This window comes from Mucilaginibacter sp. P5_A4 (assembly GCF_056400605.1).
This window is the reverse complement of the sequence record NZ_JBFUKX010000011.1, coordinates 1-57,671: the sequence shown is the minus strand read 5'-3', so window position 1 is coordinate 57,671 and position 57,671 is coordinate 1. Positions and strand designations below refer to the sequence as shown.

Here is a 57,671-nt window from a genome sequence, read left to right as displayed (position 1 = left end):
CCAAGATCAGATCATTCCCGGCTAATATCACCGCTAAAATGTTTGGCTTTTCCGAAAAAGGATATTTTACTGCCGAGCCTGGGTCAGACAAAGCGCCGAAGGTTCAGTTTTAGTTTTTAGTTTCACAAATAAAATCAGTGTAACCACAAAAACAAATGGCAGTATTTAACGAAGAAGAACAGCAGCGGATCCGCAAGGTTATTGAGGATGCCGAGAACCGCAGTACTGGTGAAATACGGGTTTGTATAGAAAAAAAGTGCAGTGAGGATGTACTTGACCGCGCCGCAAAATATTTTTACCAGCTTAATATGCATAAAACCGCCATGCGTCATGGGGTGCTTGTTTATGTAGCTACTGTAGACCGTAAATTTGCCATTATTGGTGATGCAGGTATAAACCAGGTGGTACCGGCCAATTTCTGGGACGATACAAAAGAAGAAATGCTTAAGCATTTTAAGTATGGCGATATTGTTGAAGGAATTGTTACTGGTTTAAAAATAGCCGGCGAACAGCTTCAAAAATATTTTCCGCATAATACCGGCGATGTTAACGAATTACCTGATGATATTGCTTTTATGGATGGCGAATAACCAATGAAATACATGTTCAAAAAATTCATCATATTTTGTAGCCTGGCACTTTGTACCGCTATAGGATTTGCCCAGGAGCTCCCTGAGCGCTCAACTACATTGGTTACCGACTATACCAATACCTTATCAGCGGCTGATAAGCAAAAGCTGGAAGACAAACTGGTTGCCTTTAACGATTCTACATCTACGCAAATAGCGGTTGTGATCATGAGATCAACCGGCAACTATGATATTAATGCCTACGGTGTGCAATTGCTGCGTAAATGGGGTATCGGCGAGAAAAAGAAGAATAATGGCATTTTGGTGTTGGTTGCCATCAGCGACCGCAAAATGAGTATCCAAACCGGGTACGGCGCCGAAGGTGCTGTACCGGATGTGATTACGCAGGAGATCATCCAAAAGGATATGAAACCTCACTTTAAGCAGGATGACTATTACGGCGGACTGGAGGCTGCAACCAACAGCCTAATGAAGTACATGAAAGGCGAATATAAAGCCGAACCAAAAGAACAGGGGAGCAAAGGTGGCGGCAGCGGGTTTATTGTGATCATTATAATAGTAGTTATCCTGATACTGGTATTCCGTAACCGTGGTGGCGGTGGTGGCCGCCAAATCATTGGCCGCAGAGGTGGCGCAAGCCCCTTCTGGTGGTTTTTGGCCGGCAGTTTACTTGGTGGTAGCGGCCGCAGCAGCGGATCTGACTGGGGAGGTTTCTCTGGAGGAGGTGGCGGTAGCGGTAGCGGTGGCGGCGGTTTTGGAGGTTTCGGCGGCGGTAGTGGCGGCGGTGGCGGTTCAAGCGGCAGCTGGTAGAATTAATTAGAGAATTGCTAAGTTTTGAATTATTGATAGGCAGCCCAAATTTACCTTTGAATGCATAAAGATTATATTTTAAATGAGTTGGAGAAAATCTCACTCATGATGGCGCGTATTGCGGGTTTTAAAGAACAGGCAAAACCGGATGAATTTATCAAGCTTGCAGATACCATGCTGCAAAATGAGTTTAATATAAAGCTGGATGAATTATTAGCATTAACTGCCGAAGATTTTGAACTGTTACTGGCAAAAGGAAATTATAAAGCCGATAAACTGGAAGCTTTGGCACAATTACTATACATGCATACCGAGCCATTTACCCCCTCGCCAGAAACTTTAGCCACCCTACAAAAAATACTGATGCTTTTTGAATTGCTGGAGAAAAAGCACCATAGCTCATCATTTGAAAATATTAACAAACAAAACGCCATCTATCAATTTATAAAAAACAACTATGAGTAAAAATCTTACCTGGAAACTGCTTTCATCTAAATATATACACAAGGGTCCGTGGGCTACACTGCGCATTGATCGCTGCGAAATGCCCAGCGGCAAAATTGTTGACGATTACTATGTTTTAGAATACAGCAACTGGGTTAATGCAGTTGCCGTTACCGAAGATAATAAAGTACTTATGGTAAAGCAATACCGCCATGCAGCAGGCATTATATCGCTCGAAATTCCGGGAGGAGTAATTGATGGCGATGAATCGCCGGTTGATGGTCTGCGCCGTGAGTTGCTGGAAGAAACAGGTTACCAGTTTGATGATTTTGAACTACTATGTACCGTTTACGGCAACCCCTCCACAGCCAACAATCAAACATTTACTTATTTGGCTAAGGGAGGTAAAAAGGTACAGGAACAATCATTAGATGAACATGAGGAATTAATTGTTGAAGAATACTCCATTCCCGAAGTGAAACAATTACTCCTGGAAAATAAAGTTGTACAGGCTATGCATTGCGCCGGTTTGTTTTATGGGATGGTGAAATTAGGGGCGTTGTAGTTTACTCCGGGCAATTATCCTTACGGCGGGTGTCAACAACGTAAATAATCTTCCAGCCTGCAGGTGTACGCATGAGTGAAAAAACGTCTACCCCGCAATGGCTAAAGGTTTTGCCCAAATAAAACTTATAAGGCGTCCAAACGCTTGCCAGGTCGCCATCAATTTTAATATCCTTAAAGATGATCTGCTCATCCCAGATTTCTTTATGCGGCGTACCAACAGCTTTTATAAAATCATTGGGGTTATCAATATCCAATGAAACTGTGCCATCTTTTTTATTTGAGATCCCCTCGAAAACAATATCTTTATGAAAGGCCGATCGCAACATGGTGCTATCGCCTTTGCGCATGGCATCAAACATGGTATTAATGGTTTGCTTTATGGCATCCTGGTCAGCTTGCTGGGCAACGGTTTTTAATGAAACAAGCAGGATAAGGCTTGCAAAGAGGATTTTTTTCATGTAATGGATTTTCGAGACAATTTAGGTAAATTTGATCGATAATTAGACTTGCTAAGTTTTTAAACGGCAAAGCCCTTAACGAGGCCAAAAACCATATTATCGGGTTAAACTTCGTAAGTCTTTCCAAAATATAATCCGTTTTCTTAATGATTCTCTTCCTCGTCAACCTTTAAAATAAAAGGCGTAGGCTCCTCGGCGGTTTGCCCCACCCCAAAATAATCTTCCAACTCCTTTAATGTCGATGAACTGGTGGCAATATCCTTAATGATCACGCCTTTTTCCATCAGCAGGATCCGGTCGCAAATATCGGTGATGTGGTTAAGATCATGGCTGGATACTATATTGGTAACCCCTTTGTTTTTATTCTGATCCTTCAGCATATTCTTTAGCCTGAACTGCGTACTTGGGTCAATATTGGCAAAAGGCTCATCCAACATCAGCAATTGTGGATTTTGCAGCAGGCACGATGCCACCCCAACCTTACATTGGTTCCCTTTAGATAAATCGCGGATGTATTTGCCTTTCTTTAGTATCTCATCGTTAAAAAAGTCGCCCAATTGCGATAGGGTTTCATCTACCGTGGCTTTGCTTTGCTGATGCAGGCCGCCAATAAAATACAGGTATTCCTCTGGTGTTAGGTAATCTATCAGGAAGCCCTCATCAAGATATGAGGCGGTATAGTTTTTCCAGTTTTCATGACCGGCCACAACTTCGCCGTTTGATAATACCTGCCCGGTTTCCGGGCGGATGAGATCAAGGATCATGCGGAACAGTGTAGTTTTACCAGCGCCATTATTACCAACCAGGCCTACACTTTCACCTTTGCCGATCAGCAGGTTGGGCAGATCTACTACAGTAATGCCGTTATATACTTTTTTAAGGTTATTAATTTCAATCATGGTTATTTATTTCTGAAGCCTTCGGCTATGGTATATCTTTTTTGCACAAAATCTTCTTCCAGCTTTTTTATCCAGAAGTTACGGGTTAATATAAATATCACACCTATTATTCCCAATGCCAGTAATCCTGTAATGCCATGTTTAAATAATGCAAAAGGTATGTAAATAATATAGGGCGCTAAAATAAGCGGGAATGACAATAGCAGTTGTGTAGCCCCCACACCTTCCCAATTAAATGAGGCGCCCTTAGATAGGTCGATTCGCTTAGCGTTCCGATTGGCAAAAAACAGTACAATTGTAGTATTAACGCCGATGTTCCATAAATACATTACAAAATGCACCAATAATATCTGCCAGCCAAAATAAACGTAAGGCGTTGTAAGCAGAAAGGCAACAGTTGATACTACGGTAAAAAGCAAATACTTAGCCTTCAAAAAATCGATGAAATTGATTTTGCTTACCAATATGCCATCAAAGTGCGTAGCTTGCCAGCTAAACATAAACTGGCCATAGCTAATGATGAAGATACCCGTCATGAACATGCCTACAAAAATGTACCAGCTTTGACCGTAATGGCTGTTGGTATAAAATATGAGCCCATAAAACATAAAAAACAACCCCATAACCAGGGCCGAGCGCGGGCGCTTATTACGCAGAATGAGTTTGACCTCGTTAGCTGCCAAATCTCCAACCCTGCCAAACCTTGAAAGGAATGGTATATCTGTACTGCTCTTGTATGATTTTATTTTATGCGCGGTAAGCTCTTCCAGGTAAAGATTTTGCTTTAAGTAATAAAAGTTAAAGTAATACATTACAATAGCAAGCACCAAAGGTAGTAGCGCCAACACCGGCATAGTAATTAAATGACCGAAGTAAGCATATGAAATATCGCGAACGGAGAACAGGTGCCACCGGAAATCACAGGTGATGATGAGGATTAAAACAGTTGCTGCTATTAAAAACACCCAACCATTGAGATTCGATCTTCTTTTAATGTATAGTGCCAGGTAGTTGTTAAATACCGTAAGCCCGGCGATAGCCACAACAAAGGCCAGTGCAACCAGGCCTCCCGAATCCTGCGCAACTATCTTGAATATAAATGGTAAAAACAATATGAAAGGCCACAAATTAAATATGGATAAGGCCGCAGTTAAAGCCAGGTAGCGTACCAAAGAGTTTCTTTTTATAGGCAGGTGCAAATAAGGCTGAACCCGAAGGGTAGGCAACTCCTGCAACTGCAGGCGCATTAACAGATCGAAGAGAAAATAAATAAGAATGATACCACAAAAAGCTTTAACCAAATCTTCGTTAGGAAACATCCCTTCAAGCATCTTATCCAAAAAGATACCTACCACAAGTACATTTAAAAACAGGTAAAGGATCAAAATACTCATTACTACACGTATAGCAATGCTTTTACCTGTATTTTTTGATCGCCAGAAAGCTTTTAACTCATGATTGAAAAAAGTAGACACCATGTTTTATAGATAAGATATGTTTTGTTGAAGATAGGTAAACAGAACCAAGAGAAGAATCAAGTTAAGCAATTTTGCCTTATCTCTATTTAATACTTGTATCTATCGCCCCACAATTTTTTCAACTTCTCTTTTGATTCGTTTTCCTTAGCATTGTTACCAGGCTGGTATATTTTTGTTCCCCTGATTGCATCCGGTAAAAAATCGAGGTCGGTAAAATTGCCTTCATAGCTATGGGCATATTTATAATCTTTACCGTAGCCTATATTTTTCATGAATTTGGTGGGTGCGTTGCGCAGGTGCAGCGGAACAGGGAGATCGCCGGTTTGGCGTACCAATGCCATTGCCGCTCCTATGGCGGTTGTGGCCGAGTTGCTTTTAGCTGATGTTGCCAAATAAATGGCTGTTTGCGATAATATCAGTTGCGACTCTGGCATACCTATTTTGTTCACTGCTTCAAAACAGCTCTGTGCCAACAAAAGAGCATTTGGATTGGCGTTTCCTATGTCCTCAGACGCCAGGATGAGCATACGGCGGGCGATGAATAGCGGATCCTCCCCACCAATGATCATCCGGGCCAGCCAATACACGGCTCCGTTGGGATCGCTGCCACGCATAGATTTGATAAAGGCCGAAATGATATCATAATGTTGCTCGCCTGTTTTATCATACAGGGCCATATTTTGCTGTACATGCTCCAGTACTACCTCATCGGTTAAAACTATCTCTGGGCTATCAAAAGCGTTTACAAGCAGTTCAAATATATTGAGCAGCTTACGGGCATCACCTCCCGATAAGCGCAGCAGGGCCTCATGATCTTTTATATTAATGCGCTTTTCTTTGAGCACCACATCATCCTTCATGGCTTTATCAAGCAGGTTCAGCAGATCCTCCTCTTCCAAAGGTTTCAAAATGTATACCTGGCATCGCGATAGCAAGGCCGAGATCACCTCGAATGAAGGATTTTCTGTTGTTGCACCTATCAAAGTAACTATGCCCCGCTCAACCGCACCCAATAATGAATCCTGCTGCGATTTAGAAAAACGGTGAATTTCATCAATAAACAAAATGGGCAACGTTTCGCCTTGTTCTTTTAACAAAGATGCTTTTTCTATTACTTCGCGAACATCCTTCACTCCTGAATTAATTGCGCTAAGCGAAAAGAACGGGCGATACAATGATTGCGAAATGATATAGGCCAATGTAGTTTTACCCACTCCTGGCGGCCCCCAGAACAGCATAGAAGGCAACGCTCCCGATTCAATTGCCTTACGCAAAACCGCACCCGGACCAACAAGATGCTTTTGCCCCACATAATCATCTAACGATTTCGGGCGCAGACGTTCGGCTAATGGCGGGAGATTGGTCATGTAATTTAGATATGCAGATTTCAAATGTGGAAATACGCAGATGATGAGCTGCGTATGCGTACATTAATTAAGTTAAGCATTGTATCCTTCAAATGTGCAAATTGTGGCTTAATAAACAAAGCCCCACCGCTAATAAACGATGAGGCTTTCAATAAGTTTTTTTATTATCAGCTTATCTAAAATAAGATTACTTCTTCATATGCATATTTCCACATTTGAAATCTGCATATCAAAACGCAACCTGCACATTGTTTTAGAAGCCATYAGCTTCTGCTCTCTTCAGCTTTCTTTTCTCCACAACTGCCGATACCAGGATACCTACTTCGTATAAAATAAATAGCGGGATACTTACTACAGTCATGGTCATCATATCAGGTGTAGGGGTTACAACAGCTGCTACAACCAATATGGCAACTATTGCATATCGCCTTGTATCTCGCATAAACTTAGCTGTAAGTACGCCCAGGCTTGATAATACATACACTAAAATTGGCAGCTCAAAAACTACACCTGTTGCCAGGGTTAATGTAGCCACAGATGAAATGTAGGAGTCGATATCAAATAAATTATGGATTGATGAACTTACTGTATAACCCGAAAGAAAATTGATCGACTCGGGCGTGATCACATAGTAACCAAACAAAACTCCTGTAATGAACAGGCCGGTTGCGTAAAACACAAAACCCGATGCTGCTTTACGTTCTTTTTCATGCAAAGCCGGACGTATAAAGCGCCATAATTCAAACAACAGGTAGGGGAAACCTAATGTGATACCAATTAATAATGATGAGTTAATTTGCAGGGTAAACTGCCCGGCCATCTCGGTATTTATGAGCTGGATGTTAATTTTATCAATACAAAAGCCTGGGCGATGCAAGGCCTCACCCAGCGCGCAAAGCATCCGGTATGTCCAGAAGGTTGGCTTGCTGGGACCCATAATAACGGTATCAAAAATCCAATCGTAATAATAAAAAACCACGCTGGTAAATACTACAATTGCTATGGAGGCCCGTATCAAATGCCATCTTAAAGCTTCAATATGGTCGAAGAATGACATTTCTGCCTCCATCGTTTTGCCTTTATCCTTTATGGCTTTAATTAATTTATTGTCGCTCATTATATATTTAATACCGCTGTATCAACGCTATTGTGCTAAGTACGTTCTATTGTATGAAGATAGTTTGAATTTATTTTACATTTCAAACGTGTCCATAAACTTGGTAGTAAAATTACCTGCACGGAAGTTTGCATCTTTTAACAATTTCAGGTGGAAAGGGATGGTTGTTTTTACACCTTCAATTACAAACTCGCTTAAGGCGCGCTCCATGGTACTTAAAGCCTCCTCGCGTGTTTGGGCGCAGCAAATTACTTTTGCTATCATGGAATCATAGTTTGGCGGTATTACATACCCCGTATAAACATGGGTATCAATACGTACACCATGTCCGCCTGGCGAATGAAAATTGGTTATTTTACCGGGTGAAGGGCGGAAATTGTTATAAGGGTCTTCGGCATTGATACGGCACTCAATAGCATGCATTGTTGGCTCGTAATTTTTACCAGAGATAGGAATTCCCGATGCAACCTTAATTTGTTCTTTGATCAGGTCGAAGTTGATCACCTCTTCGGTAACCGGGTGTTCTACCTGGATCCGGGTGTTCATTTCCATGAAGTAGAAGTTACGGTCTTTATCAACCAAAAACTCTACAGTACCGGCACCTTCGTATTTTACAGCCTTCGCTCCTTTTATAGCAGCTTCGCCCATTTTTTTTCGAAGTTTTTCGGTCATAAATGGTGATGGAGATTCTTCAACCAATTTTTGGTGACGGCGTTGAATAGAACAATCCCGTTCAGACAAATGACATACTTTACCATACTGGTCACCCACTACCTGGATCTCGATGTGACGCGGATCCTGAACATATTTTTCAAGGTAAAGGCCATCGTTACCAAAGGCAGCGCCAGATTCGGCACGGGCAGAATCCCACGCGTTCTCAAACTCGCTGTCTTGCCAAACAATGCGCATACCGCGGCCACCGCCACCTGCAGTTGCTTTTAGTATTACGGGGTAGCCTATTTTATTAGCTATAGCGATACCCGATTTAATATCAGTAAGTAATCCATCAGATCCCGGCACAATAGGTACACCGGCTTTTTTCATGGTTTCCTTAGCTGAAGCTTTATCGCCCATTGAGTTGATCTGATCGGCAGTAGCGCCAATGAATTTAATTCCGTAATCGGCACAAATGGCCGAGAATTTGGCATTTTCTGATAGGAAACCATAACCCGGATGTATAGCATCCGCGTTGGTAAGCTCGGCAGCCGAAATGATGTTAGGAATATTCAAATAAGAATCGCGGCTTGGAGGGGGGCCTATACAAACAGCTTCATCAGCAAAACGTACATGAAGGCTATCTCGGTCGGCAGTTGAATATACAGCTATGGTTTTAATACCCATCTCTTTGCAGGTACGGATAATTCGCAGGGCTATCTCGCCCCGGTTAGCTATTAATATTTTTTTAAACATGGTTTCTTTGATGTGCAAATTACAAATGTGCAAATATGCAGATGAAAAATATTAATGATTGATGTTCAATTGTGTAAACTACAAATGTGCAAATGAATTAAAAATCATTTGCACATTTGAAATCCGCACATTTGCACATCGTTATATAGGTTCTACTAAAAATAAAGGTTGGTCGTATTCTACAGGCGAAGAGTTATCAACCAGTACTTTCACAATACGGCCCGATATCTCCGATTCAATTTCGTTGAAAAGCTTCATGGCTTCAATGATACAAACCACGCTGCCTGCTTTAATTTCGTCGCCAACATTTACAAACAATGGTTTATCAGGACTTGCCGAGCGGTAAAAAGTACCGATCATTGGCGATTTGATAGTAAGATACTTAGATGTATCCGGACCAACAGGTAGTGCAGGGGCAGCCGGCTCAATTGCAACCGGGGCTGCCGGCAACGCAGCTGGAGCAGTTTGTGCCGGTATGCTGGCATGAATAACCTGCGGCTGTGTCTCGTTGGTTTTTATAGTGATCTTAAAATCTTTCTGCTCAATTGACACTTCGTTTACGCCCGATTTTGACACAAAGCGAATAAGGTCCTGAATTTGTTTAATATCCATAGTGGGATTAATTGGTTTGGGACAAAGTTTTATTATCTAAGTTAATTGCAAATGTGCAGATTTAAGATGTGCAAATATGCAGATGTGCAGATTATTTTTACCTCTTATTTATTAGTTAATTAACCGTATTAATATGCGATTTTATATTTATAATTATTACCTATTAAGCAATTTAACATTTAATAATGGCCGGATGTTTTAAATTTCTAATATACATCCCACCATATTTGCACATCTATAATCTGTACATCTAATAAGCCCACCTTAGGTAAATGGAACCCCAGGTAAAGCCGCCGCCAAAGGCCGCTAAAATAAGGGTATCGCCTTTTTTAAATTTGCTTTCCCACTCCCATAAACATAATGGAATGGTGCCGTTTGTTGTATTGCCGTAACGTTCAATGTTAATGATCACCTTATCATCGCTTAAGCCGGTGCGCCTCGCGGTAGCATCAATAATGCGTTTATTGGCCTGGTGAGGTACCAGCCATGCAACATCATCGGCAGTTAGGTTATTGCGTTCCATTACCTCATGAGCTACATCGGCCATATTGGTAACCGCGAATTTAAAAACAGCCTGGCCTTCCTGGTAAGCATAATGCTCACGGGCATCAACTGTTTCATGTGATGCCGGCTTTACAGATCCTCCTGCTTTTTGGTGCAGGTAAGCAACGCCGGAGCCATCACTTTTTAATATGGAATCCATGATCCCGTTGCCTTCATCATTGGGTTCAAGTAAAACGGCACCGCAGCCATCGCCAAAAATAATGCAGGTAGCCCTATCATGATAGTTGGTTATTGATGACATTTTATCGCCGCCAACTACTAATACTTTTTTATGCTTGCCGCTCTCGATAAACTGTGAACCTGTTGCAAGGCCAAATATAAAGCCCGAACATGCAGCCGAAAGATCATATCCCCAAGCGTTTTTTGCGCCAATTTTATTTGCTAAAATATTTGCGGTAGCCGGGAAAACAAAGTCGGGTGTAGTGGTGCAAAAAATGATAAGGTCAAGTTCTTCGGCACCTATACCGCGTTTTTTTAGTAATGCCTGCACGGCAGGTACAGCCAAATCAGATGTACCCAAACCTTCGCCCTTTAATATACGACGCTCTTTAATGCCTGTACGGCTCACAATCCACTCGTCGTTAGTATCAACCAATGTTTCCAGTTCCTGGTTGGTTAATACGTAGTCGGGCACGTAACCATGTACAGCAGTAATAGCGGCATGAATTTTACTCATCTTTATATTTTTACTGAAAAGCTTGTTTTATTTTATCAACCAGGCCGCTCTCAACCATGTTTTTTGATAAAAGGACCATGTTTTTAATAGCCTCGGGATTTGATATGCCATGGCCAACAACAACGGGAGCATTTACACCCAAAATAGGGCTGCCACCGTATTGTTCATAGTTGAACCTATCGAAAAACTCATCCTTAAACTGTTTTTTGCGGGTGATAACATAAAACGTTTCGGCAAGCTTTAATATTACATTGCCTGTAAAACCATCGCACACAAAAACATCGGCCCCTTCGCTAAATAAGTCGCGTCCTTCAACATTACCAACAAAATTGAACAGCTTGGTTTCCTTCATTAAAGGATAGGTGGCCTGGCAAAGAATATTACCTTTCTCTTCCTCTTCGCCAATGTTAATGAGTGCTACACGCGGATTATCAATATTATAAACCGCCTGGGCAAATAAGCTGCCCAATATGCCAAACTGCAATAAAACTTCGGGTTTACAATCGGCATTGGCGCCTACATCCAACAAAATACCCAAACCTCCTTCAAGTTTGGGTACAATAGTGGTCATTGCAGGGCGCACCACGCCCGGAATAGTTTTTACACTAAACATAGAACCAACCAGCATAGCACCAGTGTTGCCAGCTGACGAGAAAGCCTGAATTTGTCCCTCCTTAAGCAGTTGAAAACCAACCGAAATACTCGAATTTGGTTTTTGTACAATAGCTTTTGTAGGGTGTTCGCCCATACCAATCACTTCGGTTGTATGTACAAACTCGAAATGATCGGGGCTAACATTATTTTCCTGAAGAATAGTAGCAGCTACTTCTTTATCTCCAATAAGTACCAGTTTTTGGTCGGCAGATAAAGCCTTATAAGCTTCGATTGCTCCTAAAACAGTTGCTTTGGGAGCAAAATCACCGCCCATAATATCTAAGCCAATCTTCATTTTCAGAAAATAAACTTATGCTACAGCTGCTTTCTCAATAAGTACTTTACCGTTGTAGTAAAGATTACCATCAACAGTATAAGCTCTGTGCGGCAAATGTATGGCACCTGTAGTTTGGCAGGTAGTTAATGATGGGGCTACAGCTTTGTAATGAGTTCTGCGCTTATCTCTTCTTGATTTGGATATTTTACGTTTTGGATGTGGCATGATCCTGTTATGTTTATTATTTATTTATTTTTTTGAGTACATCCCACCGTGGGTCTGTATGCTCGGTTTGTTCTTCGTTTCCCGAAAGGTTTTTCAACTTTTCGAGCATTTCTGTATCACAATATGGGGTGTTACCCTCGTTGTTACATACCGATATAAATGGCATGGCAACGTTTATATATTCATATATTAACCCCGCGATATTGATCTCGTGATCATTTTTGCTAAGGGTGATAATCTCATCGTCCTCATCAATCGGCTCCTCGCTAAATTTAGCTATCTGTTGTTCGGTAATATCCAGCAATTGTGGATATTGGGCCAAACACCTATCGCAGTTTGCATCAACGGTGCCTTTGATCACAAAATTCAGAATGATCATTGTTTCCTGTTTATCCAAATCTACGGAGCACTGCAAGTTAGCCTTTTTAACCAGCGAATATTCAAATTCGTTAAAAAAAGCGTCATCAACAGTAAATTCAAACTGGTGTTTCCCCAGCTTAAGTCCCGTAAAAGGAATCGAATATGTTCTAAGCGATTTCAATGAGCAACAATTAGCCCGCAAATGTAGGGAAAAATACGATAAGTGGAAAGTGTTTTTTTCTTTTTGAGATGAAAGGCATAAGGTGAGGATAAACACATGTTTTTTGCCGCGCCTTAAAGGTTGTTTCCAATGCTGCAAAACCTGTTTTCCTCAACCAGTTTTTGAGTCATTGTTGTTTTACAGATATGGCATGCCAAAAGCCGGGGCCTATTATTTTAGTGTGTCGACGAACAATAAATTATAGTGAAATATCTGCATACCCACTCAACCATGCATCTATTTCACGCTCTTTTTTAGCACAATAAAATAACCCGCTATAAAAACAACCACTCCTACCGCCAGGCTTACAAATACATCTTTAGTGAACACATCTATTTGTATTTCCGTTATCCGCTTGTCTCCGTGGCGCATCATGGTAGTTATAGCAACCATTGGATGCGAATAAGGAAAAAGGTAACAATACTCCCAGTTTTTGGATGCTAAAATTACACCCGTTATAGTACAAACAAAGCCAATACCCATTGGCTTCAAAAAATCCGACCAAAGTAAGCTCAGCAGGAACTGTATTGATAATATGCCTAATGATGATAAAAACAGCTTAAAATACATTTCTGCAAGTTGTTTCTCCATGTGGTAATTATCAAACCTGAGGTCGGGCTTTACCACACTTAATAAATTACCAAAGCCAATGGTGAATAGCACAAATAGTGCAAGCGTTACAAATATCAGGAAAATAGCATAGGTAAACTTAGCCCCATATACAGACCATCTTGATATTGGCAAACTAAATAAGCTTTTCCATGTATCCGATTTATGTTCGATACTATTTACAGAGTACGCAATAAAAATGGTAAACATGGGCAACAGTAACGAGCCCATTATGCCCATTATAGCGCCGGCAAACTGCACCCATAGCATCATTGGAGGCGTACCCGCAAGCTTTTCGCTTTTAGCAAGAAACCCTACAAAAAGGAGGGAGCATATGAGTAATGGCAGTAAAACAGAGGCCCAAAATCCCAAAGTTTTGCGGCTCTTATAAAACTCCGACCGGAACGATAATATAAATCCTTTCATATGGTTCAGGCATTTTGGGTAATATCTAAAAATAATCGCTCAAGGTCTTTTTGCTGCTTACCAATGCTGTATATAGCGTAGCCATTGCGGTGTAGTAAGGAATTGATCTCGGCGGTTTTTTCTTTACTTACATATGTTACATACAAGTATTTATCGGTAACATCGGTAACCTTAAACCCGTTGCGGGTAAGTAAATTGGCGGCATCTACTGTATTATCGGCCTCGATACATACCAATGGCTGGCTCAATGCCTGCAACTCGCCTATGCTTCCCTGAAAAAGCAGCTCGCCATTATTAATGATACCTACGTGGGTGGCCATGCGTTCCACTTCGGCCAGTAAATGGCTGGATATAAATACGGTTTTGTTATGTTTAGTTACCAGTTTGATGAGAAGCTCACGGACTTCAATAATTCCGTTGGGATCAAGGCCATTGGTTGGCTCATCCAATATAAGAAGCTTGGGATCAGCAAGCAGGGCCAGCGCAATGCCCAGGCGTTGTTTCATACCTAAGGAATACTGCCCCGCTTTTTTATCGGCAGCATTGGTAAGCTGTACCAGGGCCAGCATTTCGTCAACCCGCTTTATGGATACCTGTAACAGCAGGGCACGATTAAGTAAATTTTCTCTTCCGCTAAGATGAAGGTAAATAGCCGGCTGCTCAATAAGCGAACCTATTTGTGATAGTATATTGATGCGGTGGTGTTGAATATCCTGTTCAAATATGCGGATGCTGCCACTTTGTACTTTTAGCAGGTTTAACAGGAGTTTGATGGTAGTGGTTTTCCCGGCACCGTTTGGGCCAAGAAAACCATATATGCTTCCTTCAGGAACTTGCAGGCCCAATGATTTAACAACCTGCTGATCGCCGAAGTTGAAAGATAATCCTTCGGTACGAATTACCATACATCGTTACTTTTTGCTATAGAGCAAACAGTTTTAACAAGGGTTATACCTTTGTAAAACAACGAGGTAGCATGTACAGCTGAATTCCCCATTATACATGATTCCTTTTTTTGTTCAAACTGATAGCTTACCCCTAAAATTAAGGCAAACATTACAGGTATTAATAACATGATAAAAGGATTTGAATTTTTGATAAGCGTTTTCATTGCAAGTGATTTGATAGAACAAAGAAATACTTATTTCGTCACCCGCTAAAAAGTATTAGACCAACACACAGAGTTTATAGATGAACTGTTTTTTCAACACTTTAACCGGTTCATCGATCATAAAAGCCCGTTCATCGACAAAATAAATTACTATATATAAATATACCCCTGTATAACAATCAAAATATTAAATTACATGCCATTACCACTGGTATATTATAAGGTATTTAATAAAAACAATGCAGGATTCTATTTCAACAGATAAACAAACCCGTATTACAAAAACAGCCTGGCATATTTTCTGGCATTTACTTTTTTGGCTGGCCATGATCTCGTTTTTCGTGTTCCTGGCAACCCTCAATGATCACTTGAATACTAAACAACTGCTGGTTATATTTTTACTATACCCTGCAATCAATATCAGTTTGTTTTACCTTAACTTTCTTATATATATTCCACAATTCCTTGATAAGAAACGTTACTGGGCTTATGCCTTTGTTATCGTGATCACTATTGTGGTTTATGGTATTGGGAAATATGGTATCGGCCTGCTTTTTAAGGATATTGTACTTACCCGTATGAAAGGTCAAACCATCAGCTTTACTGCTTATTTTTTCAGTACGGTTTTTGCCAGTTTGATATTTGTTTTCCTGAGTACTGTACTCAAATTTACAACCGACTGGTTCATGAACGAACGCATCCAGCGCGACCTGGAAAATCAGCGATTGAGCGCCGAACTGGCCTTCCTCAAATCACAGATAAACCCCCATTTTTTGTTCAACTCGCTAAACAGCATTTACTCGCTTGCCTATCAGCGATCTGAAACAACACCCGAAGCGATTCTGAAGTTATCAGAAATTATGCGCTATATGCTGTATGAGTGTAATGACAACAAGGTTGATTTGAGTAAAGAGCTCCAATACCTCCATAACTATATCGACCTGCAAAAGATCCGCTTTGGGAATAAGGCATTTATTGATTTTAAAGTAATGGGAGATGTAACCAACCAGCAAATCGTCCCTTTGCTGCTTATTGCTTTTATCGAGAACGCTTTTAAACACGGCGTGGCTAATGATGTAATGACGCCTATAAAACTGCTCATTAATGTTGAGGAGTGTAAGCTTCACTTTTACATTCAGAATAAAAAGCATACCCATAATCGTGATGCCATAGGCGGCATAGGTTTAACTAATGTGCAAAGGCGACTTAATTTGCTCTATCCCGGAAAATATACTTTAAATATCAGGGACGAAGCAGACACCTATACTTGCGAATTATCTATAGTTTTATAAGATAATAACCAAACCATGAACCAGTTAAAAACCACCTTACTTTTCCTTTTGTTAGCCGTATGCGGATACAATGCTTCGGCTCAAAATGATCCTAAACTTACTGAAGTATGGGATCCGGAACCGGCTGTAGTATTACCGGGTTTGGGTAATAAAGCTCCATCGGATGCTATTATATTATTTGATGGAAAAAACCTTAACGAGTGGACCAATCAAAAAGGAATGCCGCCAGGCTGGACGATTAAGGATGGCATCCTCACCGTTAAGCCTGGCAGCGGATCCATCATCACCAGCAGAAATTTTGCGGATTGCCAGCTGCATATCGAATGGCGTACGCCAGCAATAGTTAAAGGTGAGGGCCAGGAGCGCGGCAACAGCGGCGTGATCATGCAAAGCCGTTACGAACTGCAAATATTGGATAGTTATAAAAACCGCACCTACTCCAACGGGCAGGCAGGCTCTGTTTACAAACAACATGTGCCTTCGGTTAACGCCTCGCTTAAACCCGGGGTTTGGCAAAAGTATGATATCATTTATACCGCTCCGCGTTTTAACCTGGATAGCTCACTTAAAACGCCGGCATACATTACTGTTTTGCATAATGGCGTGCTGGTGCAAAACCATGTGGCAATAAAAGGCACAGTAGCACATGTTGGTGAGCCTAAATACACGAAGCATAATTTTGCACAGCCATTGTTATTACAGGAACATGAGTTCCCGGTATCGTTCCGCAACATATGGATCAGGGAGATTAATGTACAAAAACTGTTTAACGGCAAGGATAAAACAGGTTGGTATACATTTTTGGATACGCTGGGTAAAAACAATGATATCCATAACAACTTCGCGGCGGAAAATGGTGCAGTGCACGTAATGGGCAAGCACTTCGGGTATATGAGCACCTTAAAATCGTACTCCAATTATTACCTCAAAGTAGTATTTAAGTGGGGCACCAAACAGTACTTTCCACGCCAGACGGGCAAGCGTGACGCGGGCATTCTTTACCATTTTGGATTAATGGAAAAGGATACAGTTTGGCCGAAATCAATAGAGTTTCAAATACAGGAACAGGATTGCGGCGACTTTTGGTGTGTAAAACATACCAATGTAGATTCGCCAAATAAATGGGAAGTGGCATGGGACCAGAAGCATATTTTCCGTACGGCCGATTTTGAAAAGCCGCGGGGCGAATGGAACACCCTGGAGATCATTTGCAACGGCAACCAGATAGAACATTATGTAAACGGGCACCTGGTGAACTGGGGTACAGGTTCGGTGGCCGAAGGACGGATCCTACTGCAATCAGAAGGAGCCGAGATCTTTTATAAATCGGTAGAGTTAATACCGTTTTAACAGGAATAAAAAAATTTAATTTTTAAATGATTTTAACACTTATTTTTACAGCATGATCAGATGCCTGGTAGTTGATGATGAGCCTTTAGCGCTGCATATATTGGAAGATTATATATCCAAAATGCCTTTTTTGCAATTGGTGAAAGCCACAACCAATCCTATTGAGGCCCTTACACTGGTACAGGCAGGCAATATCGACCTGGTGTTTTTAGATGTGCAAATGCCGGAGCTTACCGGCATACAGTTTTTAAAAATTGCCAATGGCAAGGCCAAAGTGATATTAACAACCGCATACCCGCAATACGCGCTTGAAGGATACGAATTGGATGTGGTTGATTACCTATTAAAACCAATAGCTTTTGACAGGTTTTTTAAGTCGGTACAAAAAGCGCAAACTATTATACAGCCGGTTACCAAAACCGTTATCCAGTCGGAGCCCGCGCAACAGGATGATTTTTCGACAGACTTTATCTTCGTAAAAACCGAGCATAAAATACAAAAGGTTTACCTGCACGATATTTTGTTTATTGAAGGCCTGAAGGATTACATATCCATATTTACCCCTGCCGAGCGCATCATTACGCTGCAGGGGATGAAAAAGATGGAAGACGCCCTGCCCGAAAAGCATTTTGTAAGGGTACATAAATCATACATCGTAGCCTTAAACAAAATTGACAGCATCGAACGCAGCCGCATCCAGATAGGGGAAAAGATTATCCCGGTAGGCGACACCTACAGGGATGAGTTTTTTAAGATCATTGATGATAAGAATGTTTAGCTCCCTAACCCCCTGAAGGGGAAACTATGGTGGTTAGTTCTTGGACATGAGCACGAGGTTTTTTCCAAGAAAAACTTTCTTGTCATCCTGAACGCAGTAAAGGATCTATTGTTTGCCATGCTTCTTCGCCCGGTAAAGTCTGCGAATAGATCCTTCACTGCGTCGCCAATGACAAATCTGTAACTTGCTGATTATCAATATTGAAAAAATGTCATTTTCAATGCGATTATTTGCAAGCAAATAAAGGTTACTCAGGATGTCAAATCTTTCAAACGTTATTTCCGTTGGGCGTTTTGCTAAATTTTATACTTGCAATAAGGTGATGGTAACGTCTTGTCGCTTGATTCAAAATTTGCACATCTGAAATTTACACATCTGAAATCCGCACCCTACTCTACCTCCACGGTAAGCTTCTCGCCTATTTGCTGGCGCCACATGGCATAGTAAAGGCCTTTCTGAGTTATAAGGTCAAGATGCCTTCCCTGTTCAATTATACGACCTTTTTCGAGCACATAAATGCAATCAGCGTGCATAATGGTTGACAGGCGATGGGCTATCAGGATAGTAACATGGTTTTCCAGTTCGGATACGTTGCGGATGGTTTCGGTGATCTCTTCTTCGGTTATGGAATCTAATGACGACGTAGCTTCATCAAACACCAGGATATCCGGCTTACGCAACAGCGCACGGGCTATGGAAAGGCGTTGTTTCTCGCCGCCGGATACTTTTACACCACCTTCACCAATTACGGTGCTCAGGCCTTTATCAGCCCTGGCCAGCAAGGTTTGGCAGGCCGCACGCTGTAATACGTTCATGCACTCCTCGTCGGTAGCATTGGGACGCACAAACAGCAGGTTCTCACGAATGGTACCCGAGAATAACTGTGTATCCTGTGTAACAAAACCTATCTTTTCGCGCAATTGGTCAAGGTCGATCTCCTTACTTAAAATATTGTTGTATAAAATATCCCCTTCCAATGGTTGATATAAGCCTACCAGTAATTTTACCAGTGTAGTTTTCCCGGAGCCTGAAGGACCAACAAAGGCAATAGTTTCGCCGGTATTGGTTTCAAAGCTGATGTGGTTTAGCGCGTTGCGATTGGCAGTTAAGTGCTTAAAGGTAACATTACTGAAAGTTAAGGTATTCACTTTTTCGAGTAATACCGGCTTCTCAGGTTTTTTGTCAATAGGCGTACTCAAAATCCCCTTAAAGTTGCCCAGGGATACTTCCGCTTCGCGCCAGGACAGGATCACATTGCCTAACTCCTGCAAGGGGTTAAACAAAAAGAATGAGTAAAATAAAAAGCTAAAATATTGTCCTGGCGATATGGTGGTTTTGAATATGAGCATCAATAGTACAACCACCATTACACTGCGTACAAAGTTTACCGTTGTACCCTGTACAAAGCTCATACTACGCACGTATTTTACTTTCTTAAGCTCCAGATCAAGGATCTTATAAGTGGTGTTATTCAGTCTTTCGATTTCCTGCTTGGCAAGGCCGAGACTTTTTACCAGTTCAATATTCCTTAATGATTCGGTAGTCGATCCGGCAAGGGCTGTAGTTTCTGAGACAATCTTTTTCTGGATGGTTTTTATCTTCCGGCTCATGGCCATGCTCACAAAAGTGATGATGGGTATCGCTGCAAAATATACCAGCGTTACCTGGTAACTAACACTTACCGAGTACACAATAACAAATACCATCCCGATAAGTGATACAAACAATATGCTGATAAAGGCGGTAATAAACTTTTCACAATCCAACCGAACCTTTTGTAATATGCCCAGGGTTTCGCCGCTGCGCTGATCTTCAAAAACCTGGTAAGGTAATTCAAGCGAATGACGCAGACCATCGGCGTACATTTCGGCACCCACCTTTTGAGTAATAATATTGGTAAAATAATCCTGGAAGTTTTTTGCAATGCGAGATACCATGGCCACGCCAATAGCTGCGCCAACAAGCAACAATACCTGGTGCAGGTATTCTTCATATTGAAGACTGCTGCGTTTCTCAATAACACGATCAACAATACGGCCGGTTATCCATGGATCAAGCAATGAAAACCCAATATTCATGGCAGCAAGAAAAAGCGCCATAACCACTATCCAGCGGTGTTTTTTCAAATAGGAAAGTAATATATTCATGTTTCGGCAGTAAAAATAAAAAAAGGGAATGGCTATGTAGCTCATTCCCTTTTAATTTGACATAAGGTTAATATTAAACCGTCATGATATCTTTTTCTTTAGCATCTGAAAGCTGATCAACCTTGATAATATAGGCGTCGGTCAGTTTTTGAATTTCGGCCTCGCCTACTTTTATCTCATCTTCAGATACACCTTCGGTTTTTAATTTCTTAATCTTTTCGTTGGCATCTTTGCGGATGTTACGAACAGCTATTTTACCGGTTTCGGCTTCGGCCTTTGCTTTTTTTACCAGGTCGCGGCGGCGTTCTTCAGTTAAAGGCGGAACGTTTATGCGGATAATGATCCCATCATTTTGGGGGTTAATACCAAGATTGGCTTCTTTAATGGCTTTTTCGATAAGCGGTAGTAATGATTTCTCCCAGGGCTGTACTATAATAGTACGTGCATCAGGAGTATTTACACTGCCAACCTGGCCTAGTGGAGTTGGTGAACCGTAATAGTCAACCATCACATCATCCAGCATAGATGGATTGGCTTTACCGGCGCGTATTTTATTTAATTCGCTATCGGCATGATCAATGGCCTTATCCATAGACGCCTTTGCTTCAGTTACTTGTTTTTTAATGAGTTCGCTCATCGGTTTAAATTTTTCACAAAAATAATAAAATCTACCATTTTACCGCCACCGGATATGGTTAATCGGTTAGCCCCGGTAAAGGTTTGTCAATTAACGCAGTTATTGCGGCTATGTTTTTAATAACAAATGTTAAATTACTTTTTTAATGCTGTTTTTGTATCTATCCTAAAAGTCCTTATTCAAAACTTTTTCCAGCTCGGCAAAGCTGATATTCATTTTTACACGCCCCTGTTTGGCATATGATATTTCGCCTGTTTCTTCGGATATGATAATGGCTGTCGCCTCGTTAGCCTCTGTTACACCGATTCCTGCACGGTGACGTAGTCCAAACTGTGCCGGCAGATCGGTTTTTTCGGTAAGCGGCAAAATGCAGCTTGCAGATTTAATCTTATTCTCAGATATTACAACAGCCCCATCATGTAATGGACTTGTTTTTTGAAAGATGCTTTCCAGCAGCCGTTTAGAGATTTTGGCTTCAACCACCTCGCAGCTATTTTGGTAAAACTGCTCATCATAATACTTTGCAAACACAATGAGCGCCCCGGTACGCGTTTGCTTCATGCTTTTACAGGCATCAATAATTGGTTTTATGCGGGCATAATTATTTTTTTCAACTTCCTTTTTACCAAAGAAATACTGCCACCAGGCCTTATTGCGCTGCAGCGACGCATTTTTACCCACAAGCAGCAAAAAACGCCGTACCTCTTGCTGAAAAACCACAATAACGGCTATGATCCCTACATCAACAAATTTGCCCAGTATAGCAGTAAGCAGCTTCATATGCAACTGGTTAACTACCAGGTTCATGGCAAATATCACGGCAAACCCAATAAAAATATTGGCGGCTATGGTGCCCCTGATGAGGTTATAAAGTTGGTAAATGATAAAGGCAACCAAAACCACATCCACTATATCGAAGATCGTGATCTTTGGAAAGTTGAGAAAAAAGGAATGCATTTACGAAGTTAAGAAGTTTCGGGAAGTTAAGAAGCGGTTATTTATCACCCAGGTATGGCCCTCCAACCACGCCCCAGCCCCATTTCGGCATTGGCGCATCAATTGTCTCAGTTGTTTCATCCATTTTTGAATTAATTACAGCAATACGGGTACCCCACTCCAGGTATGCCAAAAATGCTGAACGAAATTCAGGGTCATCCGGCAGCAAAAGCTCATCGGCGGTTTGCAGCAATAGTTCCATCCAGCGTTTACGGTGTGCCTCGGTGAGGTATTTCTGCAGGTGTTTGCTTATCATAATAAAATGACTTCCTTCCTCTTCGCTGTATATTTTGGGCCCGCCCAAAACTTCGGCTACAAAGTGTGCCACATGTAGCCTGTGCTGCGCCGACATATGTTTAAATACGGGCTCCAACAATTCATCGACCAAAACTTTGTTGTAAAACTTATCAAAAAGTGTTTCGAATGCTGTCATTCCACCCGCCCACTCAAAAAGTGAAGGAACTTGTTTATGATCTGTTGCCATACGTTTAATCCTGTTAGTACATGATAAAGTTAACAGAGATCAACGGAGATGCTCAAATAAATTTTAAATAAGGTGTTAAACGAGGTTTTATGTATTCCGTTCGGTTGTAAAACGTACCAGTTGCTCCAATGCTTTGTGCGAATCACTATCGGGAAAGGTGTTCAGTATGGCAAAAGCCTCGTCCTGGTATTTTTTCATTTGGGTTTCTGCGTATTGCAGACCACCGGTTTCGTTCACAAATTTAATGATCTGGGCAATTTTATCCGGCTCATCATTATGGTTCTTAACCAGATTGATGATTCTTTTCTTTTCGGAAGACGTAGTATTTGCCAACGAGTAGATCAGCGGCAGCGTAACTTTCTTTTCCTTGATATCAATGCCAAGGGGTTTACCCACATCATCAGTACCAAAATCAAACATATCATCTTTGATCTGGAAAGCTATACCTATTTTTTCACCAAACAAACGCATTTTCTCAACAACTTCATCACTTGCCCCCGCAGATGAAGCCCCACAGGCACAGCAGGAAGCAATAAGTGATGCCGTCTTTTGACGGATCACCTCGTAGTAAACCGGTTCGCCAATATCCATCCGGCGAACTTTTTCTATCTGCATCAGCTCACCTTCGCTCATTTGCTTCACTGCGTCTGACACAATTCTAAGCAACTGGAAATCATTATTTTCGATAGAAAGCAGCAATCCCTTCGACAGGAGGTAGTCGCCTACCAAAACAGCTATTTTATTTTTCCATAAAGCATTAATGGAAAAAAAGCCGCGGCGCTGATAGGAGTTATCAACCACATCATCATGTACCAATGACGCGGTGTGCAGCAGCTCTACAAGTGCAGCCCCCCGGTGGGTCGACTCATTAATGCCACCACAAATTTTGGCCGCGAAAAACACGAACATAGGCCTGATCTGCTTGCCCTTACGTTTAACAATGTAATGGGTAATACGATCAAGCAATGGTACTGAGCTTTGCATAGAAGACTTAAACTTCTCCTCAAACGCATCGATATCAGCAGCGATAGGTTTTTTAATGTCGTTGATGCTCAGCATTTAAACTAAACAAGCTTTATAGTGTAAAACTGCCTTGTGGCAATATGAGGCAAACATAAGCTAAAATTGTTTATCTGCATTGGCACGAAATATTTTTTACGTTAATTAAACCTTTGGTCTTACCTATTGTCAATATAAACGAATGCCATAATTTTTAAGTTGAGTTAAAGTTTTCGTGCGAGCGGGCCCTGTAAAAAGGACCCGCTTTTTTATTACCGGCGAATGCAATAATATTTTACCTTTGCAATCCATTTAACAAACCGGAGAGGTGTCTGAGTGGTCGAAAGAGCACGCCTGGAAAGTGTGTATACTTCAAAAGGGTATCGAGGGTTCGAATCCCTCCCTCTCCGCTGGGATCAATATGAAAGTACACAAAAAGCCTGCGAATCAAATGATTGCAGGCTTTTTGTATTTTAAAGCAAATCGCTTATTTATTCATCAAATCCCTATAAATAGCCGAAGAGCTGATTATCTATCCTGATAATTATGATTTGTTACATTGTTTTCGATAAACAAGGGGTGATTGGCCGGTAATTATTTTGAATTGTCGATTGAAATTGGATAGATTGTTGAATCCACATTCATAGCATATTTTGGCGACGCTTTGGTTGTTATCGTGTAAAAGGGAGGTGGCATGAATAACCCGCACTTGATTAACAAATTGAGAGAACGTTTTTCCTGCCTGCCTTTTGAAATAGCGGCAAAAGGCGGCTTCGTTCATGAATACAAATGCGGCTGCTTTTTGGAAACTTACTTCCTCTTTGAAATTCTCCAACACATACCGGTAAACGTCGTTCAGTTTTGAGAAACCATGTTGCCTTTCAATTGTCCCATAAGGCCCGAGAGGCAACATCTTTACCTCATTATCTGGGAGCAGTGTTATACGGTCTAACAGATCCAGTAAAAGCAAAATCGGTTTCAATCCGGGTTTGGTTAATTCAGTAAATAATCCCTCTGTAGCTTTGTTCGGTGAAGTGAACTTAAACCCGGATGACTGAACAATCTGCAATAACTTTTTCACCTTATGAAATTCAGGTTTTTCAAAAACATCTCTGCCTAAGAAGTCGTGTTTAAACTGAATAATAATCGCGTGAGCTTCTTCACGTCTGAGCACAGAGGATCGTTCTACTACAAAACAATGGGGAAACATCGGACCGAAAAAATAGACATCCCCTTCGGTAAAATTCATTACCATATTGCCGCCATAAAATTTCCCCCGTCCGTGTATAATATAGATAAATTCGTAACCATTATGAAAATGAAACCGGTCGGAAAATTGTGTCGCAATCTCTTGTTTTACAATAAAACTGACGTCAATTGGCTGAGCGAGCTCTTTAAAAACTTTCTTCATTGAAAACGGAACAAGCAGGTGTTATAAGTGGCTATTCGAATACGTTATTCAAATATAAAATAATTATGCCATCATAATACAAGGTTGCCAGGTGAACAGGGGCGCGATCAAAGTAACGAATATCTATTGATGTGCTTGCCTGCCCGAAGTCCCGACGATCCCGGAAAAAATTAAAAGAGACTTTCGGATTCGTAACAAATAGGACAGAGTGATTTGCATGGATAACCATAGTTCTTCTTTAAGTTAAGGGATGTAAATAGTGTATCAAAAATGGCAAAAGGAGTATTTTTTTAAGTTTTCAATTATTAAGATTTTGGGATGGTACTAAGCAAAGGTAAAATGGTGCAATTTACTAATGAATGCTCCGGTTTTCCGATTGGGCAAATTTCATTGTTATTGGATTGTGGAATTTCCGATGAGAAATAATGATAATTAAAAAGTAAACCAATAAAAATCATTGTGTATGCGATATATAAATTTTTATAAACTATTATTTTGTCTGGCACTTACCTATTCTTCTGTTGTTAAGGCTCAAAACAATTTGCCACAGTTAAGCCAGGAACTTGCTAAAAATTTCAAAACAAAAGATTCGCTTTTCAAGCAGCCCTTTGTGGATTTGGATGAATGGCGGGATAAACCTATACGCCACCGTTATGTTCACGGAGGCTTCAAGGGAACTGAAACCCGTTTCTCTTTTTACTTTCCGCCAAAAGAACAGTATCAAGGAAGGTTTTTTCAATACTTTACTCCTTTCCCGGACAATGAAAATCTTGCACAAAATGCAAAGGGAGAGGATGACATGATAAGCTTTTCCGGTGCCAGCGGTGCGTATTTTATAGAGACGAATGGCGGCGGAAAAATTGATTTTTCTAAGCCTAAATTTAATGCCGACCCTACCATCAGCGCTTACCGTGCCAATGCAGCTTCAGCTCAATTTTCAGGGGTGGTTGCAACCAAAGTTTATGGCAACGGAAAACGGCCGTACGGTTATGGTTTTGGTGGTAGTGGCGGTGCTTATCGTACACTTGGCAGCGTTGAAAACACCGAAGGTGTATGGGACGGAGTTGTTCCGTTTGTTATGGGTTCGCCTGTGGCTATCCCCAACGTCTTCACCGTGCGCATGAACGCGATGCGGATACTACACGACAAACTTCCAGGCATTGTAGATGCATTGGAACCTGGAAGCAGGGTGGCTGTAGACGCCGGGCTCAACGCCGAAGAAAAGGGAGCACTGCAAGAGGCAACCAAAATGGGTTTTCCGCCAAAGGCCTGGTTCGCGTATAAAACAATGGGCGTTCACGGTTTTTTAGTTCTTTACCAGAGTATAGTCAGGTTTGATTCAAAGTATTTCAAGGAGGATTTCTGGCACGTTCCCGGCTACCTGGGGGCTAATCCACCCGCATCTCTGTTAAAGGCACGAATACAAAAAGTAAGTAAGATAAAATCAGGGGTAACAAGTGACGAAGCTGTCAAGTTAGGATTAACCGACTCACTTTCAGCTCAGGAAAAAGGGACTGCCGATGCTGCCTGGAAGAGCATGGGTGAAAAGGAAGGAACAATGCCTGTTGCATTTCAGTTGGAGGACATACTGCCTGATGTTAATTTTATCGGTGGGGATTTAATCATAAAAAGTGGAGCAGCTGCCGGTCAGGTTTTGCAATTGATCAAAACCGCGAATGATAAAGTTGTTCTTAGCCCTACCAACAGCCCCACTTTGCTTGCCCGGGTAAAGCCAGGAGACACTGTGCAAGTAGATAATTCGAATTTTCTCGCGGTACAAACTTATCATCGTCACCAGGTGCCGGGTAAAGAATATTATGTATGGGATCAGTTCCGTGATTCTGCCGGCAAGCCAATATATCCGCAACGTCCCGTTTTGCTGGGGCCAATATTTACCCAATCTGCTTCCGGAGTGCTGCCCAAGGGCAAATTCAAGGGCAAGATGATTTTGGTGGAATCGTTGTGGGACAGCGAAGCTTTCCCCTGGCAAGCGGACTGGTACCGGACCAAACTGCAGGAAAACATGGGCGCCAGCCTGGATAACAACTTCCGGCTATGGTTTACTGACCATGCCAATCACGGCGACTTATCAAATCCCGATGCTCCAACCCACGTTGTCGGCTACGTCGCTGTGTTACACCAGGCCCTGCTTGATTTAAGTGCCTGGGTGGAAAAAGGACTTGCCCCTGCAGCAACTACAAATTATAAAATAGTGGATGGGCAAGTTGTTGTACCCGCTTCTGCAGGGGAGCGCAAAGGTATACAGCCGGTTGTAACGTTGCAGGCCAACGGCACCGACCGGGCCGAAGTGAAGCCGGGTGAGCCAGTTGCTTTTAATGGCACAATTGAAGTGCCTCCGCACGCCGGCAAAGTGATAGCAGCAGCGTGGGATTTTGAGGGGAATGGCACCTTCCCGGTTAAAGGCACGCTTACACCAACTAATAAAACAGGTTCACGTGTAACACTGAAGTCCACCTATACGTTTCCCAGGCCGGGAACTTATTTCGTTACATTGAAGGGTGTGTCACAGCGGCAAGGTAACGTCACAAATCTTTTTACCCGTATCCAAAACCTTGCACGTGTACGGGTGGTAGTTGAATAGGATGGCTGATAGTAACTCACATGTATTGGCAAGAAAGCCAGGGGGAAAAAGCCAGAATAGGTTTGCCGCAATGACTGAATATTAACAACGATAAACGAAATATATGAATCTATTTGAAGGCCAGGTAGCAGTCATTTCCTGAGGCGCAGACGGGCTTATAAAAAATAAAGCATGAACTACAGGTCTTTAATTGTGGCGTCGACCTGGGCTCGAATCAGAGATCAAAAGATTATCTTATGCACTTTAAATTGATAAATAGCACAATATTGACTGCCTTTGAACATAGCATTTGTAGCAATACCAAAGTAGATTAAAAGTGTTGGGTATTTCGATGAGTAATAAATAAAATCCGCATACATATTGAATATTAAAACGGTTTAAGAGGCAAACAAATCCATAGCTCTCCGCCAGGTACATTCTATTTTAAAAAAAGCGCCGTAAATAAATTATTTACAGCGTTTTTTATAAAGCTCATAGTGTTCGCTTTTTCAGGAGTATCCGTTCAGATTAAAATAGGTTAACGCTTAAAATTATTTATAATCAGGCAATACGGTATAGAAGGTTTATTAATTATTTTTAACCACAAAGTGATATTTACCAGAAGTTAGATCGTAAGCTAATTTGTTATCTTCTGATTTGGAAAATTTGACACCAACAGATTCAGATACAGGTTTATTGCTTTCAAAAACCTGCCTTGGTTCCGAAGCTGGCAGGTATAATAGCGCATGGGTATTTTCCGGGACAATTACATCCAGCTCTAAATGGCCGGCAATCCTTTTCCACGCTACGCTGATATCTCCGCTTATAGAAGTAAAACTACCTCTCACCCAATTCAAATCATTTATAAAATCTGGTTTGATTACAAATTTCCGGAAACCGGGGCCATCTTCTGCCGGGCTGATCCCTACCAGGTTATTGAAAAACCATTCATTAATCTGCCCGGACATAAAATGATTTTGTGAGCCAAAATTACCTACTCCTGCATCCCATTTTTCGGTAAGGCTGGTGGCTCCCATCTTAATCTGGTAACCATAACCCGGTTTATCAGATTGATTATTCATAGCATAAACCACATCCGAACGACCATTATCGGCTAATGCGCGAAGCAGAAAACGGTAAGCAACCTCCCCTGTTGTAAAACTATCCTGATGATTGTGAATATCGTCAACCAGCTTATTCAGCAAGTTTTCGCGGTTTTCCGGTTCAGTGAAATTAAAGAAAAGAGCCATGGCGCTGGTGGCCTGCGAACCGGTTGAATAGGTTCCGGTTGCCTGCTTGTAAAACTCCCTATTAAAAGCCATACGAATCTGCTCCGATGCATTTTTAAATAGTCCGGCATCTGCAGTTTTATTCAGTTTTTTAGCGACATTATACATGATCCAGTTATCATAATAATATATTGCCGTCCCGGTATATGATACCGGTGTAAGTTGTGAACCCCAGGGTTCTTTCGGGCCGATATCATACCAATCGCCCAAGCCAGTGTGTATGATATTATTAACAGATTCTTTGGACAAAAATTCAACGTATCGCTTCATGCGGTCATAGTACCGCTCTAACAATGACACATCACCCGAGAACAGGTATTGCTGCCACGGCACAATGATAAAGGAGCTTCCCCACTCCGGTGAATTCCTCATCCCGTTGGTTAACGATGGGGAACCTGCTATAAAATATTCAGGGGCAATGTTCGGCACAAAACCGTTCTCCAGTTGCGCATCCGCCATATCATTCATCGTTTTTCTGAATAACAAGGCCATATCATAATTATACCTTAACGCAGGACCGTTGAGGTGATTCTCTTCCAGCCAGCCCATTTTTTCACGCTGTGGACAATCAGTCATCAGGCTCATCATGTTGCTGCGCTGTGCCCAGCGTACCAGGCTGTAAATTTTATTGAATAATGTATTGGAGCATTCAAAATTGCCTACCGGCCTGGATGATGAGTGAACAATCACGTCGGTTAACTGCCCAACTTTTGGCAAATTCCCGCCCTGTTCCAGGGCGTACAATTCCACCTGGAGGTAACGGGCTCCCTGGTAAAAATATTTAGGAAAGTATTTTTCATCTCCCGTTCCTGCCAGCGTATATTCCCACCAAGCGGGCCTTACCCCATCCTGTGTTGCAGAACGCCTGTCAACCAGGCCATTTTCTCCAAGCAGCTCTGATGGTATCATACGAACCCGTGATCCTTTTTGCCCGCTAACCCGGAGTGCCGGCATCATGGAGGCATTCTGACCAAAGTCATAGATCCAGACATGGTCGTTGATCTTGTTTATTTTAACGGGGGAGATAGAGTCAATAGCTTTTACAGGAGGCGAAGCTGCAGAAAGGCCTTTTAATGCCCCACCCGGACCGGAAGTTTCCAAAGCAGGCACCCAGTGTTTGCCTGCTATAAAACCTGCGTTACTCCATCCATGTGGTTCAAGATTTGCATTGAAATCTTCACCGCCGTATAAGTTCGAATAAGTTACAGGTCCGGGCGATGCTTTCCAACTTTTATCTGTTATCACGGTCTCGGCATAACCATCAGCATATTCCAGCTTTAGCTGTGCTATAGCCTTGGCAGGGCCAAATGTTGTCAGAAACTTCACATACCTTGTTGTATCCGGCTGTATATTATAAACGCTGTTACCCAACATAATGCCAATAGCATTGTCGCCTTTTTTTAGCTGCTGGGTAACATCGTAGGTATCGTACAAAATTGTTTTACGATAATCTGTCCATCCCGGTGTAAGCAGGTAATCACCAATTTTATGGCCGTTAATAGTCAGTTCATATGCCGAAAGGCCACTTATATTGATGGTTGCCCGAACAAGGGCCGGCTTCACGCTGAATTCTTTCCGCAAAAGCATGGAGGAGTAATTGGGGAAATCTTTATAATCGCTAACCCGGTCTGTAAGGTTTATTTTGGAAAATCCATTACTGTCATCACTGTCCAGGGCAGCTACCGGTTTACCGGCAGCTATGTTCTTCCCTCCTGAAAGCACTTCAATTTGTCTTAAAGCAAAGGAATAACCGGTTTCCTTTTGAGCAAGCTGGGTTGCAGTAACGCGTACATACCTCCCGGTGATATCTTTTGTTGGAAGATGAACCGGGGAAAAACGGGGATTCTTAAAATCCTGCCGGGTAAAATCGGCTATAAGGGTTTCTGTTTTAAAGGATGGTTCATCAGAAGCTGATACTTTATATCTCACGGGGAAAGCATAACCCGCCTGATCAGCGAAAAACATGGGATACAACATTACTTCAGAAAAGGAGGAAGACTTACCCAGATCAACCTGGACCCATTTATTTACACCCGCTGATTGAGCATCTGCAGATTTAAAACCAACCGGGCTTAAGGCATATTTTTCTGCGCCAGGTGCGCTTATCCAGCTGGCTTTCCAATCATTTGGGTTGAGAATGCCCATAGTCCAGTTTGCCGTTTTGCTCCAGGAAGATTGGTGACCAGCCTGATCCCAAATTCTTACCTTCCACCAGTATTTCTGCCCGGATATTAACGCTTTACCTTTGTACTGGATGTATGCCATTTGATCGCTCATCACTTTTTTTGAGTCCCATAAATCACCCCCTTTTTTGAAACCAGGAGTGCTGGATACCAATATTTGATAGGCGGTTTGATGTACGTCCCTCTGGTTTTTTTGAAATGATTTTAAAACATAGCTCAAGCCGGGATTTTTTATGTCAATACCTAATGGATCGGGCATTAATTCGCAGGCTAACTTAACGGGTAAAGTCCCCGCTATTGTTTTAGCATATAAATAATGTGTGTTGAGCAGGCATAGCAGAAGGAGGAGCTTAATTTGTTTTTGCATCATGTCTTTGGTATCCATTTAGAATTTTATAAACAACCAACAATTCTCTTTTCCAGGAAAATTGAATAACAGCATGGGTTCCGGAATTTGCGGGTATAATGGCTTATCAAACCTAAACTAATCTGATGGTGTTACTATCCTTATCTGTCTTATCGGATATTAAGGGAGATGCACTTGTACTCCTTAGGTTCAATATCTTAATTAAGCCTATGAGGTTTCTTATAAAATAAGAAACCCGGCAATATTGTCGACGAGTCATGGTATTCCCTTCTAAAACCCATACCCCAGTAGCTGCACATCCCTGGCCTATTTGAGCCTCTCTTGCCGCGTGTTTCCGAGCCGGATTCATGACGGGTATGATTGTCCGCTTCAGCACCCGATTTACCCGACTCCCCGGGGATTATGTCCAACCAGACCAGTTTGAGCTAACCGAGCGCCCGCCTTCAAAATAGTTTTGCGGTACAAATCAAAAAGAAAATGAAATCTATCAGAATTTTAGCAATTACCACAGGATTTATTATCAGTGCCTTATCCATCATGGCCTTTATGGGTGAGGATAAAATCCCTGTTAAAAAAAATGCGGCAAAAACTGCCGGAAATGGTTTCGCGGTATTGGAGCTGTTTACATCAGAAGGCTGTTCAAGCTGCCCGCCTGCAGATGAGCTGCTGGCCAAAATACAGCAGGAAGCACAAGGCAAAGCTGTTTATTTACTGGCTTACCACGTAGATTATTGGAACCGCCTGGGCTGGAAAGATGTTTTTAGCAGCGCCGATTTTTCGAAAAGGCAGATGCAATACGGGCAGTGGCTTAGCGCCCAGGTTTATACACCACAGGTTGTTGTAAACGGAACGGCAGAATTTGTAGGCTCGGATGAGCCGGCGCTTCGCAATGCTATCTCGAATCAGCTGGCAATTAAGCCTTCTGCAAGCCTGGCACTCCAGGCTCGCCAGGAGGGAGAAAAGCTTATAATACAATATCAGTCAGACAAGGGCCTTAAGGATATTAGTTTACTTGTAGCAATCGTACAAAAAGCCGCACAAAGCAAAGTAGAACGTGGTGAAAACGCCGGTCACACACTATCTCATGTACAAATAGTCCGCAAAATACACCGTACCGCGCTTGATGCCACGGGAACCGGCAGTAGTACCCTTATATTACCAAAAGAGTTCAACGCTCAAAACTGGGAAGTATTAGGGCTGATACAAGACCAAACCAGCGGCGAAATTTTATCCGCCGCCAGGGCCAGTTTCAACAACGCAACAGGTACAGCAAAATAATAAGCATCATGAACACACTTAGCAAATACGGTCAAAACAGGTTAATTATCGGCCTGATATCGTTACTGTCAATGTCGTTTCTTGCAAGCGCTCCTTTTGAAAGTAACCCACAGGATTGCCGGATGATCGGGCGTGGTAAAAAGGAAGAACAAGAACTCCGCGCGACGTTCAAATCTTTGCATTAACCAGGATGTATAATCCAGCTTTAAAAATGTCTAACTCAGGTTCAATTTGGCCGTCTTAAGCCATTTGGTGATAGGCGCCAAGGCAATACAGCTGTACTTTTGATTAACAATAAAAACAATTTAAAAAATAAAACAATGGAAAATAACAAAATAGGAGATGCCTCCGCAATCGCCGAAACCAAAACCGAAAAAGTATTATACACAGGTAAAACCCACACTACTGGTGGCCGCGATGGCGGCTCGTCACGCAGCTCTGATGACAGGTTGGACATTAAGCTTTCTGTTCCCGGCACCCAGGGCGGCGGCACCAATCCAGAGCAATTGTTTGCCGCTGGCTGGTCGGCCTGTTTTATTGGCGCAATGAAAATTGCAGCTGGTAAAATGAAAGTAAGGTTCCCCGCCGACGGGGCTGTTGACACCGAAGTAGATTTGGTTTTAACCGGCGATGCTTACTCCCTCCAGGCTCGCCTTAACATAAGCCTGCCAGGTATAGAACGTGAAATTGCCCAGGCCCTGGCAGATGCAGCTCACCAGACATGTCCGTATTCTAAAGCTACACGGGGCAACATCAACGTTGAGATCAACGTGATCTAAGCCGTCCCTTGTACAGAAATAGCCTGCCCGTGTTTACCGGGCAGGCTATTTTTTTATCAGGAATTTACTTTATATTAAGTGTGAGCGTGGTATAATAAAAACCGCCTATGGCTGGTCCGCCTAAAAAGGAGTAATAGTATTTATTGGTCAGATTACTTGCCCCAATTTTAACGTTAAGCCCCGTTTTCAGGAAATCGTAATTAACCTGCGCATCAATAGTACCGTAAGCCTGCACATTACCATTAACTAAAAACGACTGCCAGTAAAAACCGCTTTGCCATTTGTAAGTTGCATTAAACCCAAAATTGCCTATTACCCGGTTACCCCCGAATGAATAATTAGTGATCCATTGCGGGGTATTAAAGCCATCCTCCAAAGCATCCTCATTGGCCGTACGTTGTAGTTTGGCGTAAGATACATTGCCCGACAGGATAAACTTTTGCCATATTTTATACTGCAAGCCCAAACTTCCGCCAATGTTGTAAACGGTACTCTGCGAGTTTGTCCAGGCGCGGTAGCGGGCTTGTTTGGTTTTGTCGTTAAGGTAATACGGGATGGAATCTGTTTTTTGGGTATTAGGTACGTTAATCTCAATCTGCCCGATGAAATTGTTATACCTGTTGTAGTAAAAATCAGCATCCACACTTAAATCGCCCTCAAAAAACAGAGATTTATAGCCTGCCTCAAACGAATTGATATGCTCGGGTTGCAAATAAGTGTAGGTGTTTTTCTTAAGCAAACCTTTTTCCTTTTCAATAGCGGCACTAGTAGTGCTCCCCGCATTGAAATCATTTTTTACAGCCGCCTGGAAAGCATCGATAGAGGTACGGATATATGAGTTTTCAAAAACCCCGCTCGATACCACCCTTAAACCACCTACCCGTTTTACCCCACCGCTATTTACATTGGAGAAGGCTTCAAAAATGCTGGGGAAACGGTAGCCGCTCTGGTACGATACCCTGAAATTTTGTTCGGGTACAGGCGAATAAACCGCGGTAAAGCGTGGGTTTAATTTCAGGCTGAAATAATCGTTCCTGTCGGCGCGCAGGGTGGCCGATAGTTTTAGTTCATGATCAAAAAATTCTTTGACAACCTGTACAAAACTACCGGTTTTGCTGTAATCAATATTGCTGTACTCTTTACCCTTCACATAATTAATAAAGTAGTTACCATCCGGGTGAATGATGTAGGTACGGTGATCAAAGCCGGCTAACAGATCGATCCCGGTTTCTTTTTTAAAGGTTGATGAAATAGCATTGGAGATATCAACCTGTCCTTCCACATGCCACATATCATCCCTTACCCGCAGGGCCGAACCAACATCCCAGTTATTGATGTCGGCCAGCTTATCAAGCGTTGCTTTAAAAGCTGCTGTTCCGGGTTGGTACCTGCCTGCATCTGCCAGCTGGCGGGCCTGCTGCAAAGCCTGCTGTGCCGTTGCTCCGCCGGTTGTTGCGGTATTAAAGCCTTTGGTAAAATCGGCATACCAGGTATTGTCATCTTTATAGTTACGGTCCTCATTCTCAGCGGCCGAACGCAGGTTGTATGATTTGCCGGTGTTCTCGCCCGTCCAATAAGCACGTACCTGGTAAATATTGTTTTTTAGTTCGAGCGCGTGTTGCTGTAAATTGTAGCCCGATAGCCTGAAACGGTTTGCACGCTGGTAAATGTTATCCAAATCGGCAAAGCGATAAGTATAGGTAAGGCGGGTGTTATCATTTATTTTATAAGCCAGGCCCACATCAACTTTCACGTTGTGCAAATTGTAGCTGGTTACATCCTTTTCGGCATAACCGGTACGGGCAATGGAGTATTGCTTACCTCCAAGGGTAACCGTTTTCCTGTCGGATGATTCATTTCCGTAACCATTTACCGGGTCGTAGCCAGGATTATCCGGCCCGCCGGGAATGCCTAATTTGGCATTTGCAGCTGCATTCAGGTCGGTGCGGTTATTGGCAATCCAATCGTAGCCCGTGGTATAAGTTCCGTTTATTTTAAAGGCGAACTTTTTGGAGATAGCTTTCGCCAGCCTGAAACTGGTTTCAGAAAATAATTTGGCCGAGGTTTCAGAATCGCCAATGTGGTTGATGCCCGTTTTTTGCTGAATGCTGATACCCTGGCTGGTAAAGGGATCTTTAGTTATAAAATTAGCCAGGCCATTAATGGCATTGAGGCCATATAAAGCCGAAGCCGTACCGGGGATGATCTCCACACTTTCGATATCCAGGTCGCTGGGGCCCATAGCATCGCCAATTGGCGCACCTATATGCGGTGCCTGGTTATCAACCCCATCAACCAGTTGGGTAAAGCGTACGTTGGTGGTATTGGCAAAACCCCGGGTGTTAATTATCCGGAAACCAAGGCTCGGGGTTATCAGTTGCACACCTTTTACATTCTCCAGCGCATCAAAAAATGATGGTGCTGCCGACCGTTTAAAATCAGCTGCAGTTATTTTTTCGATACTTACCGGCGACCGTAAAATACTTTCGCCGATGCGTGATGCAGATACCACTACCTCGTTAAGCTCCTGCTTTTTTATCTGTGCAGTATCGTTTTTTTTGGCAACCGTATCTTTTGCTTTTTTGCTGCCCTGCGCAAACAGGTAGCTGCAAGCTAACAACATCAATAATAATAAGTAATAGTTTTTATGCATGCGGCTGCAAGATACAATTCGTTATGCTTTTATTTATATAACGATAAATAAAAAACAAACCGGTTTGTTTTACCGGTTTATGGAATTGCGCTTATTTGATCAATCAGACCTGGATAAGTGAACTATTTTCTTTTAAAAACTCCTGGAACTTTTGCTGAAACAATTTAAACTGTTCAATAGCTTTAAGGCCTTTTTCGGTAAGCTCGGCGCTACCACCTCCCTTACCGCCGCGGTGCGAAATAACCACCGGCGACTCAAAATGCTCATTCATATAACTGATCATTTCCCAGGCCTGCCTGTACGACATTTTCATTTGCAAAGCCGCCTGTCTTAATGAACCCGATTGCTGTATGCGCTCCAGCAGCTCTACCCGGCCACGACCTAATAACTTACCATCGGGCGTTTCAAACCAAATCCTGCCGTTTAAACTCAATGCTTTGTCTACCATATTATAAATTACAACTAAACATTGCACAAATATATCATTAACAAAGCAGCAAAATCCATTTCACAAAAAAGCGCCCCCTCATTTTAAAAAGGAAGCGCAATCGGTTATTTTAAAACCACAAAAGGGGTAATGCTTTATTAGGTCCTCGGTCTTTTAGGGTTAAATGCAACCAGGTAATTAAGGTCCTCGGTTACAGCCCCACCACGTCCGTCATTCCTGGGTTCTTCTTTATGGAACGTCTGATTAAGTCGTGCTTTAATAGTGTGAAACACCTGCAACAAAATCTCCGGCCCTACTTTGGCGGCTATGGTTGGATAATAATCTTTCTGGATCTTTATTCTTTCAGTATTGGTTACCATGCTCAGTTCCCAGCTGTCCTCTGCCTTAAAGCCAAATTCTTTGGCAGTGTTCAGCAGGTCGTACATATACATGCGGGTTTCGGTTTCAATGGATTGTTTAGCGACTATCATATGAATTTTTTTTACGGTTACTGCAGCCTGTAAAAGGCTGATATTATGTTAAAGCTTAACTATCACCGTATTATAAAATGGCAACGCTTAAGGTATGCGGTGTTTGCTTGGGATGGAATTTCCTAAAGGTAACTTTAATTTACCGAAAACAAGTATATATTAAATATTAATTAAAACAAGGCAAGCTAAGGATTAAAGTCATGGCCGAACTTGTTTCGGCACGCTATGATGCCCAAAACAAGTTCGGCACAACCTGGAAGGGCTATAAAAAAGACAAAATCCTGTTACTACCAGATAGAAAATACCCACAGCTTTCGGCTCACTTTAGATATATTTGCTTAAACATATTAACGGATCAAACCGTTCTTAATCCAAACAAATATCTGCTATGGCAAATAACTTTAAAGAAGCGAGCGTTGAAGAAATAAACCAGGTAATGCTGCAATCGCAGGCAGCGTTTGAGGCTTACCAAAAAACAAGCATCGAAGAAAAAAGCCTGTTTCTGGAGGCTATCGCTACCCAAATTGAAGCTTTGGGCGATGTCTTACTTCAAAAAGCATCCGAAGAAACTAACCTGCCAATTCCGCGCCTGGCCGGCGAACGCGCACGTACAACAGGTCAGCTGCGCATGTTTGCAACCATGCTGCGCGAAGGCAGCTGGGTAGAAGCCAGTATTGATACCGCCATCCCGGACAGGGCTCCGCTCCCCAAACCCGATCTACGCAAAATGCTGATCCCGCTGGGGCCGGTGGTTGTTTTTGGCGCCAGTAATTTCCCTTTCGCTTATTCAACCGCGGGTGGCGATACCGCAAGCGCTTTGGCAGCGGGCTGCCCGGTAGTGGTAAAAGCGCACCCTGCACATGCCGAAACATCCGAAATGGTATACAGCGCCATCAAAAAAGCTATTGCAGGCAGCAATATGCCGCAGTTTGTTTTTCAGCATGTGCATGGCACTTCGTTCGAGAGCGGTAAGGCTTTAGTTCAGGCACCGGATACAGCAGCCGTGGGCTTTACCGGCTCAACCGTAGGCGGCAAGGCTTTATATGATTATTCCTCGCAACGCAAAAACCCTATCCCGGTATTTTCTGAGATGGGCAGCATAAATCCGGTTATATTTTTACCCGATACATTATATAAAAACGCGGCTAACCTTGCCGCACAATATGCCGGTTCCATTACCCTGGGTATGGGCCAGTTTTGCACCAATCCCGGCCTGATGATAGCCATCGAAAGCGACGGGCTTTACAGCTTCCTGGATGGCCTGGGCAAAGGTATTGAGGCCGTGCAGCCTGCAAAAATGCTGCATGCCGGTATCCATTCGGCATACCAAAAAAAGAGCCATGCCGCCCTGGAGCAGGATGGTGTAAAAGTGATACAACAATCGGCCATCGCGACCAGTGATATTGAGGCCCTGCCAACCGTTGCTTTGGTTAGCGGCGAAACATTTTTGGATAACCCTTTATTGCACGAAGAAGTTTTTGGTCCATACTCTTTAATGGTAAGCTGCAAAGATGAGCAGGAGCTGATCAAAGTATTAAAATCAGTATCGGGCCAGCTAACCACAACGGTGATGGGTACCGATGAGGATTTTGCAGCCCATGCAAGTCTGCTGCAATTACTGCCGTCTGTTGCCGGCCGCATCCTGTTTAATGGTGTACCAACGGGTGTCGAAGTTTGCCACAGTATGGTGCACGGTGGCCCTTATCCGGCTACAACCGATAGCCGCTTTACCGCGGTAGGCACTAATGCCGTAAAACGCTGGGTACGCCCGGTATGTTATCAAAACTGTCCGGATGGTTTGTTGCCTTTGGCCCTGCAGCATGCTAACCCTACGGGGATTTGGCGATTGGTAGATAATGAGTGGAAGAAGTAATTTCATCGCTTTATAAGCAATGACGTGATTGCAAAAACTTACGAAGTTTCAAAAACTTCGTAAGTTTGGTCCTAAACGACATCGCGTCATTTCCCTTCAGAGTTTCGCGAAATTTTATCTCTCATATCACGGTATTTCAAAGCCTCATCAACCCACTCACTTTTTGTTATACCATTGAATATATTCAAGTACATTATGATCGGGATCCGAAAAATATACCCAGGTTTCTTCATTTTCGATAGTTAACGGACCTTTTAAAATTTGAATATTCATTAATTCAAGGCTCGTAAGGGCCGCTTTCATATCGGCAACTTCCATACACAGGTGGGGGCAGTATGGTTTTTTCAAAGGTCCGGGTTCATAATTGTTAGTTAAATCCTTTATCAGTTCAATCCTAACGTCGCCAGACGAAATAAAGGCATATTCCTCCTGCTCATCTTCGTTTATGGCCCTGTGATTTAAGCCGAAACCTAATTTTTCGGTATAAAAAGCTATCGCGCTATCCATATTTTTCACCTGTAAAGCGGCATGATCAAGTTTCATAACGTTGGTATTATGTTTAGTTAATTGTACAGGTCAAATATGGAAACAGAAAAATTATCCCGTGTTCAATTATTTTAATATTTAACGTTAAAATAGTTGAACGGATTAACTGTTTCTCCTGATCATGCTTAAAAATACGGGTGTAATACCCAGGTAGGATGCTATATGTTTTTGAGGCATGCGGTTTTCAATAGCAGGGTATTTTTTACGCAGTGCTTCGTACCGCTGAGTGCCGTCCATTGAAATGGCGCTCAAAAGCCGTTCGTTTTGTGCTATATTAAAATTCTGGTTCAAAATCCTCCAAAATCTTTCAAAAACCGGGAAATCCTTATATAGCTGGTCGATACTCTTTTTGTCGATCTGCAATACGATAGACAGTTCCTGCGCGATAATATTTATGGAGGAAGGAGTTTCCCGAAGAAAGCTTTTGGTATCCGAAATCCACCAATCCTCCATAGCAAAATTGAGGGTATGCTGGTTTCCCTTGTCGTCCATAAAAAAAGATCTGAGGAACCCCTTCACTACAAAAAATTCATCCTTACATACATCTCCTTCCTGCAATAAATACTGTCTCGGCAAAACTTTCCGAACTGTCATTAATGAGCAAAAATGCTCCTGTTCAGTCGCCGAAATTGGTATTCTTTTCAGCAAATGAGCTATTATAAATGCATCAATTTCTTTCCTGGTCAAAATATCAAATGTTAGTGTATTGGTTTATCATTGGTAAATCTATAAATAAACCGTCATTGCGAGGTACGAAGCAATCCCGAACTGTACAGGGTCGTGAACTATGCACAACGGGGTATTGGGTTTTAACGTTATGCAGTTGTAAATGAAAACATCGGCCCGCTCATTTGCCGCGGGAGGGCTGTTACTTTGTCTTGAGTGGCTGTTGCACAACCAAGGGCATAAATTACAAGGCTTGAAATCTTGCCGATCAACCGTCTGAGATTTAAATATTCACAATTGATAGAAACAAGGTTGTCTGTATTGAAATCTCAGCACGTCAAACGACTACAAAACGTGTATTTTTTCTCGCGGCTAAGTTGTGCAACGGCCACTTGAAACAACGTAACCAAAATTCAAGTCAGCAGGAATGCTTCTTTGCCGCACGGGGCCTTTGCCCTGCAAAACGGGCAGAACCACGGGTGGCGAATTTTGCGCCGCCCGCTCTTGCCTCCTACGCAAAATTAGCTAATTCCCTTTGCCCTCGCACCGCCCGGCATCGTTCTGCCCGTTTTCGCCCGAAGCTGCCCTGCTGACACTTTGGGGAAAACGAAAGCTTTTGGTTCCTAACCAATTGAAACAAATACCGCCCGTCGGCCGGGTACGAAGATAACCGGCCGACGGGCGGCTAAATGGGCATTAATTTCCTTTTAAACTGATGCGTATCACACTTAAAGAATAAGGCGGTACGGCGTAACTGCCCAGTTGCGCTACACTGATTTCAGCGTGTGACGGCACGATATTTTTGGGTTGATCGATGGTGTTTTTGTCAGTAGGCTGGCCTTGCAGCACATCAATTGCAGCCTTAGCGGCTACCACGCCCAGGCCAGACAGATTTGCACTGGCAGTTACAGCCTGCGGACCGGCATTAACTATTTTTAAAATAATATCGCCGGTTTTGCTGTTTTGCACGCATGAGGCAGCCAGGGTTGAGTCGGCGGGGGCGCCGGGCCGGTTAAATGATACTATACCGGGAATATACGCATCGCCCTGGTTAACCGAGAATAATTGCTGAACATAGTAATTTACTGTAGGCACCAGGGTTTTGTTATTAAAATAAATGAGGTTGGGGTTCCAGGAGGTATGTTTAAGGTTGGCCAGCAGCGGCGCGTAGGATGCCATTTGCACAATATCGCCGTTACGTTCAACACTGGTCATAAAAGCGGCTTCCGAAAGCGCGTTGATAAGGTTGTTACCCCAGGATGCATATTCGCCTATGTATACTTTTGATTTTGGCCTGCGGTAGCTGTCATACCGGTTATTGTTTTTCAGAAACCATTCGGGTTTTTCGTAAAAGTGTTCATCAACAACGGGCACCGATAACTGGTCGGCAAACTTCCATCCAAGATCATAATCTTCGCCCGAGGGTGCGGGGCCTACCGTGCCCACGATGGTAATTTCGGGATGTTTTGTGCGTACGGCATCGTATATCATTTTAAAGCGGTCCCTGAAATCATTGGTTTGCTTATCCTCGTTGCCAATACCCACATACTGCAGGTTAAAAGGTTTTGGATGGCCTGCTGCCGCCCTTTTAGCCCCCCAAACCGAGGTAGCGGGTCCGTTGGCATATTCTATCAGGTCGAGCACATCCTGGATATAGCTTTTCATTTCGGTCAAGGGGATTCCTTTTTGGCCGGTTCCTCCAATTCGCCAGGTTCCGCCCGAATTTTGGCAGCTTACCCCGGCCGCCACTACAGGCAGCGGTTTGGCGCCAATATCTTCGCAAAATCTAAAATACTCGTAAAAACCAAGGCCGGTGCTTTGATGGTAGTTCCAGATGTTGCGCTGTTGTGCACGCTGCTCAACAGCGCCTATGGTATTTTTCCAGCGGTATATGTTATTAACGCCATCGCCGTGCACCAGGCACCCACCCGGAAAACGGAGAAACTTAGGCTCAAGACCGGCTATGGCCTGGGCAAGGTCGGCCCGCAACCCGTTGGGCTGGTTTTTAAAGGTATTATGCGGAAACAGCGAAACTTCGTCGATAGCCAATACCGAACGTTGCCTGCCAAGCACCGTAAGCCTTGCCGAATCGGCGCTTTCTGTAGCGGTAATAGTCCCTGTATACTTTTTCCATGCGCCGGCCTGGGTCTGGAATGAAAATGTACCGTATACCGCACCCTTGTCTCCGCACAGTTGCACTTGCATGCCAACAGGTTTGGCCGATATTTGCCTTACGTAGATAGAGAAATCATATTTTTGGCCTGCTTTGATGCTGATACCATCGTAACCGGCATTGGTAATGCCCACACCCTGCTGCCCCGCATCGTCAATATTCAGCAGCACATAGTGCGGGTTATTGGGGTGCACCGGTTTAGCTGTTTCTACAGATATTGTACCGTAGCCATAACCCTCGGTAGTATACTCCCAGGCGGTTAGCGGGTTCCATGTTTTCCTGTCGCTTGCGCTGTACTCAAATGAACTGTTCTGAATAAGTTCGGCGTAAAGGCCGCCATCGGCCGCGTAGCTCAGGTCTTCAAAAAACACTCCGAAAAGATCCTTACTAATGGGTTTTGCGGCAGGGATTTTCGCCTTTTGAACACCTAAAACGGAGCTACCCTGGCCATGGGCCAAATCAGCAACAAACAACATCGCCAGGCATAGTGCCGGCAAAACACGCTTAACAGACATCAGGTTTAATTTTTTGAGGTTAATAATTAATAATTGTTTTTTTAACAATTATTAACAAATATATATCTTTTTAATAAAAATAAAAATTTGTTATTCTTTTAAAGCGCTATGTCGCGGTATGGCTAACGCATTTCGATGTTATTATAATTGTTTTTTTGACAATTATAAACGGAGACCTTGTTGCTATGGGAAACGGCAGGAGAACATCAATAAGGGCGGGGTGACCGAACCCGCAGGTAGCCACACAACATTCTGATAATTAATGGTGAAATATTATTAATTTTATTAATTCTAAATTGTCAATTTTTCTTGAAAATATCTTACCTCACTATTGATGACTCACCCTCATCTAAATTTTTAGAGCATTGCGATTATTTAAATGCGCTGCAAATTCCGGCTGTGTTTTTTTGTATCGGGAAAAATTTGGAGGCGCAATCAGATGCGGTAATTAAAGCTATAAAGATGGGCTTTAAAATTCAAAATCATTCTTATAGTCATCCTCATTTTTCTTCGATTTCGTTAAAAGAAGCCTGTAATGAAATTGCTAAAACGGATGAAATTATAACAGCACTTTATCTAAATGCGGGATGCGATTATAATGAAAAATGGTTCAGATTTCCCTACGGTGACAAGGGAGACGGAAAATTGGGGCAGAATTTTAAAATGTTCCCTTTTCCTGATTTGAAAAGGGCAAAATATATACAAGACTTCTTAAAAGAGACAGGCTATACTAAACCCCAGTTTGAAAATGTTAATTATTCTTATTTAAATAGTAAAAGATTCAATAACGATATTGACCTTCTTTGGACATTCGACATCATGGAATGGGCAATAATTAAGCAAAATATTAAGGGGCTTGAAACTATTGAAAATGTTTTGGAAAGAATGGAAAGTAAAAACCCGAAAGACTATTTAAAGGCCTACGGTAACAGAAACAGGTGGCTTGGAAATCATGATTCAGATGAAATTATATTACTTCATGATCATATTGAAACAAGCCCTGAGTTTAAAAACATAATAAACACACTTATTGATTTACAAATTAAATTTAAGGCTTTGTGATTTACTTTTAATTTGTTAAGATGTTTACTGTTGCCTTAAGTTCCTGCGACCACGATGCTATCGGCTGGCAGTATTTTACGTAATGCAGATACTCTTTTGATATATTATCGGGATTTATGTACCAATCTACATGTTTCATTGTATATGGTCGCTGTGTTCTCAAGGCAGGCTCCCTTAAACTAAACACAGAACTATTACGGTACATTGCAAAGGTAGAATGAACAGCAGCAACCACCACATCAGCGTCTAACGCAGTCGCAACCGGCGGCCAAAATTGCGATTCGTGTTTAATTACGTTGGTCTTTAAAGGGTAATAATCAGGAATGTCATTAATCTCCAACGAAAGGCCAATATGATTATAATCCGGATATTTATTTAATAAAGCTGAAAGGTGCTTAATTGTATCAACAGGAGTATCCTGGTATGGTATTAGGTCAGCATCTGTTATGATAAGCTTACGGAACGCTGTAAGCTCCTTTGCTATATAATTTATTCCTCTAAGCCAGGAGTTATGATTCAAATAAATTACCTGGCAATTTTCAACCTGTGTTAAAGTCTTATAATAATCTATTAATGGGATATAATTTGATTTATTGTCGACAACAATAATTGACAAATTGTCATTTAAAGAGTTAAGCCATTTAATTTGTGCTTGTAACGAAAACAGGCGGTTATGATTATTAATTAAAACAGGGATCGAGTTTTTAACTAATTTATTATTATCAATAATTATCGGGTTGAAAGCTATATGGATTTTCCATTTGATCGCTCTTTTTAAAAATTGCAGATTTTTGTACTGACCTATTAATTTTAGCTTAAACCAACTTTTTTTCTTTTGAGAATAATCTGCAAATATCTCTCTGATCATAAATTCATTAGCTATAAAAAGTTATAATGAGTAATGATAATAGTACTAATGTCCATCCCAGTTCTTATCACCAGTTGTACTTGGACCGACGATCTTATCATATTCATAGGATAAGCTACCTATCATGAGTAAAACAATAACACATACAATAACAATGATAATAAATACAACTATCTTACGCCTATCCGTATCAATATCTGCTAACATATTTTTTTAATATATCGCAAATATAATTAGATAAACTCCGCAAAATAAAAAAAGTTAAATATGCCTTCTTCAAATATGGGCGTTTTCCGCGCCGTTGTTGGAGTTGTTAATTACCCAACCGCACTAAAACTGTAAATGGCTGCAACTATATAACAATAATTGTAGCCATTTATAAAAAATAAATTTTAAAGATATGAAAAGCATTATGGCCATAGTAGCCGGGGTTTTGACAATAATGATGTTCTCTTTTAGTGTCGATCGGCATCCTTCTGATAAAATAGTTGAAAATACCATGTCGGATTCACTAAACCATGCTGTTCTTTTTTCAATTGATAACCCTATTGCTGTAGGTGGCAAGATTACGGGATTGCATTTTTATTACCTGGATTCCTTAGCTCATAGCCAGATGCCAAATATCAGCGGTAAGGATACCAAAATCCCATTAAATACCCCAACGCTATTGATAGAAGCTAACGCCCAACAAACCCCTTTTTTAGTTTATCCCGGCGAGAAGATAAATATCAGGTATGCGGGAAGCGACTCTACACAAATGTATATCCAGGGTCATACAAAACGAACCAATGAACTTCATTTTTTTAGCAAGCTGGTTCAAAAAACAGGCAACATTTATTATGGATTTACATTGATGCCTTATCATAAAAAGGTAAATACCTTAAGTAATATTCATGATCTTGAGCAAGCAATAAATAATGTAAAAAACAACCGATTGGAGTTTTTAAACGGATATTCCAGGCAATTTCCGGTTAGTAATGATTTTATCAAAATAGCCACCAATTGTATAAAAAGCACAGCTGTTACGGATTCTCTGCTGCTTTACTACAATAACCGCATTTTGTTAAACAAGCAGAATTTGTACAAAACTTTAATTGCAGCAAAAATAGCAGGCATCAGCAATATAGGATTTATGCCTTATCCAATGTATTATGTAGCATGTATAAATCTTGTTGCTATGTGTATAGGCGACCCTCCTCACGAAACAATTAGCGGCACCAGCAGTAGTTTTATAAAAAGATTTGATTTCATCGAAAAAACGTTTACAGGGGTTACCAAAGATTTCTTAATGGCTAATGCCCTGTATTCGGCCAACCTTAACAGGGTGCCTGTATCAAAAGATTATCTTAATAAATTCAATACGCAATGCACAGACAAAGGATACCGGGAGCTTGCAGCCAAAAAACTAAATAACGACAGTAAATCAATGACCTATGCTAAAGGCAGCAACAAACTTTTGGCTATTGATGGTAAAACTGTGCAAGATTTAAGCCTTATTATCAAAAAGCATAAAGACAAATTGATTCTTTTTGATTTTTGGGCCAGCTGGTGTGGCCCCTGCCGCGCAGAAATGCCTTATAGTGCCCTATTGAAAAAAAGATACAAAGGCAAAAAGATTGTTTTCATGGCCATATCTACCGATGCTAACATAAATGATTGGCAAAAAGCCGCTAAAGAAGAAGCGCTGGAAAATGGTGATAGCTTTTTATTGTTAAACGCCGATCAGGCATCATTCGTAAAACATTATAAAATCAATGCTATTCCACGTTATATATTAATAGCAAAGGACGGAAAGATACTAAATGATGATGCGCCACGCCCAAGTGATCCAAAATTGAAAGTGCTAATCAATCAATATTTATAAAATCTTACTATGTGATTACAAAAGTCACAAGTAATCCTCCCGCTTGCAGCCGCACAACACTGCGCCAAAGGGGGAATACCAATAAGAGCGCGGCATTACAAAAATGTAAATAGTTTACAAATATGTAATTATTATAATTATCTTTACATTTTACGTGATATTATAATGAAGGTAAAAGACGTACAATCAGACGTTGAATTTGAAGCAGAAATAGAGCTTATATCAAAAGTAGATTTCAAGACGATAAAAAAAGATATCAATAGGTTTGCAAAGTTCGATTGGTCGCGATATAAAGGCAAAGAAATTTATAAATTAAGGCTTAAAAATGGAACCGAAATTTTAGGGCTGATGTGTATCACTGATCATACCGATCCTCAAACAGACGCGATTGAAATTGAATTACTGGAAGTAGCTATCGAAAACGTTGGGGCAGACAAAAAAATTGAAAACATTGGCGGATGTCTGATCGCCTTTGCATGCCGGGAATCAATTAAACGGGGGCACGACGGCTATGTTTTTCTAATTCCCAAAACTAACCTTATTGAACATTATATTAACGTATACGGCTTTGAACTCGTTCCAATAAGAACTCCAAACAGGCCGGAAGGAATTCTTGTCCTCCATGGGCAGATAAGCCGGGGAGTAATTGAGAAATATCTGAAATAATTTTTCGTTATATTTAATCACAGAGACAATGAACACACACAAAGATTATACTCTTAAAGACTTAGCGGAATCTTATGTCTTCCCGGACGTTGTAAACGGACAAGAACGGGATGATCTTTTAAATGCATTTCGTGAATTTAGAAAACAAAAGTCTGATGCACAATCTGCAGAAAGCAAATCAAAGACTCGCCTGTTGCAATTAAAGTTTTTGATGGAAGATTATTTAGTTTCTCCCAGGTTTGAAGAACGATACGACTTTGGATTTTTCCTGCATCAATATATCAATTGCCTTGAAATGAACTATACAGACTTTGCAAAGGATATCGACGTTGGAGCAAGTACCATCAGTCAAATCATTGGGAAACACCGAAAGCCGACCGACAGGATCATTTTGAGATTGCATATTCATTCCAACAAAAACTTTCCTGTTTCCCTATGGTATCGTTTGTTAGAAAAGGAGAAGATTAACGAATTGGAAAACAATAAATCTATTTTAGAAGAGGAAAGTAAATTTGTTAAACATGGTCTCGACTTTCATTTATATGAATAAACTTCTTTGAATTTAAAAAAGTAAAAAGGCCTTAATAGTTGAACTATTGAGGCCTTTTGGTTGTTGGAAAGTTTTTTTGCTTGTTAATAAAGTCACATCGAGCTAACCCGCAGGCAGCCACACAACACTTGCGCTGAAAGGGGTAAGGTTAACGACTATGGAGACAACTCCCACAAAGTGCGGATCTTTTTATATTACTCTTTCGCCCCGCTTTAAAATAAAAATCCCGGTTATATAATAACATCCGGAATTTGCGTGGCGTATACTTAGCATGGCGTCTACCTGTCAGCGGGCACACAAGCCTGGAGGCTTGCGGCAGCGCAAAAAAAGTGCTTGCGGGAGCAGGGGCCTATATCAAAAGAATATCTTAATAAATTCAATACGCAATGCATAGATAAAGGATACCGGACGCTTGCAGCCAAAAAATTAAATGATAACAGCAAATCAATAACATACGCTAAAGGCAGCAACAAACTATTGGCTATTGATGGTAAAACTGTGCAAGACTTAAGCCTTATTATCAAAAAGCATAAAGACAACCTGATTTTGTTTGATTTTTGGGCCAGCTGGTGCGGCCCTTGTCGCACAGAAATGCCTTATAGTGCACTATTAAAAAAAAGATACAAAGGCAAAAAGATTGTTTTCATGGCCATATCTACCGATGCTAACATAAATGATTGGCAAAAAGCCGCTAAAGAAGAAGCGCTGGCAAATGGTGATAGTTTTTTATTGTTAAACGCCGATCAGGCATCATTCGTAAAACACTATAAAATCAATGCAATTCCACGTTATATATTAATAGGAAAGGACGGAAAGATCCTAAATGATGATGCGCCACGTCCAAGTGATCCAAAATTGAAAGTGCTAATCAATCAATATTTATAAAATCTTACGATGTGATTGCAAAAGTCACAAGTGATCCTCCCGCTTGCAGCCGCACAACACTGCGCCAAAGGGGGCGGCGCTCTTTATTTTGTCTGATGAATTTGAGCGATGAAAATAATTGCTGACATTTATTAACAAAGGCAACAATATGAGAAAATCAGAAATTTTATGTGAACCCCTACCTATTGCCCGGATTGGTATTCGGGAAAGTGACGATGAGGTTGTCGTTGTTAAAGATTTTTCATGTTTCGCCCAAATGCTGGAAGAATACATCAGTTTAGGCATATCCAGTATTGTAATAACCAAATCCTCCCCCGAAAAATCTACTGTTGAACAAATGCCCATGATGCTCCAAAAGAGAATCAAAATCATAAACGACGAAAAGGAAATTGAAATTGTCAATAGGCTCTTGTATGACGTTAGAAAAGAGTTCGACGTTAAGTTACATGAAGAGACTAATCATCTTTCGTTTAAGGATCAACCAGAGGAGATTGTGAAAAGTATTGAGCAAATACATTTCGATTTTAAAAGAATGTCGATAGGCTTTAATCACCATATTCAAGTCCCCCTAGACATCGATAAATCGATCAGTGCATTACATTATATCAGGCCCAAAATTTTAAATGGTAACAGCAGGTTGATTTTGGCAGAATTTGAGGGCATCCTTAATCAATATAAAAAAGTTGAATTTACCTCGATTCAAAGTTCGGTTCCGGAAGCCCCGTTTGAACTCATCAGCATTTTCGATAAACTCCTTAACGACTCTGATTATATTGAATACTCAAATTCAATTTCTGAATTGTCTGGACCTATAAACAGGGATCAAACTTTATTAAAAATAAGGGAGTTAATACGAATAATTAAGTCAAAAAGTTATTTTTCAACCGGATGGGATTATGCCATAAAGATTTTAAATGTTTGGGCCGGCAACTTGATACCTGATTCTAAGGCGATAGCTAGCATGGTGAGTAGTAATCAACTACCCTCATTGGTAAATTTGGAGGACTCAAGGATGAAAGCCATTGAGGCCTGGAAAAATTTAAAGTTGACCGATATGCCATTACGACGTGATGGATTACCATACACCAACGAGAAAATTTCATGGATGCCCCCATCCACCGGGATCGATGTACACAGCCCAGATAGTACGATGATGAGCTTGGGAACAACAGGGGAATTGTTAAAAGTTTTACAAGCATTTGTTGCCGAAAAAAGGAATAACCTTTAACAACTCGACTGTTGAAACAACCTACAGCAATCTCATTTACAGTATCCAAATGTGCCCTACTACAAATTCCGCCGCCGTTGTTGGAGTTGTCCCCAACAACTTTTTTACTGGCGGTAAATTCACTGAAACCTTCAACAAAAACCAACTCCTCCGACGATAATTGGCCCGTTGGTGACAATACCAACAGGGGGTGGGACATCATAACGGGTATCGAGTTTGTCGGAGACAAACCCAACAAAGTACGGGTTTTTTGCTTGTCAATAAAGTGATTTATAACGGCCTTGGAAATAAGGCTTTCCAATCCTTGTTTTCAGACCAAATTATTGGCAATGAATTATTTGGTACAGTCTTAGGGAAAACTATAATCGATTGTGTGTTTCCATAACCGAGCGGGTGATTTTTTTCAAGAATAGAGCCTCTATGATGACATAAGGCTCTTGCTGCATATCTTTCACCAGGAGCAGTAAATATTTTAGATGAGTCTTCAAATATTTTATCTGACTCATCTAAAATGTCACATATATGTACTGCCAAATTGATTTTCAATCTTTTCATTCTGGTTACAATCTTATGCTTTGCTTCCTGAAAGCCGCATACCACTCCATAGTGAAAACTCAATTCTGTATTCTGAAAAAGTTTTGGAAAGCTATCTGCAAGTCGAGTAATATTTTCTATTGCAGAACTACCACTTCCAATAAAATCGTCAACAAAAATAACGGAGTTGATGTTCTTGTTAACATCAAGGTATCGATCTAGTTTATCTGGAGCAACGACATTTTTAAAAAATATTTTATTTTCATCAGAAAATAGTTTGGCATATTCTGCCCCACTCTTCGCGGGTGTATCCTCTAAATAGCTGATCACAATATCTTTTCTTGTAAACTCTCGCCCTTTTATTGTTCTAACTGCTCCCGCTTCTACGAAACTCCTTTTAACCAAATTGAAAATTTGGGTCATTTTAGTTTTGACCTCGAAATCCGTATAGAAGTGTAGATTTTGCAATATTTTAAATAATAACCGCTGATTTCTATTATCGCCAAACTGTTCTAACCAATTTCTGACTTTGTCTGTAGTAACTTCTTGGCCTCGGTAAGGAACCCAATCTTTTGTCAGCGACATAATTTCCTCTGCTTTGATTTCCGCCAATTTGTTAGTCATCAGTTCATGGTCTAATCGATCACTTTCTAATAGTGTCGTGCGCAGTTTTTCGATTCCTCCAGCAAGTAGCCAATCTTTAAAGAATATGACTTTAAAATCTATTCGGTTTCCGTCTACTATTAGAACGTCTCTATCTACGAATTCGTTCAACGTTAAAATTGCAACTGATTCTTGCAAGGACATTCGGACGGCTTGGTCTATGATATTCGTACTTGTAAGTTCTTTTCCAGTACTTGACACAAGGGTCAAAGCAATTAATAGCTTTCTCCTGTTCAATGAAACTTCTTCTTCGTTAACTATAAAATCACGAATACCATCTTTCCAAAAATGAGCAAATATTTGTTCGCCAGCATTTTCTACTGCCTTAGTTTTAGCTTCTTCCACATCCATTTTCGTAATATGGTTATCTTTTCTAGCCACCATTAGCCCCAACAATTCCTCGCATACAACTTTTGTAAAAAAAGGATTACCTGCGGTGAATTCGTACAAATAACTTATCGCATCATCAGCAACTTCAAAATTTTCATGTATTGGATTGACTATCAGATCTTTAAAATCAGTCCAAAGTCTTTTTTTGTCGAAATAGTCTACCCTGATGGATTTGAACTTATTCATTTCTTGGCTTTGATCTCTCATGATATATTCCATACGTTCTCCACCAACCAACAAAAACCCATAAGGTCCTTTGTTACTAATAGCACGTATTGTATCAAAAAAAGAATCACCTATCTCACCTTTTCTGTACAGTTCAACCGGTATTTTATCAAATTCATCTAAGATTATCAATATCCTACTTTTGGGAAGAATTTTTGATATTTGTTCAAGATAACCAGATATAGGGCTTAAGGCTCCCCTAAATTCTGGAATTGGAATATGGACTAAACGACTATCGAAGTTGCGAATGAAACTACAAATATTGTTTGCTAACTGATTAATTGTTGTATTGGGATTTGGGTCTTTGTAATCTCCTGTCTCTTGATAAAATACAATATTTTCATCGGCATGAGATTTCTCTAACTCTGTTTTAAGAGTTTTTACAATTGAGCTTTTCCCCACTCGTCTTTGTCCATAAATAAAAGATGAACTCACTCTTTTGCCTTCAATCCTAGTTATTAAGGATGTTAATATCTCCCTACGCCCAACCAATTCATCTTCAGAATCAACTGCTTCCGTTGAGTAAAATTCTGTATAGTTTAGTTGGTCCCAATTAATATCATCCCTTTGTCCATCTAACAAGAAATCACATTTAAATGTCTTTTGATTTCTATCAAAGTTCAACCATATAATTGAAACAGACACAATTACATCCTTGACGGGCTTAAGCATTTTGCATTTAAACTCAATTAGCGTATCTTCAAATTTAAAAAGCCCAATATACCTTTCTGTTTCTATTTGTGCATACCCCGACACATCTTCAACCGTTATATGAACATCAAAAGCATGTCCCTGGCCTGAATTCGATAAAATGAGTCCTAACTTAAATTCGTATTCTATCTGCGAAAATGGATATTTCTTTTTTATAGGTTCAACTTTTAACTCCGCTGGCTTACTATACGGCGAGTTGTAGAAATCATTGCTGATTACATTTTGAATTTTGTTAAAAACATCTACTATAAGTGTTGTGTTGTAAAATGTGGTTTGAAAATGATCTGGGTCGGTCACCCTTTCGATATCCTGTGATAACAGTGAAAAGCAATTTATTTTATAATCTGACGACGCTATTAAATAATCCTTTATTTTATTAAAAATATTATCAATGCTAGAATTTACGTCTTTAGGTAAAAAATAATAAACAAGTGATTTCAGTTCTGACCCCCTCAAGGTGCTCAAAAACATTTTTTTGAATCCATCAATGGAACTTATTGAATCTAAATTGTAGTTCTGTATACTTGCGAATTTCTCTTCTAAGTCTCTGACAAAATTTTTAAGTTTATTTGATTTTGCAAATGTCTGGTCGCTCGCTTTTAGATTCAATTCCTTTGCCTTGTATAAATTGCCATCAAACACTGCGTCTAATAACTTAATAGCCTTATGTTTAAAAGGGCGACTTTTTTCTATAATATCTTCGTCCGAGCTCCAAAGTCTCAGTAAACAAATTCCTATAAATCTCTTATTTGGGTTTGAAATCGACTCTTCGAAGATAGAATTAACTGACATATTCACTAACTCATTGCCATATAAAGCAAGCAAAACCGTTCTTTCAAAATCGGAAAAAAATATTTCTATATCACGTTCTTTAATTGGTGCCTTTTTGAGTTTTAGTTCTAATATAAATGTGTCAATATTACTCAGATAAAAGTGTTCTTCATTAGATTGGCTGATAGCTGACAATTCCATTTTATAAGATTTAGATTAAAAGTTGCAAGTGTTGTAATGTATAAATAAATACATAATTAAATGCTTTTATATCAGCTAAAACGCCCTCAGCTAACACACGCGTGCCGCGTATAGCCCACTGACAAGTAAACACTATGCTGCGATGTTCCCGCTGGTACACGCGTGTACCCCGCTGATAAGTAAACGCAATAATAAGTAGCTTACTAAGCCTCGATTTATAGGTTCACTGGAGCTTGTGCGCGTAGTTGGCTAATTTTGAGGAAATGATTCTTCAGGCTCCTTCCTACCAAATCTTAACTCTCTGCTCTTCCGCCTTGTAATTTTTATCACCCGGTTGCACGTTAAATGCTTTATAAAACGGCGCGAAATTCATTAAAGGGCCATTTACACGCCACATGGCCGGCGAATGCGGGTTGGTATTCACGTAGGTACGAAGAAACTCATCTCTTGTTTTTACCCTCCAGATGCGTGCAACAGATAAAAAGAAACGCTGATCTGGCGTAAACCCATCAATTTTTTCGACACCTTTTCCCTGTTCCGTCATTTTAAATGCGTCGTAGGCAATAGCAATCCCGCCATTATCCGCGGTGTTTTCGCCCAATGTGAGCGCCCCCTTTATATGCACAGTATCTAAAACTGTAAACGAACCATATAAATTAGCTACCTGTTTTGTTTTCTCCCTAAACTTTTGATAATCTTCCTTTGTCCACCAGTTTTTTACGTTACCGTTCTTATCAAACTGCGCGCCCTGGTCGTCAAAGGCGTGCGTCATTTCATGGCCAATTACCATCCCGATACCCCCATAATTGATGGCATCATCTGCCGAAAAGTCGAAATAAGGAAATTGCAGGATACCCGCCGGGAAAACAACCTCGTTAAACGACGGATTGTAATAAGCAGTAACCGTAGATGGCGTTGTACCCCATTCTGTTTTATCAACCGGCTTGTTCAGTTTGGCTAATTGAAATTGATAGTCGTTTTGTTTAAGCCAAAGGATATTTTCGAAGTATTTGGTCCTGGTAATCTGCACCTTATCGTAATTACGCCATTTATCGGGGTAGCCTAATTTTTTGGTGATAGCATATAATTTTTCTTTTGCTTTTTGTTTGGTGCTGTCGCTCATCCAGTCGAGATGATTGATCCTGTTTTCGAAGGATTTTTGCAGGTTGTTTACCAATACCAGCACGCGTTTTTTGGCATCCTCGTTAAAGTATCGTTTTACATATAATTGCCCCAAAGCCTGCCCCAAATAACTGTCGACGTTTTGCGTCATGATTTGCCTGCGTGTTTTTTGTACGGCCTGCCCGTTTAATACTTTATTAAATTCAAATGAGGCATCTACAAATGGCTTACTCAGTATTTCGGCGTAGTTTTGGAGGGTGGCGGCTTTTAAATAAATTTTCCAGTCGGTTATGGATACTGATTTCAACAGTCCGTTTAACTTATCGTAATAAGCGGGCTGGCCCATATCAACCGAGTCGGTTGTTGCACCCAGTTCGGCAAGCAATGTCGGCCAGCCTATATTAGCCTGTGTTTTGCTGATGGCTGCAATGGCTACCTTATGGTAATTTGCATTAACATCCCTTAATTCGATATTTGTTTTATGCGATGCCGCGTTTTGTTGCTCGATGCTGTATGCAATATCTGCATATTTTTTGGCGGCGGCGGGGTTGCTCCCGGTTAACTGGAACAGGGCGCCTAAGTATTTTTTATAGGCCTGCTGAATGCCAAGCGTAGATGAATCTGTTTTAAAATAATAGTCCCTTTCTGGCAAACCAATGCCGGTTTGCGAAACATGGGCAATATTGATGCTGCTGTTTTTGTTATCCGGATAAATATCAAAGCCAATAATTAGGGTGTTCCCTGTTTTTAGTTGCGCTGCTACAAATTTGATGAGTGATGGTATGTTGGCGATAGCATCAATATCCGCCAATATTGGTTTAATGGGCTGGTATCCGCGTTGGTTAATAGTTACGGTATCCATGCCCGAAGCGTAAAAATCGCCTACCTTCTGGTCGATGCTGCCCATAGGGTTCTTAGTTTTTGAAACACTATCCAGGATGTTTTGCAGCAGCAGCTTTTGCGGAATGTTCATGAAACTGTACGAACCCACGCCCGATTGATCGGCGGCAATTTTTGCGGTATCGTACCAGCGTCCGTTAACAAAGCGAAAGAAATTATCGCCGGGTTTTATTAGGGAGTCGATCCCGGCAACATCAACAAAACCTTTTTTGTGATCATCCTGGTATTTCCAGGCACCCAAAACAACTAACGCTACACACAGGTAAAATACTTTATTCATAAACAGTCAATTTGCTTAAAGGTAATAATTTAGCAATACGTAGCAGAATGAAACTTTGAAGTTGTAATATCTTACAACAAAATAATTATCACTAACTTTATAATGCAAATGAAAATTGCTGCTGTATAAAATATTGATATGGAGAGACTTACTATAGAATTAACCAATCAAAAGGCTTGCAAAATTTTGAAAGACCTGGAAGAACTTAATATCATTAAGGTGATAAAAAAGCCTTCTACCTTATCTTCGTTGCGCCAAAAAATCCAAACCAAAATGAGCAATGAAGAGATTGATAAGCAGCTTCACAATCTTCGTAGCTGAAAGCATACGTATATTAAAGAATTTACCCGGCCCGGATGTTCCATACACCGGGCTTTTTAGTACCCCAATTTCGCGTAAGTGATTGTACCGGATACCGGCCAATGAGCGTAATGCCTGCAGGCGTATGAGGGGAAAGCACGACCCCGCTTCTACCGGCGGGGAAACGCCCTGTTTAGATTTGAGATGTTAGATATGAGATTTGAGACAGAAATGGTGGGGTACCATACAGCAGATTGCTATATATTTGCCTGCTACCTGTTAAAATAGACTACAATGGAATACTCAAAAACTTACGTTGCAAAGGAAGAGCACATAGATGTGCAGGAAATTATGGATGGCTTATACTATCCGTTTTATATGGAATACTGCCGGCATGATTATATCAGGGAAGTGCTGGGTTTTGATTTTGAAACCGAGGCTAAAAACGGTGTTCATATGGTGCTATCAAACTACAGCATCAGTTTTTTACGGTCGTTAAAAAAAGGCGATGAATTTTCGGTTACCTGCACGCTATATACTGATAAGGCAGGCCTACCCAAACTGCACTTTAAACAATCCATCATTTTTAATAATAAGGTAATGACCAAAGCCGTATTCACCGGCACCTGCGTACCCGCAACCGGCGGACGGCCTTACCTGCCCGCATCAATACTCGAGAAAATCAAAGACGCTCCTGTACTGGAAAGTTAGATTTGAGATGTGAGATATGAGATTTGAGATTTTTGGAGAGGGACATTTGGGGCAAGGAATTAATTTGTTGTACAAACAGTTGGTATATTGAATTGAAACACCCCCTCCGCCCCTCCCGAGACCGGAATCGCAGAGGCCGGGGCTTATAACTTTGCGGGTTTTTCATCGGTATAGTTTGCGGGTGCTTCGTTCCCTATAAGCGCTCGTTTTCCCCTAAACCGTCAGCAGACAGGCTTCGGGCGAAAACGGGCAAAACAATGCGGGGCTGTGCGGCTGCAGGGCATAGGAAGTTTTTGCATGTGCGTGGACTAAGCGCACCGGGGCAAAATAATTCCAGCCCAGGTTTTGCCCGTTTTGCAGGGCAGAGGCCCCGAGCGCAAAGAAGCATTTCTGCTGACAGCCGTTTGGTTACTTTGCGGCTTCAAAGTAACAGCCCTCCCGCGGCAATTGAGCGGGCCGATGCTGTCCGTTACAACAAAAGTAATTTAGCACCCAAATAGCGGCTCTGTACAGTTTGGGATTGCTTCGTTCCTACCCATGACGTGTTTACAAAAAGGTCTTTTGTCATGCTGAACGCAGTGAAGCATCTATTATTCACCATGCTTCTTCGCCCTGCACAGCCTGCGAATAGATCCTTCACTCCGTTCAGGATGACAAATCATTTAAAACGTCTTCCCCCTTCAGAGTCGCCGGATTTTACCACTCGTATTATAGGTCTACGATATATCCAAATTTTATTTAAAAGAGTTGTTTTTAGGCGACTCTTTTATAGTTCTCCACATAGGTTTCACCTCTTTTCACTAAAGAGAACATTCTAAGGATCAACTTGAATTTTACATTGTTAAGCACTAGCGAGTAATCTTTTCTTTTGAGTAAGCGTTCTGCGTATGCACGAATTTCAGGGTCATGAATGACGGCCGTTTTAGCGGCCTGATTAAGCTCCTGTTTAAG

General features: G+C 41.4%; 52 protein-coding genes, 1 tRNA gene and 1 pseudogene (1 of these 54 running past the window's edge). 23 read left to right on the top strand and 31 right to left on the bottom strand.

From position 1 onward, the window contains the following. The 5 genes in view from AC1DQW_RS09260 to AC1DQW_RS09240 are tightly spaced (at most 60 nt apart) and all read left to right on the top strand, a layout consistent with a single transcriptional unit that may run on beyond the window. Nucleotides 1–113: the 3' end of a LemA family protein gene (locus AC1DQW_RS09260; protein WP_477453822.1), read on the top strand. The gene continues 466 nt to the left of window position 1, outside the view; only the last 113 of its 579 coding nucleotides appear in the window; its start codon lies off the left edge, out of view; the stop codon is at nt 111–113. A 42-nt stretch (nt 114–155) separates the two neighbouring features. Then, nucleotides 156–590, top strand: coding sequence for a TPM domain-containing protein (locus AC1DQW_RS09255; protein ID WP_477453821.1), 435 nt, complete (start codon nt 156–158; stop codon nt 588–590). A 12-nt stretch (nt 591–602) separates the two neighbouring features. Beyond that, on the top strand, nt 603–1,400 hold the full coding sequence (locus AC1DQW_RS09250) for a TPM domain-containing protein (protein WP_477453820.1): 798 nt from the start codon (nt 603–605) through the stop codon (nt 1,398–1,400). Between the two features lie 60 nt (nt 1,401–1,460). Further along, nucleotides 1,461–1,865 carry a hypothetical protein gene (locus AC1DQW_RS09245; protein ID WP_477415774.1) on the top strand — a complete coding sequence of 135 codons (405 nt, stop codon included), beginning with the start codon at nt 1,461–1,463 and terminating at the stop codon, nt 1,863–1,865. Further along, nucleotides 1,858–2,409, top strand: a complete 552-nt coding sequence (locus AC1DQW_RS09240) for an NUDIX hydrolase (RefSeq protein ID WP_477453819.1) — start codon at nt 1,858–1,860, stop codon at nt 2,407–2,409. Before AC1DQW_RS09245 ends, AC1DQW_RS09240 begins: the two co-directional genes overlap by 8 nt. A 1-nt stretch (nt 2,410) precedes the next feature. On the opposite strand, the gene AC1DQW_RS09235 is transcribed toward AC1DQW_RS09240, so the two are convergent. The 14 genes from AC1DQW_RS09235 to AC1DQW_RS09170 all read right to left on the bottom strand — a co-directional run bounded on the left by AC1DQW_RS09235 (nt 2,411) and on the right by AC1DQW_RS09170 (nt 14,874). After that, complete coding sequence (locus tag AC1DQW_RS09235) at nt 2,411–2,869, bottom strand: nuclear transport factor 2 family protein (RefSeq protein WP_477453818.1); 459 nt, start codon at nt 2,867–2,869, stop codon at nt 2,411–2,413. A gap of 143 nt (nt 2,870–3,012) precedes the next feature. Further along, entirely contained in the window at nt 3,013–3,768 is a 756-nt protein-coding gene (locus tag AC1DQW_RS09230; protein WP_477453817.1) for an ABC transporter ATP-binding protein, read from the bottom strand. A gap of 2 nt (nt 3,769–3,770) precedes the next feature. Beyond that, nucleotides 3,771–5,246: a DUF5687 family protein gene (locus tag AC1DQW_RS09225; RefSeq protein ID WP_477453816.1), complete on the bottom strand. Its 1,476-nt coding sequence runs from the start codon at nt 5,244–5,246 to the stop codon at nt 3,771–3,773. An 86-nt stretch (nt 5,247–5,332) separates the two neighbouring features. After that, on the bottom strand, nt 5,333–6,613 hold the full coding sequence (locus AC1DQW_RS09220) for a replication-associated recombination protein A (protein WP_477401032.1): 1,281 nt from the start codon (nt 6,611–6,613) through the stop codon (nt 5,333–5,335). A 253-nt stretch (nt 6,614–6,866) separates the two neighbouring features. Beyond that, nucleotides 6,867–7,730, bottom strand: a complete 864-nt coding sequence (gene tatC / locus AC1DQW_RS09215; RefSeq protein ID WP_477453815.1) for a twin-arginine translocase subunit TatC — start codon at nt 7,728–7,730, stop codon at nt 6,867–6,869. A gap of 75 nt (nt 7,731–7,805) precedes the next feature. Then, nucleotides 7,806–9,140 (bottom strand): acetyl-CoA carboxylase biotin carboxylase subunit, encoded by a 1,335-nt coding sequence (accC, locus tag AC1DQW_RS09210; protein WP_477415786.1) that lies wholly within the window; start codon nt 9,138–9,140, stop codon nt 7,806–7,808. A gap of 141 nt (nt 9,141–9,281) precedes the next feature. Further along, entirely contained in the window at nt 9,282–9,752 is a 471-nt protein-coding gene (gene accB / locus AC1DQW_RS09205) for an acetyl-CoA carboxylase biotin carboxyl carrier protein (RefSeq protein WP_477401027.1), read from the bottom strand. A gap of 250 nt (nt 9,753–10,002) precedes the next feature. Then, nucleotides 10,003–10,992, bottom strand: coding sequence for a beta-ketoacyl-ACP synthase III (locus AC1DQW_RS09200; RefSeq protein WP_477415790.1), 990 nt, complete (start codon nt 10,990–10,992; stop codon nt 10,003–10,005). Between the two features lie 10 nt (nt 10,993–11,002). Further along, nucleotides 11,003–11,941: a phosphate acyltransferase PlsX gene (gene plsX, locus AC1DQW_RS09195; protein ID WP_477453814.1), complete on the bottom strand. Its 939-nt coding sequence runs from the start codon at nt 11,939–11,941 to the stop codon at nt 11,003–11,005. Between the two features lie 15 nt (nt 11,942–11,956). After that, nucleotides 11,957–12,148 carry a 50S ribosomal protein L32 gene (gene rpmF / locus AC1DQW_RS09190; protein WP_295716420.1) on the bottom strand — a complete coding sequence of 64 codons (192 nt, stop codon included), beginning with the start codon at nt 12,146–12,148 and terminating at the stop codon, nt 11,957–11,959. A gap of 16 nt (nt 12,149–12,164) precedes the next feature. Continuing rightward, a complete protein-coding gene (locus AC1DQW_RS09185) occupies nt 12,165–12,689 on the bottom strand; it encodes a YceD family protein (RefSeq protein WP_477453813.1) in 525 nt (174 codons plus the stop codon). Nucleotides 12,690–12,965: 276 nt separating this feature from the next. Continuing rightward, a complete protein-coding gene (locus AC1DQW_RS09180; protein WP_477453812.1) occupies nt 12,966–13,763 on the bottom strand; it encodes an ABC transporter permease in 798 nt (265 codons plus the stop codon). Between the two features lie 5 nt (nt 13,764–13,768). Continuing rightward, a complete protein-coding gene (locus AC1DQW_RS09175; RefSeq protein ID WP_477453811.1) occupies nt 13,769–14,668 on the bottom strand; it encodes an ABC transporter ATP-binding protein in 900 nt (299 codons plus the stop codon). Then, nucleotides 14,662–14,874, bottom strand: coding sequence for a hypothetical protein (locus tag AC1DQW_RS09170; protein WP_477401020.1), 213 nt, complete (start codon nt 14,872–14,874; stop codon nt 14,662–14,664). The genes AC1DQW_RS09175 and AC1DQW_RS09170 overlap by 7 nt, the downstream gene beginning before the upstream one ends. A 239-nt stretch (nt 14,875–15,113) precedes the next feature. On the opposite strand from AC1DQW_RS09170, the gene AC1DQW_RS09165 reads away from it, so the two are divergent. From AC1DQW_RS09165 to AC1DQW_RS09155, 3 genes are read left to right on the top strand one after another with little or no spacing between them, the layout of a single operon-like run. After that, nucleotides 15,114–16,166, top strand: a complete 1,053-nt coding sequence (locus AC1DQW_RS09165) for a sensor histidine kinase (RefSeq protein ID WP_477453810.1) — start codon at nt 15,114–15,116, stop codon at nt 16,164–16,166. A gap of 15 nt (nt 16,167–16,181) precedes the next feature. Continuing rightward, nucleotides 16,182–17,516 carry a 3-keto-disaccharide hydrolase gene (locus AC1DQW_RS09160; protein ID WP_477453809.1) on the top strand — a complete coding sequence of 445 codons (1,335 nt, stop codon included), beginning with the start codon at nt 16,182–16,184 and terminating at the stop codon, nt 17,514–17,516. Nucleotides 17,517–17,568: 52 nt separating this feature from the next. After that, nucleotides 17,569–18,294, top strand: coding sequence for a LytR/AlgR family response regulator transcription factor (locus tag AC1DQW_RS09155; protein ID WP_477401016.1), 726 nt, complete (start codon nt 17,569–17,571; stop codon nt 18,292–18,294). 389 nt (nt 18,295–18,683) lie between these two features. Here the strand turns inward: AC1DQW_RS09155 and AC1DQW_RS09150 are convergent, their stop codons facing one another. The 5 genes from AC1DQW_RS09150 to AC1DQW_RS09130 all read right to left on the bottom strand — a co-directional run bounded on the left by AC1DQW_RS09150 (nt 18,684) and on the right by AC1DQW_RS09130 (nt 23,617). After that, entirely contained in the window at nt 18,684–20,441 is a 1,758-nt protein-coding gene (locus AC1DQW_RS09150) for an ABC transporter ATP-binding protein (protein ID WP_477453808.1), read from the bottom strand. A 73-nt stretch (nt 20,442–20,514) separates the two neighbouring features. Continuing rightward, nucleotides 20,515–21,078, bottom strand: coding sequence for a ribosome recycling factor (gene frr, locus AC1DQW_RS09145; protein ID WP_477453807.1), 564 nt, complete (start codon nt 21,076–21,078; stop codon nt 20,515–20,517). A 165-nt stretch (nt 21,079–21,243) separates the two neighbouring features. Beyond that, on the bottom strand, nt 21,244–22,035 hold the full coding sequence (cdaA, locus tag AC1DQW_RS09140) for a diadenylate cyclase CdaA (protein WP_477409045.1): 792 nt from the start codon (nt 22,033–22,035) through the stop codon (nt 21,244–21,246). Nucleotides 22,036–22,072: 37 nt separating this feature from the next. Then, nucleotides 22,073–22,558, bottom strand: a complete 486-nt coding sequence (locus AC1DQW_RS09135; RefSeq protein WP_477453806.1) for a group II truncated hemoglobin — start codon at nt 22,556–22,558, stop codon at nt 22,073–22,075. Nucleotides 22,559–22,645: 87 nt separating this feature from the next. Continuing rightward, nucleotides 22,646–23,617, bottom strand: coding sequence for a polyprenyl synthetase family protein (locus AC1DQW_RS09130; protein ID WP_477453805.1), 972 nt, complete (start codon nt 23,615–23,617; stop codon nt 22,646–22,648). A gap of 262 nt (nt 23,618–23,879) precedes the next feature. On the opposite strand from AC1DQW_RS09130, the gene AC1DQW_RS09125 reads away from it, so the two are divergent. Continuing rightward, nucleotides 23,880–23,967: transfer RNA gene (locus AC1DQW_RS09125), tRNA-Ser, on the top strand. Between the two features lie 134 nt (nt 23,968–24,101). On the opposite strand, the gene AC1DQW_RS09120 is transcribed toward AC1DQW_RS09125, so the two are convergent. Next, nucleotides 24,102–24,968, bottom strand: coding sequence for a helix-turn-helix domain-containing protein (locus tag AC1DQW_RS09120; protein ID WP_477453804.1), 867 nt, complete (start codon nt 24,966–24,968; stop codon nt 24,102–24,104). Nucleotides 24,969–25,431: 463 nt separating this feature from the next. Between AC1DQW_RS09120 and AC1DQW_RS09115 the strand changes: the two genes are divergently transcribed. Next, nucleotides 25,432–27,570, top strand: a complete 2,139-nt coding sequence (locus AC1DQW_RS09115; RefSeq protein WP_477453803.1) for a PKD domain-containing protein — start codon at nt 25,432–25,434, stop codon at nt 27,568–27,570. A 566-nt stretch (nt 27,571–28,136) separates the two neighbouring features. On the opposite strand, the gene AC1DQW_RS09110 is transcribed toward AC1DQW_RS09115, so the two are convergent. Next, nucleotides 28,137–31,406, bottom strand: a complete 3,270-nt coding sequence (locus AC1DQW_RS09110; protein ID WP_477453802.1) for a family 78 glycoside hydrolase catalytic domain — start codon at nt 31,404–31,406, stop codon at nt 28,137–28,139. A 459-nt stretch (nt 31,407–31,865) separates the two neighbouring features. Between AC1DQW_RS09110 and AC1DQW_RS09105 the strand changes: the two genes are divergently transcribed. From AC1DQW_RS09105 to AC1DQW_RS09095, 3 genes are all read left to right on the top strand, one after another. After that, nucleotides 31,866–32,666: a DUF1223 domain-containing protein gene (locus AC1DQW_RS09105; protein ID WP_477453801.1), complete on the top strand. Its 801-nt coding sequence runs from the start codon at nt 31,866–31,868 to the stop codon at nt 32,664–32,666. Nucleotides 32,667–32,674: 8 nt separating this feature from the next. Beyond that, nucleotides 32,675–32,851, top strand: a complete 177-nt coding sequence (locus tag AC1DQW_RS09100) for a hypothetical protein (protein WP_477453800.1) — start codon at nt 32,675–32,677, stop codon at nt 32,849–32,851. 135 nt (nt 32,852–32,986) lie between these two features. After that, nucleotides 32,987–33,445: an organic hydroperoxide resistance protein gene (locus AC1DQW_RS09095; RefSeq protein ID WP_477453799.1), complete on the top strand. Its 459-nt coding sequence runs from the start codon at nt 32,987–32,989 to the stop codon at nt 33,443–33,445. Between the two features lie 64 nt (nt 33,446–33,509). Here the strand turns inward: AC1DQW_RS09095 and AC1DQW_RS09090 are convergent, their stop codons facing one another. The 3 genes from AC1DQW_RS09090 to AC1DQW_RS09080 form a co-directional block, all read right to left on the bottom strand. Further along, nucleotides 33,510–36,068 carry a TonB-dependent receptor gene (locus tag AC1DQW_RS09090; protein WP_477453798.1) on the bottom strand — a complete coding sequence of 853 codons (2,559 nt, stop codon included), beginning with the start codon at nt 36,066–36,068 and terminating at the stop codon, nt 33,510–33,512. A gap of 133 nt (nt 36,069–36,201) precedes the next feature. Continuing rightward, nucleotides 36,202–36,546 carry a winged helix-turn-helix domain-containing protein gene (locus tag AC1DQW_RS09085; protein ID WP_477453797.1) on the bottom strand — a complete coding sequence of 115 codons (345 nt, stop codon included), beginning with the start codon at nt 36,544–36,546 and terminating at the stop codon, nt 36,202–36,204. 137 nt (nt 36,547–36,683) lie between these two features. After that, a complete protein-coding gene (locus AC1DQW_RS09080; protein ID WP_477402111.1) occupies nt 36,684–37,016 on the bottom strand; it encodes a hypothetical protein in 333 nt (110 codons plus the stop codon). A gap of 200 nt (nt 37,017–37,216) precedes the next feature. Between AC1DQW_RS09080 and AC1DQW_RS09075 the strand changes: the two genes are divergently transcribed. Both AC1DQW_RS09075 and AC1DQW_RS09070 read left to right on the top strand, forming a co-directional pair. Beyond that, a complete protein-coding gene (locus AC1DQW_RS09075; RefSeq protein ID WP_477453796.1) occupies nt 37,217–37,444 on the top strand; it encodes a hypothetical protein in 228 nt (75 codons plus the stop codon). Then, entirely contained in the window at nt 37,405–38,889 is a 1,485-nt protein-coding gene (locus tag AC1DQW_RS09070) for an aldehyde dehydrogenase (NADP(+)) (RefSeq protein WP_477453795.1), read from the top strand. Before AC1DQW_RS09075 ends, AC1DQW_RS09070 begins: the two co-directional genes overlap by 40 nt. A gap of 156 nt (nt 38,890–39,045) precedes the next feature. Here the strand turns inward: AC1DQW_RS09070 and AC1DQW_RS09065 are convergent, their stop codons facing one another. From AC1DQW_RS09065 to AC1DQW_RS09055, 3 genes are all read right to left on the bottom strand, one after another. Then, nucleotides 39,046–39,432, bottom strand: a complete 387-nt coding sequence (locus tag AC1DQW_RS09065) for a VOC family protein (RefSeq protein WP_477453794.1) — start codon at nt 39,430–39,432, stop codon at nt 39,046–39,048. A 105-nt stretch (nt 39,433–39,537) separates the two neighbouring features. After that, complete coding sequence (locus AC1DQW_RS09060; RefSeq protein WP_477453793.1) at nt 39,538–40,122, bottom strand: Crp/Fnr family transcriptional regulator; 585 nt, start codon at nt 40,120–40,122, stop codon at nt 39,538–39,540. A 675-nt stretch (nt 40,123–40,797) separates the two neighbouring features. Next, on the bottom strand, nt 40,798–42,789 hold the full coding sequence (locus tag AC1DQW_RS09055; protein ID WP_477453792.1) for an alpha-L-arabinofuranosidase C-terminal domain-containing protein: 1,992 nt from the start codon (nt 42,787–42,789) through the stop codon (nt 40,798–40,800). Between the two features lie 309 nt (nt 42,790–43,098). On the opposite strand from AC1DQW_RS09055, the gene AC1DQW_RS09050 reads away from it, so the two are divergent. Beyond that, nucleotides 43,099–43,851, top strand: a complete 753-nt coding sequence (locus tag AC1DQW_RS09050; protein ID WP_477453791.1) for a polysaccharide deacetylase family protein — start codon at nt 43,099–43,101, stop codon at nt 43,849–43,851. 7 nt (nt 43,852–43,858) lie between these two features. Here AC1DQW_RS09050 and AC1DQW_RS09045 read toward each other — a convergent pair whose 3' ends face one another. Further along, nucleotides 43,859–44,719: a hypothetical protein gene (locus AC1DQW_RS09045; protein WP_477453790.1), complete on the bottom strand. Its 861-nt coding sequence runs from the start codon at nt 44,717–44,719 to the stop codon at nt 43,859–43,861. Nucleotides 44,720–45,119: 400 nt separating this feature from the next. On the opposite strand from AC1DQW_RS09045, the gene AC1DQW_RS09040 reads away from it, so the two are divergent. From AC1DQW_RS09040 to AC1DQW_RS09020, 5 genes are all read left to right on the top strand, one after another. Then, nucleotides 45,120–46,583, top strand: a complete 1,464-nt coding sequence (locus AC1DQW_RS09040) for a TlpA family protein disulfide reductase (RefSeq protein ID WP_477453789.1) — start codon at nt 45,120–45,122, stop codon at nt 46,581–46,583. Between the two features lie 165 nt (nt 46,584–46,748). Continuing rightward, nucleotides 46,749–47,249 carry a hypothetical protein gene (locus AC1DQW_RS09035; protein WP_477453788.1) on the top strand — a complete coding sequence of 167 codons (501 nt, stop codon included), beginning with the start codon at nt 46,749–46,751 and terminating at the stop codon, nt 47,247–47,249. A 28-nt stretch (nt 47,250–47,277) separates the two neighbouring features. Next, nucleotides 47,278–47,799 (top strand): hypothetical protein, encoded by a 522-nt coding sequence (locus tag AC1DQW_RS09030; protein ID WP_477453787.1) that lies wholly within the window; start codon nt 47,278–47,280, stop codon nt 47,797–47,799. A 477-nt stretch (nt 47,800–48,276) separates the two neighbouring features. After that, a complete protein-coding gene (locus AC1DQW_RS09025) occupies nt 48,277–48,684 on the top strand; it encodes a TlpA family protein disulfide reductase (protein ID WP_477453786.1) in 408 nt (135 codons plus the stop codon). A gap of 148 nt (nt 48,685–48,832) precedes the next feature. Then, entirely contained in the window at nt 48,833–49,912 is a 1,080-nt protein-coding gene (locus AC1DQW_RS09020; RefSeq protein WP_477453785.1) for a hypothetical protein, read from the top strand. 270 nt (nt 49,913–50,182) lie between these two features. On the opposite strand, the gene AC1DQW_RS09015 is transcribed toward AC1DQW_RS09020, so the two are convergent. Both AC1DQW_RS09015 and AC1DQW_RS09010 read right to left on the bottom strand, forming a co-directional pair. Next, on the bottom strand, nt 50,183–53,407 hold the full coding sequence (locus tag AC1DQW_RS09015; protein WP_477453784.1) for a phosphoribosyltransferase-like protein: 3,225 nt from the start codon (nt 53,405–53,407) through the stop codon (nt 50,183–50,185). A gap of 283 nt (nt 53,408–53,690) precedes the next feature. After that, on the bottom strand, nt 53,691–55,709 hold the full coding sequence (locus AC1DQW_RS09010) for a M13 family metallopeptidase (RefSeq protein WP_477453783.1): 2,019 nt from the start codon (nt 55,707–55,709) through the stop codon (nt 53,691–53,693). 138 nt (nt 55,710–55,847) lie between these two features. Here AC1DQW_RS09010 and AC1DQW_RS09005 point away from each other — a divergent pair, with 138 nt between their 5' ends. Next, nucleotides 55,848–56,030, top strand: coding sequence for a hypothetical protein (locus tag AC1DQW_RS09005; protein ID WP_477453782.1), 183 nt, complete (start codon nt 55,848–55,850; stop codon nt 56,028–56,030). Between the two features lie 273 nt (nt 56,031–56,303). After that, complete coding sequence (locus tag AC1DQW_RS09000) at nt 56,304–56,720, top strand: acyl-CoA thioesterase (RefSeq protein ID WP_477453781.1); 417 nt, start codon at nt 56,304–56,306, stop codon at nt 56,718–56,720. Between the two features lie 753 nt (nt 56,721–57,473). Here the strand turns inward: AC1DQW_RS09000 and AC1DQW_RS08995 are convergent. Further along, nucleotides 57,474–57,671: pseudogene (locus tag AC1DQW_RS08995) on the bottom strand (IS110 family transposase); the annotation flags it as partial.

Coding starts and splice junctions, on each gene's coding strand:
- AC1DQW_RS09075 (WP_477453796.1), top strand. CDS start 37,217: ATGGCCGAACTTGTTTCGGCACGCTATGATGCCCAAAACAAGTTCGGC.
- AC1DQW_RS09010 (WP_477453783.1), bottom strand. CDS start 55,709: ATGAATAAAGTATTTTACCTGTGTGTAGCGTTAGTTGTTTTGGGTGCC.
- AC1DQW_RS09115 (WP_477453803.1), top strand. CDS start 25,432: ATGCGATATATAAATTTTTATAAACTATTATTTTGTCTGGCACTTACC.
- AC1DQW_RS09015 (WP_477453784.1), bottom strand. CDS start 53,407: ATGGAATTGTCAGCTATCAGCCAATCTAATGAAGAACACTTTTATCTG.
- AC1DQW_RS09200 (WP_477415790.1), bottom strand. CDS start 10,992: ATGAGTAAAATTCATGCCGCTATTACTGCTGTACATGGTTACGTGCCC.
- AC1DQW_RS09135 (WP_477453806.1), bottom strand. CDS start 22,558: ATGGCAACAGATCATAAACAAGTTCCTTCACTTTTTGAGTGGGCGGGT.
- frr (WP_477453807.1), bottom strand. CDS start 21,078: ATGAGCGAACTCATTAAAAAACAAGTAACTGAAGCAAAGGCGTCTATG.
- AC1DQW_RS09095 (WP_477453799.1), top strand. CDS start 32,987: ATGGAAAATAACAAAATAGGAGATGCCTCCGCAATCGCCGAAACCAAA.
- AC1DQW_RS09005 (WP_477453782.1), top strand. CDS start 55,848: ATGGAGAGACTTACTATAGAATTAACCAATCAAAAGGCTTGCAAAATT.
- AC1DQW_RS09085 (WP_477453797.1), bottom strand. CDS start 36,546: ATGGTAGACAAAGCATTGAGTTTAAACGGCAGGATTTGGTTTGAAACG.
- AC1DQW_RS09235 (WP_477453818.1), bottom strand. CDS start 2,869: ATGAAAAAAATCCTCTTTGCAAGCCTTATCCTGCTTGTTTCATTAAAA.
- rpmF (WP_295716420.1), bottom strand. CDS start 12,148: ATGCCACATCCAAAACGTAAAATATCCAAATCAAGAAGAGATAAGCGC.
- AC1DQW_RS09245 (WP_477415774.1), top strand. CDS start 1,461: ATGCATAAAGATTATATTTTAAATGAGTTGGAGAAAATCTCACTCATG.
- AC1DQW_RS09070 (WP_477453795.1), top strand. CDS start 37,405: ATGGCAAATAACTTTAAAGAAGCGAGCGTTGAAGAAATAAACCAGGTA.
- AC1DQW_RS09000 (WP_477453781.1), top strand. CDS start 56,304: ATGGAATACTCAAAAACTTACGTTGCAAAGGAAGAGCACATAGATGTG.
- AC1DQW_RS09130 (WP_477453805.1), bottom strand. CDS start 23,617: ATGCTGAGCATCAACGACATTAAAAAACCTATCGCTGCTGATATCGAT.
- AC1DQW_RS09090 (WP_477453798.1), bottom strand. CDS start 36,068: ATGTTGTTAGCTTGCAGCTACCTGTTTGCGCAGGGCAGCAAAAAAGCA.
- AC1DQW_RS09020 (WP_477453785.1), top strand. CDS start 48,833: ATGAGAAAATCAGAAATTTTATGTGAACCCCTACCTATTGCCCGGATT.
- AC1DQW_RS09155 (WP_477401016.1), top strand. CDS start 17,569: ATGATCAGATGCCTGGTAGTTGATGATGAGCCTTTAGCGCTGCATATA.
- AC1DQW_RS09220 (WP_477401032.1), bottom strand. CDS start 6,613: ATGACCAATCTCCCGCCATTAGCCGAACGTCTGCGCCCGAAATCGTTA.
- AC1DQW_RS09150 (WP_477453808.1), bottom strand. CDS start 20,441: ATGAATATATTACTTTCCTATTTGAAAAAACACCGCTGGATAGTGGTT.
- AC1DQW_RS09250 (WP_477453820.1), top strand. CDS start 603: ATGTTCAAAAAATTCATCATATTTTGTAGCCTGGCACTTTGTACCGCT.
- AC1DQW_RS09030 (WP_477453787.1), top strand. CDS start 47,278: ATGAACACACACAAAGATTATACTCTTAAAGACTTAGCGGAATCTTAT.
- AC1DQW_RS09175 (WP_477453811.1), bottom strand. CDS start 14,668: ATGGTAATTCGTACCGAAGGATTATCTTTCAACTTCGGCGATCAGCAG.
- AC1DQW_RS09160 (WP_477453809.1), top strand. CDS start 16,182: ATGAACCAGTTAAAAACCACCTTACTTTTCCTTTTGTTAGCCGTATGC.
- AC1DQW_RS09105 (WP_477453801.1), top strand. CDS start 31,866: ATGAAATCTATCAGAATTTTAGCAATTACCACAGGATTTATTATCAGT.
- AC1DQW_RS09180 (WP_477453812.1), bottom strand. CDS start 13,763: ATGAAAGGATTTATATTATCGTTCCGGTCGGAGTTTTATAAGAGCCGC.
- AC1DQW_RS09225 (WP_477453816.1), bottom strand. CDS start 5,246: ATGGTGTCTACTTTTTTCAATCATGAGTTAAAAGCTTTCTGGCGATCA.
- AC1DQW_RS09170 (WP_477401020.1), bottom strand. CDS start 14,874: ATGAAAACGCTTATCAAAAATTCAAATCCTTTTATCATGTTATTAATA.
- accB (WP_477401027.1), bottom strand. CDS start 9,752: ATGGATATTAAACAAATTCAGGACCTTATTCGCTTTGTGTCAAAATCG.
- AC1DQW_RS09055 (WP_477453792.1), bottom strand. CDS start 42,789: ATGTCTGTTAAGCGTGTTTTGCCGGCACTATGCCTGGCGATGTTGTTT.
- AC1DQW_RS09065 (WP_477453794.1), bottom strand. CDS start 39,432: ATGAAACTTGATCATGCCGCTTTACAGGTGAAAAATATGGATAGCGCG.
- plsX (WP_477453814.1), bottom strand. CDS start 11,941: ATGAAGATTGGCTTAGATATTATGGGCGGTGATTTTGCTCCCAAAGCA.
- AC1DQW_RS09045 (WP_477453790.1), bottom strand. CDS start 44,719: ATGATCAGAGAGATATTTGCAGATTATTCTCAAAAGAAAAAAAGTTGG.
- AC1DQW_RS09240 (WP_477453819.1), top strand. CDS start 1,858: ATGAGTAAAAATCTTACCTGGAAACTGCTTTCATCTAAATATATACAC.
- AC1DQW_RS09100 (WP_477453800.1), top strand. CDS start 32,675: ATGAACACACTTAGCAAATACGGTCAAAACAGGTTAATTATCGGCCTG.
- AC1DQW_RS09035 (WP_477453788.1), top strand. CDS start 46,749: ATGAAGGTAAAAGACGTACAATCAGACGTTGAATTTGAAGCAGAAATA.
- AC1DQW_RS09255 (WP_477453821.1), top strand. CDS start 156: ATGGCAGTATTTAACGAAGAAGAACAGCAGCGGATCCGCAAGGTTATT.
- accC (WP_477415786.1), bottom strand. CDS start 9,140: ATGTTTAAAAAAATATTAATAGCTAACCGGGGCGAGATAGCCCTGCGA.
- cdaA (WP_477409045.1), bottom strand. CDS start 22,035: ATGCATTCCTTTTTTCTCAACTTTCCAAAGATCACGATCTTCGATATA.
- AC1DQW_RS09120 (WP_477453804.1), bottom strand. CDS start 24,968: ATGAAGAAAGTTTTTAAAGAGCTCGCTCAGCCAATTGACGTCAGTTTT.
- AC1DQW_RS09040 (WP_477453789.1), top strand. CDS start 45,120: ATGAAAAGCATTATGGCCATAGTAGCCGGGGTTTTGACAATAATGATG.
- AC1DQW_RS09110 (WP_477453802.1), bottom strand. CDS start 31,406: ATGGATACCAAAGACATGATGCAAAAACAAATTAAGCTCCTCCTTCTG.
- AC1DQW_RS09165 (WP_477453810.1), top strand. CDS start 15,114: ATGCAGGATTCTATTTCAACAGATAAACAAACCCGTATTACAAAAACA.
- AC1DQW_RS09080 (WP_477402111.1), bottom strand. CDS start 37,016: ATGATAGTCGCTAAACAATCCATTGAAACCGAAACCCGCATGTATATG.
- AC1DQW_RS09230 (WP_477453817.1), bottom strand. CDS start 3,768: ATGATTGAAATTAATAACCTTAAAAAAGTATATAACGGCATTACTGTA.